We start from the raw sequence: 57,671 nt of genomic DNA, 5'->3' as shown, positions 1-57,671 counted from the left end.
GGTGTCACGCTTCTGTTTGGCAAATGGGTTGGCACCACGGGTCCGGGTCTGAACTACTTCCTGCCGGCTCCGATTGGCGAGGTCATCAAGCCGAACGTTGAACGGACGAACCAGATCGAGGTCGGTTATCGCGGCGCAGGAAATGTCACAACGGGCGGTTCGCGCGATGTGCCAGAAGAAAGCCTGATGCTGACTGGTGACCAGAACATCATCGACATTGATTATGTCGTTCAGTGGCGCATCAGCGATGCTGGCGCATATCTGTTTAATGTTCGTGATCCGGAAAACACCATCAAGCTTGCATCTGAAAGTGCAATGCGCGAGGTGATCGGGAAAACCAATCTGGAAGAGGCCCTGACTGTTGGCCGTGTCCGGGTTGAGGAACAGACCCGTACCCTGCTTCAGGAAATCATGGACGGATATGATTCCGGTATCTTTATTGCAGAAGTGAAGATGCAGAAGGTTGATCCGCCGCGTGACGTTATTGATGCCTTTAACGATGTGCAGCGTGCGCGTCAGGACCGTGATCGTTCCCAGAACGAAGCACTGGCCTATCGGAACGACATCATTCCGCGTGCAAAGGGTGAAGCTGAACGTCAGGTTCTTCAGGCCCGCGCATACAAGGACCGTGTGACGAAGGAAGCAGAAGGTGAAGCTGAACGCTTTAACTCGATCTACAATTCCTTCCTTACCGCAAAGGACGTGACCACCCGTCGTCTGTATCTCGAAACGATGCAGGAAGTCCTGGGCAAGTCCGACAAAGTGATCATCGAGCGTAATGCACAAGGGAATGGCGTCGTGCCGTACCTGCCGCTGCCTGAAGTTCAGAAACGTGCGAATGCAGGAGGCAACAACTAATGGCAAGTCCTAAACTTATTGCCGCAGGCGTCGTCGTTGTCATTGCCGCCGTGATCGGTTCCATGTGTGTCTTTACGGTCCGTCAGGACCAGCAGGCACTTGTTCTTCAGTTCGGTAATCCGGTTCATGCGGTATCCGAGCCGGGTCTGCATTTCAAATTGCCGATCCAGAACGTGGAATATTACGAGCGTCGTATTCTGGAACTTGATCCGCCGGTACAGCAGGTTCTTCTGTCGGACCAGAAGCGTGTCAATGTTGACAGCTTTGCCCGCTGGAAAATCGTTGATCCATTGACCTTCCGTCAGCGCGCAACCAACGCTGCCAACTTCGTGCAGTTGTTTGGTCAGCGTCTGAACTCGGTTATCCGTGGTGAACTCGCACAGGCCCCGCTTGTGTCGATGCTTTCGGACAACCGTGCACAGATCATGGAAAAGATCCAGGCAACGCTGATCGATCCGGCCAAGGAATTCGGCGTCGAGCTGATTGATGTCCGTATCGGTCGTACCGACCTGCCACAGGAAACCTCGCAAGCGGTGTATAACCGTATGCGTTCTTCGCGTATTGCCGAAGCAGCCCAGCTTCGCGCAGAAGGTGAAGAGCTCAAGGCGAAAATCCAGGCAGAAGCCGACCGTGAACGCATCGGCATCATCGCCGAAGCAAACCGTCAGGCCGAAGTCCTGCGCGGTGAAGGCGACGGTCAGCGGAACGTTATCCTTGGTAAAGCCTATGGCAAGGACGCGGAATTCTTCGAATTCTATCGTTCGCTTGAAGCCTACAAAATAGCGCTTGATAACGGCTCGACCATGGTGCTTTCACCAGACAGCGAGTTTTTCCAGTACTTTAATAAGTCTGGTCCAGCGACAAGCCGCTAGACAAAACACAAGGGCGACCGGCATATTAGTCAGGTCGCCCTTTTTGTTTTCATAATTATGTCCTGCCGGCGCACCGCGTAAGGCAGGCGTTTTAAACCGCCGGAACGTCCACGCCCATGAAGGAACTTGCAACTGCTATACTTCTGGCCATCGCGCTGGAGGGCATGTTTTATTCGCTGTTTCCCGGCGGCGCGAAAAGGGTGTTGGAACTTGTTCAGGAAATCCCTGAATCGCAGTTGCGCATTGGTGGATTGGTTGCAGCCGTCGTTGCAATCGGCGCTATCTGGGCCGTTAGAACCTGGCTATAAGCCACGGAAAACCGCCATACAGGGGTAAAACGCCACGATGTTGTGCCGAGAATTCCTTGATTTTTCCCAGAGCCGCCCAAATTCTGCCAAAGTCGGGGTTAATTTGATTAATTAAGCGACGGGTAAATTAAGAATCCCATCGCGCGCTGCAAAAACAGAATTACAAATACCGTGAACGCGGCAACGAACAGGATCAGACACATGCTACAAGCATTATACAACCCGGTGCGGTCGAAAGTAAGCGCAGCACTGGTGATTGTTCTCCTTGGCGTGACCAGTGTTTCGCAAATCGCGAATGCCCGCCCCGCTCCTGAAAGTTTTGCAGACCTGGCAGAAAAACTCCTGCCAAGTGTTGTGAATATCTCAACCAGCCAGATTGTCGCAGACCGCCAGGGACCTGATTTCCAGTTCCCTCCGGGTTCGCCGTTCGAAGATCTTTTCCGTGACTTCATGGATCGGAATGGTCAAGGCGGTCAGGGTGGTCAAACCCCGCAACAGCGTCGCGCAACCGCTCTTGGTTCGGGTTTTATCATCTCGGCGGATGGTTACATCGTGACCAACAACCACGTCATTGATGGCGCAGACGAGATCAGCGTGCGTCTTCATGACGGTGAAACCCTTGATGCCGAACTGATCGGTCGCGATCCGAAAACCGACGTTGCATTGCTGAAAGTCACCCCGAAAGACGATCTTCCGTTCGTTAAATGGGGCGATTCAGACAAGTCGCGTATTGGTGACTGGGCAATGGCAATCGGTAACCCGTTCGGTCTTGGTGGCACTGTGACGGCCGGTATTATTTCGGCCCGGAACCGTGACATCAATCAGGGTCCGTATGACGATTTCATCCAGACCGACGCATCGATCAACCGTGGCAACTCTGGTGGTCCGCTGTTTAACCTTGATGGTGATGTGATCGGGATCAATAGCGCGATATATTCCCCGTCCGGCGGTTCGGTCGGTATCGGCTTTGCCATTCCGTCGGCCATTGCTCAGGGCGTTGTCGACCAGCTCAAGGAATATGGTCGTACCCGTCGTGGCTGGCTTGGGGTTCACATCCAGACCGTCACAGAAGATATCGCTGACTCGGTTGGACTTGATAGCGCATCGGGTGCAATGGTTGCTGGCGTGTCGGACGAAAGCCCGGCCAAAAAAGCAGGCATCAAACAGGGTGATGTCATCCTGAAATTTGATGGCAAGGATGTTGAGTCCATGCGTCGCCTGCCACGTATCGTCGCCGAAACCAAAATCGGCAAGGATGTCGATGTGGTGATCTGGCGCGATGGCAAGAAACAGACCGTACAGGTCGAACTTGGCGAACTTGAAGAAGAAGTCATTGCCGCAAGCGCAACGCCTTCTGACAGCCAGGAAGCACCGGCGATTGCCGAGGCCAACATCAACGAACTTGGCATCAAGGTTGCCAATGTCGATGATACCCTTCGTAAACGTTACAACCTTGCCGAAGGTACCGAAGGCGTGATTGTGACTGACGTATCAGGTGACAGCTATGCTGCCGAAAAAGGTGTTCGCCCCGGTGACATCATCATCGAAGCGTCGCACAGCTCGGTCTCGAATGTCGAAGATGTCACCAAGGCTGTCAAAGCCGCCGTTGATGACGACAAGCGCACCATTCTGATGTTGATCGAAACATCTGCTGGCCCGCGTTACTTTGGCCTGACCCTTTCGGTTGCTGAATAAGTATCACCAACGATACTGACATGATAAAAGGGCGGCCTGCCACGCAGGTCGCCCTTTTTCTTTGCGATGTTCCGGTAATCAGGAAACGAAATCGGCCTTGGCATAGCCCTGCAAATACAGGAGTGCTGTCAGATCGCCATGATTGATGCAGATGCGTGCCTGTTCCTGAACTGACGGTTTGGCATGGAAGGCAACACCGGTCCCGGCAAGCGAGATCATCTGAAGATCATTGGCACCGTCACCGACCGCAATCGCATCATCGACCGTGATGCCCTGCTCGGCTGACAGGTTTTCAAGCGCGTCCACCTTGGCCTGACGATCAAGAACCGGTTTTTTGACCTTGCCGGTCAGTTTGCCGTCTTTTTCGATCAGAACATTGGCCTGATCATAGTCAAAACCAAGTTCGGCCCGAACTGCACCAGTAAAGAAATCGAACCCGCCTGATACCAGTGCGGCAAAAGCCCCGTTTGCTTTCATGGTCGAGACAAGCGTTTTGGCCCCGCCGGTATATTCGACAGTTTTCCAAGCTTCTTTCAGCATCTCGGTCGACATGCCTTCAAGAAGGCCTACGCGTTCATCAAGGGCGGCTTCGAAATCAAGCTCGCCATTCATGGCGCGTGCCGTGATTGCCGCCACCCGTTCCTTGACCCCGGCAAATTCGGCGAGCTCGTCAAGGGTTTCACCGGTCACCATGGTGCTGTCCATATCGGCAATCAGCAGCTTCTTGCGCCGGGTTGCGATTTTCTGGGTAACGGCATCCACACCAAGCTCGGACTCAGCAAGACTGGTATCAGCCACATCAAGCGTGATGCCATCAAAGATCAGATCACATGCCTCACCCTCGGCAAGCCAGGTCACATCCCCGACAAGGGCCCCTGCCCCGGTCAGGGCGATTGCTGCTTTATCGATGACGGACTTGGTCAACGCATTCGAATTCGGGGCGGCAATCAGGGTCAGTACCAACTTCATGGTCTGCGGGCTCCTTGGCGGAAAAGGCATTAAACAGATTTGTCGCCTTTATCCGAATTGCGCCCGACCCTGGCAAGAGAACTTTCGCGCAATCCGTCTTGTTTACGTGTTTTTTGCCGGGGTCATGTGTCCCAAATCGCTATGCCTTTGGCATCGAACCCAATAGACTGTCCGACCTTTGAATATCCGAGCTTGGAAGTGCCTTCATGTCGGCCATTAACGCCAACAGTTCCTTTGCCCCTGTCCTGATCGTTGCTGGCCCGACTGCCAGCGGGAAGTCCGCGCTTGCGCTTGATATGGCCGAAGCCTTTGACGGCGTGGTGATTAATGCTGACAGCATGCAGGTCTATGAGGAACTGCGCATCCTGAGCGCCCGCCCTGATGAAAGCGAAACCGCACGTGCACCCCATCGGCTTTATGGTGTGCTGTCAGGACGCGAAGCCTGTTCAGCGGGCAAGTGGCGCGAGATGGCCATGGCCGAGATTGCCGACTGCCATGCTTCGGGCAAGCTCCCGATCATCACGGGTGGCACGGGCATGTATCTGAACGCCCTGACCGAGGGAATCGCATCGATCCCGGATGTCCCCGCACGGATTCGCGACAGTGTTACCGCCGAACTCGAAGATCTTGGGCACACAGCATTCTTTGAAAAGCTGGCAAAAGACGATCCGGAGACCGCCGCGGCACTTGATAGCACCAATACGCAACGTCTGATTCGCGCCGCCGAGGTTTTCGCCCATACCGGTCGCGGACTGGCATCCTGGCACAAGGAACCGGTGATCACGCCACCTGCGAACATGAAGTTCAAAAAGCTGTGCTACATGCCGCCACGTGACATACTTTATGATCGCTGCAACCGGCGTTTTGACCTTATGATCGAACAGGGTGCAATTGACGAAGTCCGCGATTTGATTGCGCTTGGGCTTCCCGAGAGTGCCCCGGTCATGAAGGCGGTCGGCGTGCGTGAGCTTGGAGCATATCTGGCTGGCAAGATTGATCTTGCCACCGCCAAAGAGAAATCACAGCGCGAAACCAGACGTTATGCAAAGCGCCAATTAACGTGGTTTCGTCATCAGATGACCGACAAGGAAATCATCGACGCGCAATATTCGGAAAGTTTGGCAGCAAAAATGCGTCATGATATTAACCAATTTCTGTTGACCACGCCAAAGTGAGGCGATAGGTTGGCGCTTCCCCCGCCGAAATGGCGGAAAACCGCCGTTTCGGCGGATTTTTCAACTCCAATTTGAGGATAATTGGATCATGTTTCAATCACGCGGTTATCACGCGACACGTTGTTGTCGCTAAGTAAAGAGGCTCGAAAATCATGGCAGAACGTATTTTAAGTGGTTCGGAAGTAGTGTTGCAGGCCCTTGCTGATCAGGGTGTGGAAGTCGTGTTCGGCTATCCTGGCGGCGCTGTCCTACCGCTATATGACGAGATATTTAAACAAAACCGGATTCGTCACGTTCTAGTGCGCCATGAACAGGCTGCTGTCCACGCTGCTGAAGGTTACGCCCGCTCGACCGGCAAGGTCGGCGTGGTGCTGGTGACCTCGGGACCGGGTGCGACAAACGCTGTTACGGGCCTTACCGACGCGTTGATGGATTCCATTCCAGTTATCTGCCTGACCGGTCAGGTCCCGACTCATCTGATCGGGAATGATGCGTTCCAGGAAGCTGACACCACCGGCATCACCCGGCCGTGCACCAAGCACAACTATCTGGTCAAAAATCCGGATCGTCTTGCACGCACCATGCATGAGGCATTCCACGTTGCCTCCAGCGGCCGTCCAGGTCCGGTTGTCATCGACTTGCCGAAAGATATCCTTGTTGGCAAGGCACCGTATCTGGAACCGTCACAGGTTCAGCACCGCACCTATAACCCGGTGGTCAAAGGCGAACGCAGCCAGATTGAAGAAGCACTCGAAATGCTGGCATCGGCCAAGAAGCCGATCCTGTATTGTGGTGGTGGTGTTATCAATTCCGGTTTGCAGGCTTGCAAGCTTCTGACCGAGTTCACCCGCATGACCGGCGCGCCGATCACGCTGACCCTGATGGGTCTTGGGGCATTCCCGGCATCGGACAAACAGTATCTCGGCATGGTCGGGATGCACGGTACTTATGAATCGAACATGTCGATGCATGATTGCGACGTGATGATTGCAATCGGCGCACGCTTTGATGACCGTGTAACCGGCAACCTTGATTTCTTTGCGCCGCATTCGCAGAAAATCCAGATCGATATTGATCAGAGCTCGATCAACAAAAACGTTCCGGTCGATATCGGGATTGTTGGCGATGTTGGTCACGTTCTTGAAGACATGATCAAGATCTGGAAAGCCAAACAGTACAAGATCGATGCCAATGCACTTGATAGCTGGTGGAAAGAAATTGAGGGATGGCGTGGCAAACACTGCCTGTCCTACAAGCAGCCCAAAGACGTTATCAAGCCGCAGCACGTTATTCGTCGTGTTCATGAACTGACCCGTGATCGCAAGACCTACATCACGACTGACGTCGGTCAGCATCAGATGTGGGCCGCCCAGCATTTCGGGTTCGAACATCCCTATGAATGGATGACGTCCGGTGGTCTTGGCACCATGGGCTATGGCATGCCGGCCGCCCTTGGTGTTCAGGTTGCACACCCGGATGCGACGGTTGTCTGCTTCACAGGCGATGCGTCGATCATGATGAATATTCAGGAATGCGCGACGATGACGCAGTATCGTCTGCCGATCAAAACCGTGATCCTGAATAACCGTTACATGGGCATGGTACGTCAGTGGCAGCAGCTTCTGCATGGTTCGCGCTATTCCGAAAGCTATAGCGAAACCCTTCCTGACTTCGTCAAACTGTCCGAAGCATTCGGCTTTACCGGTATGACCTGCAACAACCCGGCTGATCTTGATGACGCCATCAAGAAAATGCTCGAAATTGACGGTCCGGTGATTCTGGATGTTGCCGTGGACGACAAGGAAAACTGCTATCCGATGATTCCGTCGGGCAAGCCGCACAATGAAATGCTGCTTGGGCAGGAAACCGACGGCAACGAAGCCATTGATTCCGACGAAGGGATGGTTCTGGTCTGATCCGCAACGACAAGCGTGCGAGACGATATCATCAAAACCATAATGAAAAGGCCGGCTCGGGCGGCACATAGATGCCCCCGACCGAGCTCTTACGGAGCGAAACCGTGAAAGAAACCGAAATCTCGAAACACACCATATCCGTTCTGGTGGACAACGAATCTGGCGTTCTGGCCCGTGTCATCGGCCTGTTCTCCGGCCGTGGCTATAACATTGAAAGCCTGACCGTTGCCGAAGTCGACGCCGACGCCCATCAGTCCCGCATCACTGTGGTCACCTCGGGTACCCCGATGGTGATTGAGCAGATCAAGGCGCAGCTTTCGCGTCTTGTACCGGTTCACAAGGTCAGCGACCTGACCCTTGCCGGTCCGAGTGTCGAGCGTGAACTTGCACTGGTCAAAGTGATTGCAACGGGTGAAAAGCGCGTTGAGTCGCTGCGCATTGCCGACATATTCAAGGCCCGCGCAGTCGATGCGACCAATAATTCCTTCGTTTATGAAATCATCGGCAGCCCCGAAAAGATTGATGCCTTCATCAAATTGATGGCGCCACTGGGGCTTTCGGAAATTTCGCGTACCGGTGTGGCTGCGATTTCGCGCGGCACACTAACGATGTGAGTTTGCCCTGCCCGGTGATCCGCATCGGGCAAGGCATCGGGGTTTGTCCCCGAATTCATTATTACCATCCACCACGCACAAAAATCAGCGTGGTCCAACGTCCAGAGGTATCGAAAGATGCGTGTTTATTACGACCGCGATGCAGATGTTAATCTGATCAAGACCAAAAAAGTTGCCATCATCGGTTACGGTTCGCAGGGCCATGCCCATGCGCTTAACCTTCATGATTCAGGCGTTAAAGACGTTGTTGTCGGCCTTCGCGAAGGTTCCGCTTCGCGCAAGAAAGCTGAAAATGCCGGCCTGAAAACCATGACCCCGGCCGAAGCAGCTGCTTGGGCAGACGTCGTCATGATCCTGACCCCGGATGAACATCAGGCAGCGATCTATGCAAACGAACTGCGCGACAACCTGAAACAGGGTGCAGCACTTCTGTTCGCACACGGTCTGAACGTCCATTTCGGCCTGATCGAGCCGCGCGCTGATCTTGACGTGATGATGATCGCACCGAAAGGCCCGGGTCACACCGTTCGTTCCGAATACAAGCGTGGCGGCGGCGTGCCGTGCCTGGTCGCTATCGAACAGAATGCTTCGGGCAATGCCCTTGAAGTTGCTCTGTCCTATGCTTCGGCAATCGGCGGCGGTCGTTCCGGCGTTATCGAAACCACCTTCCGTGAAGAATGCGAAACCGACCTGTTCGGCGAGCAGGCAGTTCTTTGTGGCGGCCTGACCCAGCTGATCAAATACGGTTTTGAGACCCTGACCGAAGCTGGTTATGCTCCGGAAATGGCATATTTCGAGTGCCTGCACGAAGTTAAGCTGATCGTTGACCTGATGTATGAAGGCGGTATGGCCAACATGCGTTACTCGATCTCGAACACCGCAGAATACGGCGACTATGTCACCGGCCCGCGCGTGATCGATGCATCGGTCAAAGAACGCATGAAAGAAGTTCTTGCTGACATTCAGGAAGGCAAATTCGTTCGTGATTTCGTTCAGGAAATGCATTGCGGCCAGCCGATGTTCAAGGCAACCCGCCGTCTGAACGCAGAACACGAAATCGAAGAAGTTGGTACCAAACTGCGCGCGATGATGCCGTGGATTGCTGCAAACCAGCTCGTCGACAAAGAAAAGAACTAAGCACAGCTTGGATCGTTCTTACGCAAACGGCCGTCCCCATGGGGCGGCCGTTTTGCTTATCAAGTTGACTGATCCGACTTAGTAGAATTTGGCTTCCACTCGTACGCCATGACGACATTTCTTTTTTGCTTGGCTGCCAAATTCAGGAACTCTTCAATGCTTTGAAAGGCTTCTCTTTTTGTCCCCAGCAACCCAGACGACACTAGATCGACAAATGCACTATTTGAGAACGCTTTGTCAGGAAACCCTTGACGGACCACAACTTTACCACTTTTTGTCTTTGGCCCAGTTTTGACATAGTGCTTCCACATATCTAGTGGCACATACAATCCCTGCACCATAGCTGGGTTCATTATCTTTAGCTGTAAACTCTTACAGAACTTGAACAACAAAGGACTAAATCCAGCCCTGTAGTTATCGTAATCGTTTATCGATTCTTTTTTTGACTTGTTCAGCTCTGACTGAAGAGAGCTCATTTTAGATCTTTCTTTCTCAAATTGGTTATCCGGGTAATACTTAAACCCACCACTAATATAAGACATCTTTTTATACTGAATGAATACGAATGTATTTTTATTAAGATTTGCATAAATTAGATCAACACCCAAGCAATTCTCAATTGCATCACGGTCAGTTATAGTTATAGCCAAATACTTATCATCTTTTTTTAGTATTTTCTTTTTAAGACCTTCTTTATTTACATACTTGTAGCCATCAAATGTCTCGAGGTCATGTTCTATTAGATGGCTTTCTTGAACATATTCCCAGTCATCCACCTCGTCCTCGTCAATTAGTTCCAAGGCACTTTCTGAAATATCGAACTCAACAACAGGCATGTGTTGCAGCAGCGAGTTCCTCAATTTTTCACCAGAAAAAATTTCGGCGGAAAGACCAATTGCATCTCTCTGATAAGCAAGTTTTATATTTCGATCAGTTTCTTCAACCTCGTCATTTCCATTCACAATAGAAATAATACGATCAATCTGATCCTTTAAATATGGATTTATTCGAAATATTTCATCAACTATCAAATTAGAATCATTAATATTTAGAATTGCATCATTGTGATTTCTGCACCTCTTTTTTTGATCTTCATCAAGTAAATCTGATATATCAATTGCGTCGAAATCAACAATATAGAGAAACTTTACTTGCGCAGTAGCTGTCGCAGTATTCCGGCGACGCACCCCCAAACAGACCTGACTAACTTTCAGAATTTCGAATGATATAAAGTAAAAACCAACATATGGAGGATTTGCATCAAGTGCAGAAACCGAATCTGAATAGTACTTGTCCCTAATTACCCTGTTATGCACTTCAATTGCTTTTTTCTCACCGGAAACCCGATGAAGAATACACTGCTTCTCAATTTTCATCCTGCACCACAACCCAAGAGAGATTTAGGAATTCACGATACATGAAAATTAAAAGTTGAAAAAGCCATATGTCCTACAATGCATGGGTAAAATCAACCACGTAACAGTAGTAGAAAGATGTCGCCCCACTTAGCTCTTCATTAGCCGCACCGGGAACCGCAACTCTGTCACGGCCCAGATCACGGCACAGAGGATCGAAACAGTTGATCCAAAAGCAACCACCGCAGGCCATCCGCCCACGCCATAGGCCACCGCAGAGCTTGCCGATCCACAGGCCCCGCCAAAGAAGTAGCTGGCCATATAGCCCGTGGTCAGGCGACTGCGTGCTTCGGGGCTGAGGCGATAGACCTCGCTCTGGTTCGAGATATGCGTGCCCTGAATACCAAGATCAAGCAACACCACCCCGATTGCAAAGGCCACCAGCGACCATTGTCCCCAATAGAGCAGCCCCCAGCTTGATATGGTGGCTAAAAGGAACCCGCCCGTGCTGAGCCGTGCCCATCCCTGATCGGCCAGCCGACCAGCAATACGGGCCGCCAGAATACCAATCGCACCGATCAGGCCATAAAGCCCGATCACGGCTTCGGACATGTCATATTGGCGGACCAGCATGAAGGCCATGGATGTCCAGAAGATCGCAAATACCGCATATTGCAACCCGCCAATCAGGCTGCGGCGACGCAGGACTTCTTCGTCACGAAACAGATGCAGGATCGACAGATAAAGCGTGCGATAGCTGGTATGGGATGTCGGTGGAATATTGGGAATGATGCGGTAACAGGCAACTGCATAAACTGCCATTAAGACGGACGCGACAATGAAGACTGAGCGCCACCCGGCAAGCTCGGCCATGATCCCGGAAAACGTACGGGCCAGAAGGATACCCAGCAAAAGCCCGCTCATCACCGCCCCGACGGCAGAGCCGCGCTTGTCATCGCTGGCTAGGTGAGCTGCCAGCGGCACAAGGATTTGGGCGGTCACACAGGTAATGCCGACCGAGAAGCTAAAGGCAACCAGCATCAGAAACGATGGCGCAAGCCCCATGGCAAGCAATCCGACGGCTGTCAAAGCCGATGTCACGGTCAGTAACTTGCGCCGTTCATGATGATCACCAAGCGGTACAACCGCAATCAGCCCTGTCAGATAGCCGACCTGTGCCACAGTCACCAGCAATCCCGCGCTGGTTTCGCTTAAACCATACTCGCGGGCCAGTAATTCAAGCAGCGGCTGAACGTAATAAAGACTGGCAACAGACAGACCGCTTCCGATGGCCATAAAGGCCAGAAGGCCACGTGTCAGAGTGGGCTTGGCATGCATTTCAGGCGGGCTTTCAAAATTTGGTGGTATTCCAAGATATCCATCAAATCAGATGCTTACAATCCGCTCACTGGCACAAGTCCCGTGCATGGACGGCAACGATCAAACGACGCGCGCAAGGCAGCCATTCCGAAAGCTTGGTACGGCGGGATGGTTTGGGCTGGATTTATGGGGGGCATCTGTTTAATTCTGGCCTTTAAAACTTTAAACCAGATATGAGCATATCGGAATGTCGGACTTTATTGATATCGCCCCCGAGGTCGCAGAGGCCCTTGCCGCTGGCAAGCCGGTCGTTGCCCTTGAATCCACCATTATCTCGCACGGGATGCCTTATCCGCAGAACCTTGAAACAGCACAGGCTGTTGAACAGGATGTACGTGATAACGGTGCGGTGCCCGCCACCATCGCCGTGATCGGGGGTCGTTGCAAAATCGGCCTGTCGCCCGAGGAACTCGAATATTTCGCCAAGGGCACAGACATTCTGAAACTGTCACGTCGCGATATTCCCTATTGCATTGCCAAGAAACGCGATGGTGCCACCACGGTTTCGGCAACCATGATTCTGGCCGAAAAAGCCGGTATTCGTGTCTTTGCCACTGGCGGCATCGGTGGTGTTCACCGTGATCTTGCTGGAAATTTCGATGTGTCGGCCGACCTGACCGAGCTTGGCAAAACCAGTGTTGCCGTTGTTTGCGCCGGGGCCAAGGCGATCCTTGATATTCCCAAAACCCTTGAGCATCTTGAAACGCTTGGTGTGCCGGTTATTGCCTATGGCACCGATGAATTTCCGGCATTCTATTCGGTTGAAAGTGGCCACAAAGCACCGCTTCGCCTTGATAGCCCGCAAGACCTGGCAGCATTCCTGAAATCGAAATGGGAATTCGGCCTTGAAGGTGGCGTTGTCATCGGCAATCCGCCCGAGGTCGACAAGGCACTGGCACGCGAAGCCATCGAAGGCGCAATTGAAGATGCCCTTGCCGATGCCAAGGAACAGAACATTCTGGGCCGCGATGTAACGCCGTTCCTTCTGGCGCGTGTGACCAATCTGACCGAAGGCAAAAGCCTTGAAGCCAATATCGCGCTTGTGCGTAATAATGCACGTCTTGGCGCAAAGATCGCGGTTGCCATGGCGGGTTGATCACCCGTTGACCGAGCAAAAGCAAAACGGGCTGGCACATCACTGCCAGCCCGTTTTTTTAATCGCGAAGATAGCCCTGCCCTTCAAAGCCCGACTTGATCTTGCCATCGTCAACCGGTGTGCCCCAGTGAAGCGTACTGGGCAAAACACCGGCCCAGACCGGCCAGTCATAATCGTCGTCGTCATCGACCGGATCACCGGCACGGACCTTGGCCGAAACCTGTGCCAGATCAAAGCCAAGGAACATGGTGGCCTTGAGTTCCTGTTTGTTTGGCTGACGGACTTTATCCCACCGCCCCGGTTCGAGCTTTTCGATAAACAGGCGGGAATGTTCCATCTTACCTTCTTCGCCATCAACCACCTCGCCCTTGCCGTAGATCACGACCGAACGATAATTCGCCGAGTGATGGAAGGCGGACCGCGCCATCACCAGACCATCAAGATGGGTAATGCACAGGCATGCTTCTTCGCCTGCGGCAATCGCAGCAAGAATGCGGTTCTTCGATGCGCCATGGATGTAAATCCGTTCACCAACCCGCCAATGCGCGGTCGGGATCATGGCCGGGCGTCCATCAACAATGGTGCCAACATGGCAGATCAATGCATCATCAATAATGCCATGTACCAGCTCACGATCATAAGATGCGCGTTTCGGACCACGGATAACCTTGGTGTGGGGATGCACCTCGTATTGACCCGGTGGGGTCTGCTCGGATGTCTGGGGCGACAGGATAGCTTCGGACATGGTGGCCTCGTTCTTTCTTGCGGTCGTAATTGGTGGCCCCATCATGGATAGAATTGGACTTTTAAAAAGGTCCATTATACTAAAAATGACAGAACCAATTTAGCCATCAGGAAGACCAATGCCGCGCAGCGATTATAGCTGGATTTATCCGAGCCAGACCGAAGGAGATGGGAATGACAAGGCAATTACCGCCTATCGCCGTCTTTATCACGGCATTCGCGCCGCCATTCTTGATGGCCGTTTGCATCCGGGGGAACGGCTTCCGGCCAGCCGCGATCTTGCATCATCACTTGGCATATCGCGCAATACCGTGGTGACCAGTTTCGATCTTCTGACATCGGAAGGATATCTTGAAACCCGGGTAGGTGCCGGAAGCTTTGTTGCAACCGCCCTTCCTGATCGGGACATGCAGACCGATACCAAATCCGGACTTGCCAAACAGAAGGCCGAGAACCAACGTCCCCTGCATCTTAGTCAGAGTGCGATGCGCATGCTGGCCTATCAGCGGCGTTTTCCGCGTTTTCGGGTTGCGCGCCCGTTTAACCCGGCGACACCTGATCTTGACGGGTTTCCGTTTGATCTTTGGGCGCGCCTGCTGCGCCGCGCCTGGCGGGCACCAAGCATTGATCTGACAATCCCCGACGATCCGATGGGTATGCCATTGCTGCGCGATGAAATCGCCAAATGGCTACGTCAGTCACGCGGGGTGAATTGCCAGGCCGATCAGGTGATGGTGGTTTCCGGGGCGCAGCAGGCACTTGATCTGATTGCGCGTGCCCTTGTTGATCCGGGTGACATCATTGCCACCGAAGATCCCGGTTACGAGGGCATCCGCGGTGTATTGGCGTCAAGCGGTGCGGTTTTGCATCCGGTTGCCGTTGATGAGGAAGGCCTGTGCGTTGACGGACTTGGCAAGACGTCATCCCCGTCACGTATTGTCGTGACCACACCGTCGCGAAACTATCCGCTGGGCACGACATTGTCGCTATCGCGCCGTTTGGCACTTTTGCAATGGGCCAGGGCCAATGACGCATGGATTGTCGAGGATGATTATGACAGCGACTACCGGTATGACGGACCGCCGCTTTCATCCTTGCAGGGGCTTGATACGGATAACCGCGTGATCTATGTCGGCACATTTTCAAGGGTATTGTTCCCGGGCATTCGGCTTGGATATCTGGTTTTGCCCCCGGCCCTTATTCCGGCTTTTCGTGGTATGCGCGGCTTTGCCGATGGTGTTCCCGCCCCAACAGCGCAGGCCGCCCTTGGTGCCTTTTTTGCCGAGGGCCACTTTGGCAGCCACGTTCGCAAGATGCGTCTGCGCTATGGCGAACGGCGCGCACATCTCAAATCCCTGATTGCCGATACGGCATCAGGGTTGCTTGAGACCATGCCATCTGACGGGGGATTGCATCTTTGTGCGCGACTGGTTGCCGGACATGACGATATTGCTGTTCAGGAACGGATGGTAAAAGCCGGGCTCGATTGTCGCGCCCTGTCATCCTACTACCATGATAAATCTTCAAAAAATCGCGGGAACTTGCCACAGGGACTGGTGCTTGGATTTGCCGGTTGGGAAAAAAATCAACTTTCTGAAAGTTTCGGTGAACTGATCGAAATTCTCAAACGTAGATCTTAATGTACCCCGAGCCAGAGAGAGCGCCACGACTTCCCCTCAATACGCTGTCACAGTCGCGACGCTCTCTCCCCTCTGGCGTAAGACAGACCAAAGTCCCCCCTTGATAAGTTTTAGGAATACAGATGACCAAACGCCCGATCGCAATCATGTGGTTTCGCAATGATCTGCGGCTGGGGGATAATCCTGCGCTGCGGGCCGCCACGAAATGGGCGGATCAGAATGACGGGGTGGTGCTTCCCGTCTTTATCCTTGACCCTGTGATTGACAGTCAGCTTGGCGGTGCAACACGCTGGTGGCTGGAAAAAAGTCTGGAAGCTCTTGGTCACAGCATTGCAGAAGCGGGCGCCCAGTCAGCCGCGACCAATGCCTCCTTGCACCTGCTGTCTGGCGATGCGGGCGACATTCTTGAAAACATCACGGATGCCCATGACGTCAAAGCGGTGTTCTGGAACCGGCTGTATGACAGGCCGTCGACCAGCCGCGATACCGATATCAAAGCAAAGCTTCAGGACCGCGGCTTAGAGTGCGAAAGCTTCAAGGCCAACCTTCTGTTTGAACCATGGGAAGTCAAAACAGGTGGCGGAACTGACTTCAAGGTCTATAGCCCGTTCTGGCGTGCCTGCCAGAAACTTCCGGCACCACGTCAACCGTTTGCCGCCCCAAAGTCGATCACACTTGCTGACATCAAGATTGCCGGTGAAGTCAGCCTTGCAGCCCTTGATCTGGCACCAAAACCGTTTGATTGGGCTACTGGTTTTGCCGAGCGGTTCACGCCCGGAGAACAGGGCGCGAAAGACCAGCTGTTTGACTTTATCGATGAGCGTCTTGTCGATTATGCCGACTTGCGTGATCGTCCGGACCATCGGGTCACATCGGAACTTTCCCCGCATCTGCGTTTCGGGGAAATCAGCCCCTATCAGGTATGGCACAGTGCCGGTCATTTTGCCGATGCTCATCCGGGCAAGGGCAAGACAGCATCAAAATTCATGGCTGAACTGGGCTGGCGTGAATTTGCCCATCACATTCTGTTCCACGCAAGCGACCTGCGATCCATCCCGTTGCAAGGGCAGTTCAGCCACTTCCCCTGGTCAAATGACAGCACGGCACTTGAACGATGGCAAAAGGGCCAAACAGGCTTCCCGATTGTCGATGCCGGTATGCGCGAACTTTGGCATACGGGATACATGCATAACCGGGTGCGGATGATTGTCGGGTCAGTGCTGGTGAAGCATCTTTTGGTACATTGGCGTGACGGGCTTGCGTGGTTTGACGACACGCTTGTCGATGCCTGTCCGGCCAACAATGCCTTTTCATGGCAGTGGATTGGCGGATGCGGTGCCGATGCAGCCCCCTATTTCCGTATTTTCAACCCGGTCCTGCAGGGCGAGAAGTTTGATCCGGCTGGTGAATATGTTCGCCAATGGGTGCCGGAACTTCGCGACATGCCCGAACAATATATCCATAAACCGTGGGAAGCGTCTCCGCTGATCCTCAAGGCCGCTGGTGTCACCTTGGGACAGAATTACCCGGAACCCGTCACCGGGGTCAAAGAAGGCCGTGAGCGCGCTCTAAGGGCCTATCAGGACATGAAGCAATCTGTGGCATAGCCCCTGAACTTCAGGGCTGCTTTTCAAGGTACCAGATCAGATTGTCCATGGTGTTTGGCGTCAAGATACCGTCAGAACAAATCACTGCTTCCACGAATGTGTCGAAGGCGCCCGCCGGTTGACTGTCACCAAGCCGCAAAGCCGACGTTGTAACAGCACAACGTTCAAAGCCATTTCCCTTGCCAAACGCGATCAAACCAGCCGCGCCATTTTTATGCGCGGGCTTGGTTACTGTCATCTTCTTGCTGATCACAGATGTGATGCGTCTGTCGAAGCGGGTTCTGAATTCTGGGGAGTCACTTTCAAGATTGAGCATCTCGGGCGGCGTTACATTTTCCCAATACCCAATTCGGATAAAGCCGTCACCATAATCAAGTGTCCACTCATAAGCCGCAGTGGCATTCTCGTAGAGACCTTCATATGGCGCTTCCTTGGCAGCGGTAACCTTGCGCCCCGATGCCTCTGCAACGTTGAACTGGATCTCCCGTCCCTTGATATAACCAGCATCGCCTGTGCTGGTGCATGCAGCGAGCAGTCCCAAAACAGCAATCAATGGCAAAGCGAGAATTTTACCCGCAAAAAACGGCTTTGGCTGGGTCATGTGCAATTCACTTCCAGAACAGTTTTTGCTCAAAAAAGGCCGCAGCAGCATCCTCAAGCCCCTGAAGTTCTTGCTCGACGCGGGCCGCAAACCAGCCCGACACCAGCCCGACCGCGACCAGTCCGTCCTTTGAAAGAGACGATGTCAGATCGGCAAGCCTTGCCTCGGCAACAGCGGCATCCTGCAATTGCCCGAGAATTTCCTGCATCGAAGTCAGTCTTGAGCGGAACTTTTTGACCTTTTTGGATGGATAGACCGACCCGAAGAACTCAGTGCCATAGCGCATCTGTTTGACATCAAGGCGCAAGGCATGAAGTTGCGCAACATTAAGCTCTGCGATCTTTTCACCGCGTCTGGTCACTCTTTTATATGCCTGATCCAGCAATGGTCCGGCCAGATCGGCAACCGGGGCTGCCATTGCCTTCATCTGTTCGGTACTGGCCCCCGACGCCCAGCGCGAATAACTGGCCCAGGCCCCTAGGATCAAAAGCAATTGCCCATATTCCGGCTGATCAAGCATGGTTCGCGCAGCTTCCAGCGCCTTCGCACGCTGTTTTTCCGCAGCCTTGCGCAATTGCGCTATACCGTCATGATCCGGGAAATGGCCTTCGATCATTGGCAGGGTTTGACCAAGGAACACATCCCAGTCGCGTAAACCGTCCAGTCCCTTGCTACAAGATTTCAACAATCTGCGCAGCAAGACAGCCTCACCCGCCGGAAGGTTTTTCTTGAACAGGTTCAAGCCGACGCGCAGACGACGCATGCCGATGCGCATCTGATGACATCCTTCGATATCAAGGTCATTGCGCACGCAGACCTCGTTGCTCAGGATCATGCGAAGCCCCTGCCCCAGCAGGGCACGAAAGGCCGTTTCAGCTGACATGTCATCTGTCAGCTCTATCGGTGCGGCGCGATAGGCACCCGGCGCTGTGCCAAGATACAAGTCTCGTCCGCGCGATGCCTTTGATCGCATGCTGAGCAACAGGGGAACCGTACGCTGCAGTTCAAGTGCCAGATCAAACAAGGCCGCCGGATGTCCCTTTTTAATCTCGAACTCGACTTCGGAAATCGGGGTTTCCTTGTCACCTGATCGCACGACACCCTGATCGATTGCCAGTTCCATCACCGCATCACGATAGGTCAGATCCACTGCGCTGCGTTTCAGATCGCTTTCAAAAATGCGGTCGATCTTTTTCTTTTTGGCAAATTTGGTCAGAAGCTTTTTGACGCCCTTGTCCGTAAACAGATCAAGATCAAGAACGCCTTCGGAAAGCTCGACAGTCCATTCTTGGCGTGCGGGCAATGCTTCACGCAGACCATTCGATGTTTTGACCGTCTGCTCCCAGCCCTTGTTACCTTTCTTACGAAGTCGGATCGCAATTCCCTTGTCGGCCAGGGAAAGTTTCGGGGTGTCATGATAAATCGAAACCAGATGCGTGGTTATCAGGCGACGGCCTTCTTTGACCTCGCGCAGGACCGGTGCATTTTTAAGGCGCGCAACATGTTTCGGATCGATCCGAAGTTTCAATTCGATCTCGATCTGTTTCTCGGTCATGTCAGTCCCCTGAGCATCCTGTTTGTCACCTAAACCCCGATAACACCACTCAAAGTCAGACTGCAAAGCGTACCGGAATGTAAAATTTCCGCAACAAAAGGCATAAATATCAATAAAATCAAGCACCAAAGAACGAAACACCATTTCGTTCAAAGCTTTGCTTTCAATTGAAAACGATTTGATGAAAAGAGGTTCGTTTGGCCCAAACTATCGATAAAAACACTTACCCCGTTTAAGAAGACACTGAACTCAGCTGCAATCTGATGGTCGATTCTCATGGTACCGAATGTTATTCCCGTTGTCCCTTTGCGATAAATCTAGAATACTTTCATCAACCCAGAATAAATTCGACAATCAACTGTTCAGGCAGATATGGCTCAGGCTCACGACGAACGAGAACCCTTGATAAAAAGCAGCATCGGACAACTCTGGTATCTAACAATACCTTCTCTGGCAATTCTGGTTGGCGGGATGATGGCTTCTCCTGCAAGTTCGCAGGAAAACGTACATGTGAATGCAGGAACGATCCAGAAACTCAGCCGTCCAGAACGCCCGATTGTGCCTAAACAGGATAATGATTCACTGGCACTTGACCGGCCGGTGCAATCTGAAAGTGCAATCGGCACCAGTCAGAAGGATCACCGCAGCGTTGAAATCAAAAGCCTTGTCTTCATCGGAAATTCGACAATCTCCTCCGAAGAGCTAAGCCGTGAACTTGCCCCATATCTTGAGCGTCCGCTTACCATTTCGGAACTCGGACAACTAACAGACGCGGCGTCCGGTATTTATCACAAGGCTGGATATAACCTTGCTCGGGTCGTTATTCCACCACAAGACATCGTCAATGGGACGTTGCAACTTATCGTCCTTGAAGGACGGCTGGCATCAAATGGCATTGAAATCAGCGATCTTTCCGAAGGCCGAATTTCGATTGACCGGCTGCAGAATATTCTAAGTACGCAAATCAATCCTGCAGACCCGGTGCAGCGTCAATCCTATGAACGGGCACTTTATCTTTTGGAACTCTTGCCTGGAGTCACAATACGGTCATTTCTCTATCCTGGTGACGAGGTAGGAACGACAAGGCTTCTGGTCGAAGCATATACAACACCTGTCATGTCGGGTGTCATCGCCGCAGACAACCATGGCAGTCGGGCGACAGGTACCAATCGTGTCTCCGGATATGGGGTAGTCGAAAACGCAACGGGTAAATTCGAACGCATTGAATTGAATGCTTCAGCAACCGGACCGGGCACAAAATATATCGCAGGACGGGTTGAAGTTCCGGTTGGAACGGATGGACTCTCGTTTGGTGCGACTGGTGAGGTCCTTGGTTACGAAGAGATTGATGAATTTGATAGTGGTGACGAGCATGGCTATGGCTGGTCAACCGGTGTATTTGCCACTTATCCTGTCTATCTTGATGCTCTCAACGCCCATTTCGCTCACGGGTCGCTGAACCATCATAACCAGATCGACAAAGGCAACGTCATTGGTCGCGAAGAACAGAATATCGAAAATATCGATCTGGAACTGCGCGGCGCGACCAACTGGCAGGACCACAAACTGGCGCACACGTCCTATCGCCTTTTTGGCAATGCAGGGGCTGTCGACTTCGAGGATGGCACAGATGAACTTGGTGCCAATGGCGGATTTGCGGTTTTCGGGATCGAGCTTTCCCACCAGCAACCCATACATGGTCCTTTTTCAAGTCGACATGATCTGGGCGGGCAGATTGCAACATCAAACCTGAACGGCCTGTTCAAATGCTATGCCGGGGGCCCGGACAGCAACCGCGGCTATCCCGTTGGCGCAGTCGCAGCTGATGAGTGCATCACATTTAATAACGAGCTTCTTTACAACGTTCCAACGCCTGATCTGAATACGAACTGGCAGTTCGGCGTTTTCGTTGATCTTGCGCGAACACGCGAGAACGCCGATCCAGTCAGAGGCCAGAACAATGATCTTGATACGCTTGTCAGTTCCGGACTTTCCATGCAGGCAAGCTGGGGCACGTATGGTTTGCTCCGCGCGGCATTGGGACGTCAGTTCAACGACACGAAACAGCGCGAACGCACCGGCATGGACGATGACCGGCGTGACGCCCATTACCGCGGATGGCTGCAATTTGCGCTTTATTTCTGATATGATGACGACGTCCTGAGGATAATCGCCATGACCTCTTTGAAAACACGCATCGCGCAACGCCTCTCCGTCGCCAGTTGTCTGACGGCGATATTTTTGCTGCCTCCGACTTGGGCCGATGCCCAGACCAAGAAGTCCAAAGTCAATAGCGCGGCCTATTCAAGTTCAACCACCACGGTCAAAAAGAGCAAGCTGAACTCAGCAATCTATAGCCATCCGACATCATCAGTCGATTTCGCGAGACATAGCCCAAAACCAGCAGCAATTGATCAGGGACTGGGGGGCGCACAGTCGATTGTTACAACCGGCGCAGCATTGTCGCCAGCAATACCGCCGCAAGTGGACATCGCACCGGTTTACATTGAATCAGATGCCCCCCAACTTGCAGAAACCCTGCAAAGTCAAACGATCATCATCACGGTTGGCACAAATCCCGGTCATGGCAGTGCGCACACCCATGCACATCCCAACGGGAATGCATATCTGCATGCAAATTCAAATGCGGCTTTTCAGGGCGGGACCGTCACGACAACGACCGGCACTGCAACGGGCGTCACCCCCACCACCGGACCAACACCTCCCAACAGCGGGGGGCCTGCGGTCCCAACCGCCCAGTCGCTGACCAACACCGCACCATTGGCAAAACCACATCACGTGACTGGACAGCACCCAACCTATCCGTCAAAGCAAAAGCCGCAGGCGATAACGCAAACCACGCCGCAGCCCATGGCCATTCCAAATGCCGTGCCAAACGCGGTGCCTCAGCAAGCCGCATCACAGGGCCCGACCATGATCCCGCAGGCGATACCCCAAGCCACGCCACAGCCCATGACCATTCCAAACGCTGTACCAAACGCGGTGCCTCAGCAAGCCGCATCACAGGGCCCGACCATGATCCCGCAGGCGATACCGCAAGCCACGCCGCAGCCCATGGCCATTCCAAATGCTGTTCCACATCAGGCCACCGCGCAGGGTCCCAAGCCTATTCCACAGGCGAAACCTCCGGCCATACCGCAACCTGTTACGCAGGGCCCGCCGGGTTTGGCTGTGGCAAACAATCAGGTTTCATTCCAGATTCCCGCTCAGGGATCGAACCAGAGTCCGTCAGCGAATCGCCCGAACAAACCGGGCCCGAACAATCCTGGCGCAAAGCCGCCAGCCAATGCCGGGGGTCAAACACCACCGTCACAACAGCAACCGCCACAGCAGCAGGGAACAGATATATTCCAACTGACGGCGAGTGATGTTGCTCGTTTCCGGTTGTCGCCCCCGCAAGAAGTGCAACCAGTGTCGACAAACCTGAACCACACTGTCATCGGAATCGCCTTGCCGCGATTTGACTGACAGGTCGCACTATACTTAACCCTCTGAAAGTATGGGTGGAACTTACCCACCCATCCCTTTGCGCAGGTTTCAGCAATGCTGAACGCCGCTATGCTGCCCTTGGGACACTTAAACAAGAGGGTAACAATGAAAACCAATAAACTTCTCGGCTTTGCCGTTATGGGGACAACACTTTTACTGGCTGGCTGTCAGACAACGAGAGATTATTCCTTCTCGGAATGGCGGGAACAACCGGTTGGTAAATCACGCTTCAATATACCGACCATTTCCAACATTCCGGTCACCAAGCTTGAACAGAATGATCGCAACAACGGTCAGGTCCAGAATGAAAAATGGGAACTGGAATGCGGTAAAGGCATCGTGACCAGCGCCTATACATTTGATGTATGGTTTACGCAGCAGACCGAACAAAAACTCAAGGACGAGGAACAATTCCGTCAGGAATTTGCCAAAAACAACATTGAAATCCTCAAAGCCTTTCCTGTCACCTCAAACGATAATGGACGCGCTGTCGGATATTATGCCGACGCCAATATCGGAAGTATTTCGGACTGCAAGGTTGCCAAGTTCGGTTTCCGCGCGACGCGGGGACAGAAAATCTATGACAATGATCATGGCGGCATTGATGCCGTCGTCAGTGTCTTTTATTGCGGCGAGCCGGAACTCAACATCAATAAACTGATTCAGGGCATCAGTCTGGTCAATGATCGCGACGCCTATGCGGCAACAGTCGCAGCCCTTCCTACCCCGCAATGCCCGGCGCGTAAAACGTCGGCATCCACTTCGTCCCCGTCATTTGAAGACAGCGACTGGGCAACAGCGCGCAAGGGCAAATATGACCGGACCTTTGCGATCACATGGGGTAGCGGTTTCTCTGACGAGTACCTTGAGACCAAAATCGATCTCAAGGACTATGGCGGGACCATGGAGTTCGTTGGCCCCAATAGCGCAAATTGCAAAATGCAGCTTAGTGTCAGCAAATATGACAGCCCGGCTGAAGGCACATGGTTCGCAAATTGCGACAAGGGGGATTTCGCATCAGGAACCTTTACCCTTGATCGCCAACGCAACCTGACGGGCGAAGGAACTGATCAGGACGACAAGGCTGTCGACTTCACGCTCTGGCTTCCTGAAACAGAGGCCTGAGGGGCCAAGAAACAAAAAACCCGGCCATAAGGCCGGGCTTTTTTGGCTACCGAAAGATGGTGCCCAGGGGCGGATTCGAACCACCGACACGCGGATTTTCAGTCCACTGCTCTACCAACTGAGCTACCTGGGCATCTTTTCTTTCTCTCCGTTTCCGGAGCGTTCCCTGCGGAACGAGCGGGGTTATACAAACTCCTTTGGGGCTTGTCCAGCCTCAAATCGCATTTTTTTTACGATTAAAATTCTTCTTCATCTTCAAGGTCTTCCAGATACTCTGGCGGCTCGGTCGCGGGAATTGCATAGCTTTCATTCAACCACTTGCCAAGGTCGCGATCTGCGCACCGTTTCGAGCAGAAAGGCTTGTATTTTTCCTCTGCCGGCTTGCCACAAACCACGCAGTCAGAGCTGACTGTTTTCGTTGAATTTTCTCGGGTCATTCTAGTTCTTTTCCAACCGGTATTCATCACTTCCAAGAGCGGGATCAGCCACTATGCGCGGGGCAGCCCCGAACGCCTTGCTCATTATCTGGATCGCCTTACCATTACCTGCAAGCTGTGACGCAAGGTTGGTCGCGACATACAGATCAACGGTCCCCACCACCCCGTTTCGGGACTGGGCAATAACATTACGCAGAACAGAATTGAGCGCAGAAACACCATTAAGCGGATCCTGATCCTGTTTTAGCAGGACGCTTGCCGCAAGCGATTCGCCAGCCCGCTGACGGCTGAACTCATAGAGTCCCAAACGGGTAAAGCCACCGATCTGAACCGCACCATCGAGTTCAGGCCCAAAGGCCGCTTTGATTGCTGCGTCAAATTTATCACGTCCGGCGCGCGATTTCATGCGCAACGGATCAAGAACAACAAGGCCGCCAATATTACGCAACCGTATCTGATGAACGATTTCGGTAGCCGCGCGCAAGTTGAGGTCAATTGCCCGGGTTTCACTGTCCCGACCGGAATCGGCCCCGGCTGCATTCACATCAATAGCGCAAAGTGCCGTTGCCTGATCGATTGCAATCCAGCCCCCACCGGCAAGATCAACCCGGATGCCAAGTGCATCGGCAATCTGAACTTCAACATCCTGCTCATCAAACAACAGACGTGTTCCGGTATGGCGGTGCAAATGTTCATCGGACTTCGCATGTGCCGTTAAAATCCCGCGCAGGCGCACGAATTCGTCGACACCGTCAACAATGCAAATCTGGCCAGCCATCAGACGACGCTCGATCATCTGATCAAGTTCGGATTGCGCCTTGAAAACCAGCAACGGCTTTCGCGGATCAGCCAAGGCCGATTTGGCATTTTGCCAGTGTGACTTTAACAGACGATATTCCCCGGCAATCGCATCCTTGTCCCAGTCAAGGGCAGTAGATCGCAACATGATACCGTCGTCATCGGCTTGCAGGGACCTGATCGCACCAAGCAGCTCTGCACGTTGTTCCGGGTCTTTCAATTTTCTGGGAAGTTCGATCAGCTTGCCACCGGGGCGCAGGATCATCCCGACACCTTCGATCGCGATCTTGCCGGTCAGCTTGACGCCTTTATCTTCAAATCCGAGACGGGAAATCTGCACCAGAACCCATTGTCCCTCATGCAACGGCCCGTCATATCGGTCAAAGGGAAGCAAACCATCATCAATGCCGTCAAGCGCAACCATCGCGCCCGCCATTTCCGGCAAAACTTTTGAAACACGTCCAAGATGGATATCAAAACGCGCTGGTCCGCCACGGTCGATCCAAAGGCGCGACAGACGGTCACCTTCAATCAGGGCAACCCTGCGTTCAAGCGCAACGGCATCAATCAGCAGGCGGTCATTATGATTTCCGCCGACTGTCATGCTCAGACCTCTTTTGAGTGATAGCCAAGACCGCGCAGCAAACCGTCCACTTCACAAAGCGACAGTCCCACGACATTCGAGTAAGACCCGGAAATCGCCTTAACAAAGGTGGCTGCATGGCCCTGGATGGCATAGGCACCTGCCTTGCCCTTCCATTCATCATGCGCCAGATAGCGATCAAGGTCTTCGGCACCCAGAGTTCTGAATTTGACCTGTGTTTCGATCACACGCGACCGTTCAGTTCCATCCGGTGCAATGAGGCACATACCGCCATATACGCGATGCCGGCGGCCTGACAACAATGTCAGAAATTTTCGTGCCTCAGTCTCGTCTTCTGCCTTGCCCAGCGCACGTTGCCCACAGGCAACAACAGTGTCGGCAGCAAGCACAAAAGCCCCACCATTGACGGCTGCAACGGCACGGGCTTTTTCTTCGGCAAGGCGTAACGCAAGTCGGCGTGGACTTTCGTCTGCCTTGGGCGTTTCATCGATATCAGCCGGAGCAACCTGATCTGGCACAATTCCGATCTGCGCAAGCAGCTCAAGACGGCGCGGCGATGCAGATGCCAGTATCAGTTTCGACAAGACGTGGCTCCCGAGTATCGGATCTTCACCATGGGAACAGAAATGTGAGGATGTCACATCTGTCCCGTCAGCAGCAACAAGTGACCCCGGGCGCAAGGGTAAACCGCACGCCAGACAAGGTCAATTTGCGCTGGAACTGGTTTCAGATTACTTGAAACGGAAGGTGATACGACCTTTGGTCAGGTCATAAGGGGTCATTTCAACGCTGACACGGTCCCCTGCGAGAACACGAATACGGTTCTTGCGCATTTTGCCCGAAGTGTGAGCAAGGATTTCGTGGTCATTGTCCAGCTTCACGCGAAACATCGCATTGGGCAGAAGTTCAACGACAGTGCCCTGAAACTCGATAACGTCTTCTTTAGCCATGTGACTCCTAGCTTTCGTATTGCAATATCAAAATACCGGTGGGCCGCAAACTGCTCTGAACCGGGCAAAAGGTCAAGTCCTTTCACACGCGGGGCACAGCGCCCCTGCACTGCGGCACAGACATGGCAAGAGCAAGCTCCGGCAAAATAGCAGCAACACCGCAATGATTGCACATGATTGATCCTTTAACGGCCAAACAAAGCACCGTATGTTTGCAAAACAGCACGCCTCGCCCAAAGGAAGTCCATTTCATGTCGCTCGAAAATGATCCCGTTATCCGCCTTGCCCGCGAAACCGATGCCCCGGCAATCCACGCCATGCTGCTTGAAATCGCCAAGGCGACAGGATGCGAAGACAAGTTCAAAAGCAACCCGGATGACCTTGCGCGTGACGGCTTTGGCGAGAACCCGGCCTTTGAAGCACTGATCGCCCTGGAAAATGACAAGCCCGTGGCCGTGTGCCTGTATTTCCCAAGCTATTCAACCTTCCGCGGGCAAGCGGGCCTTTATATTCAGGATCTTTACGTCGCACCGTCGCATCGTGGAGGCGGATTTGCCCGCAAACTGGTCGTCGCGGTTGCCAAGCGCGCGCACGAGACCGGTAAAACCTATATCCGGCTGTCGGTTGATGCGGAAAATATTGGCGGCCAGCGTTTCTATGAGAAGATCGGGATGCGCCATGCCGATGATGAACGTATCTTTGTTCTCGACGGAACGGCCTTTGCCGCGCTTGGCGCCGAGCAGGATCAGTCCTAGACCTTGGGCGCAGGCCCAACCGGAAAACGGTCAAGGATGCGCTTTTTGATCTGATCACGTACCTGACGATAGGCTTCCAGCCGCACCTCGCGCGATCCTTCGATCATGGTGGCATCAAAGGTATTCCAGAATTCAACGTCACAGGCCATTGTGCGGGTCATTTCCACCGCACGGTGCTGGGCTTCAGGTGACATGGTAATGATCAGATCAAAGAACCCGTCTTCAAGCTGATCGAATGTCTTTGACTTATAGCTTGAGATATCCAGCCCGATTTCGTCCATCACAGCGATAGCAAAACCGTCAACGTCACCTGCACGTACGCCACAACTTTCAACATATATACGGGTTCCGTGATAGTGCCGCATCAGTGCAGCCGCCATCACGGAACGAACGGCATTGTAACTGCAGGCAAAAAGAACCGAGCCGGGAAGTTCTTCTGCCACTTCGCCTTAACCCCGGATGTGAAGGACACAAATCAGCGTAAAAAGGCGACGTGCCGTATTTTCATCAATCGTCACCTTATCGCTCAGAAGCTCACGAAGCTGTTCGGACCCTTCGTTATGAAGGCCGCGGCGCGCCATATCGATAGTTTCAATCTGGGCCGCACTCGCCTTTTTAATCGCGTCATAATAGCTTTCGCAGATCATGAAGTAATCTTTGACGATCCGGCGAAACGGCGACAAGGGAACAGGGATGGTGGTCAGATTTTCGCTGTCATCATCGCCTCGCACATCCATATAGATGCGATTTTCTTCAATGCGCATATGCACGGAATACGGACCTTCGAACCCGCCAGCAGGTTCGAAGTGATTTTCTTCAAGCAGGTCATAGATCGCAACCGCCTGCTCGTGCTCCACCTCGGGACGGCGACGCACCTTGTATTTTTCGTCAAGATAAATACCGGCGATACACTGATTTGAAGCCATGGCTTTCTCCCTGCGGTCCCCTCACGCGCTGCACTGCAACAGCTTACATCTGGTTTGACCGGATCGCTACAGAAAGTCCATGTGCCTGCAGGCCTTCGCTTTCAGCCAGTGCAATTGCCGCTGGCCCGATTTTGGCAAGGCTTTCCGGTGTACACTTGATCAGCGAGGAACGCTTGACGAAGTCCAGAACCCCGAGACCGGAAGAAAACCGCGCCGAACGGGCAGTTGGCAGAACGTGGTTCGGCCCGGCGACATAGTCACCAATGGCTTCTGGCGTGTAGCGCCCCAGGAAGATCGCACCTGCATGATGAATGTGTTCAGCCAGTGCCTCCGGGTCATCCACCGCCAGTTCCAGATGTTCCGGGGCGATCCGATCCACAAGGGCCGGAGCCTGCGACAGATTTTCCACCAAGACAATTGCACCAAAGTCGCGCCAGCTTGCGCCTGCGATTTCGGCACGCGGCAATGTTTCAAGATGTTTATCAATAGCCTGCTGCACACGACCGGCAAACTCGGCGTCATCAGTGATTAAAATCGACTGTGCAACCGGGTCATGCTCGGCCTGCGACAGAAGATCAGCTGCTACCCAGCTCGGATCATTGCTGCCATCCGCCACCACGAGGATTTCGGACGGACCGGCAATCATATCAATACCGACCTGACCGAAAACGCGACGCTTGGCTGCGGCAACAAAGGCATTGCCCGGACCAACGATCTTGTCGACCGGCTTGATGGTTTCCGTGCCATAGGCGAGTGCTGCAATCGCTTGCGCACCACCGATACGATAGATTTCATCAACGCCAGCAATACGGGCTGCGGCCAGAACAAGCGGGTTCATTTTGTTGTCCGGGGTCGGCACCACCATGACAAGGCGCTGAACGCCAGCAACCTTTGCCGGAATCGCATTCATCAGAACTGATGAAGGATAGGATGCAAGACCACCGGGAACATAAAGACCCGCCGCCGAAACTGCCCGCCAGCGCCAGCCAAGCTCAACCCCGGTTTCGTCCGTATAGCGTTCATCAGCAGGCATCTGTTTGGCGTGATAGGCACCAATACGCTCTGCCGCAAGCTTGAGCGAGTCCAGCAGGTCAGTTTCAATATTTGCGATCGCAGCGTCGACTTCGTCCTTCGTGACGACCATGCCCTTTGCATCGACATTGAGGCGGTCGAACCGGTTGGTATAGTCACAAACGGCTTCATCACCACGCGTGCGAACATCGGCGATGATGTCGGCAACGGCCGCATCAACATCGGCATCCGATTCGCGTTTCATGCCCAGCAGCTTGACGAAGTCTTCTTCAAAGCTGGCGTCGGTAATGGAAAGATTAAGCGGCATTTACTACCTCGGAGAAACGGTCGATCCAGGGCTGAATATCGGTCGGGCGGGTCTTAAGGGCCGCACGGTTCACCACCAAACGCGATGTCACATCTGCAATATGTTCAATCTCGCGCAGGCCATTGGCCTTAAGGGTACTTCCGGTCGATACAAGATCAACGATACGACGGCAAAGTCCGAGTGTAGGGGCGAGTTCCATCGCGCCATTGAGCTTGATGCATTCTGCCTGTACACCGCGGGCTGCGAAATGCGTGCGTGTAATATGCGGATACTTGGTAGCAACCCGGACATGCGACCAGCGCGACGGATCATCACCGTCAACCATGTCTGCCGGCTCGGCAACAGCAATCCGACAATGCCCGATATTCAGATCAAGCGGTGCATAGATGTCAGGATAATCAAATTCCATCAGGACATCGTTGCCGCAAACCCCGATATGGGCGGCACCAAAGGCAACAAAGGTTGCAACGTCAAAGCTGCGCACACGAATGATATCGATATGCGGATGATTGGTGGAAAACCGAAGCGCACGGGATTTCGGATCATCGAATGCCGCTTCCGGCTCGATCCCTGCGGATCGGACCAGTGGCATCACCTCGTCAAGAATGCGCCCCTTTGGCAGGGCCAGCACCAGCTTTTCGTCACTCATAAATCAGTCGCCTTACGCGTTTGTCTGTCGTCCGGATCGTTTTGCGATCACAGTCCGGCCAATCAGGCCGGAACCCGGACACGTTCGATCTGCGCCCCGCAGGCCGCAAGTTTTTCTTCCAGCCGTTCATAACCACGATCAAGATGGTAGACACGGTTAATAACGGTCTCGCCCTCGGCTGCCAAGCCTGCAAGCACCATTGATACCGATGCACGAAGATCGGTGGCCATGACTTCGGCCCCGGAAAGCTTGGCACTACCGCGCACGATCGCAGAGCGGCCATGCACATTCACATCCGCCCCCATACGACCAAGTTCGGGCACATGCATGAAGCGGTTTTCAAAAATGGTTTCGGTGATCATGGATGCACCATTGGCAACTGACATCAGCGCCATGAACTGTGCCTGCATATCGGTCGGGAAGCCCGGATAGGGTTCGGTCATGACATCAACACCGCGAAGGGTTGCACGGTTACCACGCACTTTCATGCCGTTTTCGGTTTCCTCGATCTCGACGCCGGCCTTTCTCATCGCATCAACAAGACTTTCGATCAGATCCATCCGGGTGCCGGTAAGTTCAATCTCCCCGCCCGTGATGGCAGCAGCAATCGCATAGGTCCCGGTCTCGATCCTGTCGGGCACAACCGAATATTCGGCGCCATGCAGGCGCGGCTTGCCGGTCACTTTCAGGGTGTCGGTACCAATGCCTTCGATCTCGGCGCCCATCGCAACCAGGCAATGAGCAAGATCCGATACTTCGGGTTCCCGCGCGGCATTGGCGATGGTGACAACACCGTCGGCAAGGGATGCCGCCATCAGGGCATTCTCGGTCGCACCAACCGAGACCTGCGGGAACAGGATATGACCGCCCTTAAGGCCTTCTGGTGCGCGGGCTTCGATGTAACCCTCGGTCAGGTGGATTTCCGCGCCCATGGCTTCCAGCGCCTTGAGATGCAGGTCAACCGGACGGTTCCCGATGGCACAACCACCAGGCAGGGAAACACGCGCGATGCCGCACCGCGCAACAATCGGACCCAGCACCAGAACCGACGCACGCATTTTGCGAACAAGGTCGTAAGGTGCGGTTGTGGACGTGATTTCCTTGGCGGTCATTTCCAGAACGCGACCTGTGTGGCCGCCATTGGGCGCATGACCGTTCAGATGCAACGCCACACCATGCTGGGCGAGAAGATTCGCCATCGATGTGATGTCTGCCAGATGTGGCAGATTTGAAAGGGTCAGCGTTTCATCTGTCAGCAGGGCTGCTGCCATTAGCGGAAGGGCCGCGTTTTTGGCACCGCCAATTGCAATTTTTCCCTGCAACCGGCGACCACCGGAAATCTTGATCTTGTCCATTCAATCCTCTTTGTGCTGCGCGCATAAACGCAGCAAACGCGCGTCTTGGCATGTCAATGCCAGATTGGTTGCCATGCCTTTATCACAGACGCGGCAATGTGACACCTTTTTGGCCCATATATTTCCCTGCGCGATCCGCATAGGAGGTATCGCACTCGCTTTCGGCTTTCAGGAAAATGAACTGGCATGCGCCTTCATTGGCGTAAATGCGTGCCGGTAAAGGTGTCGTGTTTGAAAATTCCAGCGTCACATGCCCTTCCCATTCCGGCTCAAGCGGTGTGACATTGACGATAATGCCACAACGGGCATAGGTCGATTTGCCAAGGCAAATCACAAGCGTGTCGCGCGGGATGCGGAAATATTCCACGGTGCGCGCCAATGCAAAACTGTTGGGCGGGATCACACAGACTTCGGTCTGACGATTGACGAACCCGTCATCAGAAAATTCCTTGGGATCGACAATAGCCGAGTCGACATTGGTGAAAATCTTGAACTCGTCAGCAACACGGGCATCATAACCATAGGAACTGACACCGTAAGAAATGACACCGTCACGTTTGAAACCGTCGACAAACGGCTCGATCATGCCTTTTTCCTGCGCCATCTGGCGTATCCAGTGATCCGGTCTTACCGACATATTGCCATCCCCTTGTTGCGAAAAAGTCCCAGTGCTTTTCAGCATATTCGGTTTTACCCGTGCGACGCCCCCAAGATCAACCAAACGATACGCTCGGGCGCGCTTTCTGCTAGCCCCGCACTCATCGGCATTTCGTCCGTCATAATCTCCATCCCGTTCACGAAGCGCGAACATCAGGAGGCATGAACGACCTATTTGTCTGCATTCTTGTCCGAAACAGAGTCGTTCTGCGTTTCCTTGCGCGAGCGCTGCTGCTGCTTGCGCTTGGCCAGATTGGCGCGAAGGGCCTCGGCTTCACGTTTAAGACGCTCTTCATTTACCGCAGGGCGGATGTCAGATTTTTTTGCTGTCATGGTCCGATTTGGGTTTCTCGTTCAAATAGCCGGTTCATTCATTGGGCCTGTTATAAAACAGCAGGCGAAAAATTACAGCCGATCTTGACGAAAACAGGGCGAAAAGCACGGTTGTGCAATCATTCGGAAAACTTCGCATATTTCGGGCTTGACCAATTACTGATACGTGGCCTATAACCCGCCCGCACCGCATGGGGCATACGCTGCTGTAGCTCAGGGGTAGAGCACTCCCTTGGTAAGGGAGAGGCCGGGAGTTCAAATCTCCCCAGCAGCACCATCCCCCATCGATTTGCCTGATGATATCGGGCTGCTGTAGCTCAGGGGTAGAGCACTCCCTTGGTAAGGGAGAGGCCGGGAGTTCAAATCTCCCCAGCAGCACCATCCCCCATCGATTTGCCTGATGATATCGGGCTGCTGTAGCTCAGGGGTAGAGCACTCCCTTGGTAAGGGAGAGGCCGGGAGTTCAAATCTCCCCAGCAGCACCATTTCCCCGGACTTGTTATTTGCAAACTGTGTCTATGCGTTCAATCTGCATAAATGACATTTTGCGCATCTGCTCCGCAGATATGCTTTCCCGAAAAGTCGCAGAATTATCGCTGGATAAGAAACCGCAACGAAAAGATGGTCGGGTCCACCCCAAGAGTCTTGTGACACAATACGGCAAGGATCATCGGGTAACCCGCCACAGACAGAGCCGCGACGACAACACCCCCCATCATCCCAATTTGAGTCATGGCAATCACAAGCCCGACCACAGTCAAACCGGTCCAGACCGAGACTATCTTGGTCATCGCCCGGTGAATGCCCGTCATATTGAGCAAGGCAACGCTTGGGCCACACGCAGCCTGTATCGCGTAGGCAACAAGCATTACACGCAAATAGGGAACAGCGTCTCCATAGTCGCTACCGAACATGGACAATAACTCGGGGGCTGAAGCAAAGAATGCACCGCAAACCGGAATGGCTACCAGCATCGAGAAAACTGTTGCGCGAGACACCAGAGACTGCAACTCCCAAGTATCGTCTTTGGCCATCGCTGCCGACAGAAATGGTGCCACAACTGAGTTCACAGCAGTCAGTGCAAATGCAACCAGCATCGCCAACCGAATGACTGCACCAATCTCGCCAGCATCAAATGCCGAGAGCAAAACACCGGCAAGAACAACCGGCGACTGAATTAGCAAAACGATTGAAAGCTGTGAGAACAGGACGTTCAATCCAAGCTGCAACCAAAGGCGAATGTCGGCCATGAGTGGGTGAAAAGCACTTCCCCACCTGATATGATCACCTTTGATAACAAGATACAAAGCCGAAAGCATTGCGACGGCGAGCGCAACCGCATACGCGCTGACCACCGTCAGCAGAGTTAGCTCACCGTAAAACAAGAAATAGAGCGCAAGAAGGCACACCGCAAATACAAGCGGTCGAACGATTGCCTCCCCAACCACCGCAAGTGACACGTTGGCATCTGCACGAATGGCACCTTGCAGGACGGTCATTATCACCGCCAAGGGCAAGCAAATGCCCGCCGCGAAGCCGATTTCGAGGCTATAGCTTCGGAAATGAACGAGGACAACTGCAAGAACAACACCGCCAGCGATCGACAGAACTGCAGCAAACACCAAGACAAAGCGCTGCATCCCGCTGACAAGATGCAATTGTCCTTCCTCCCGATATTTCGGCAGAAACCGCACAATAGCGGTATCCATGCCAAATGTTACGACAGGAGCCGCCGAGATAATCAACCCGAGTATGACTGAAAAGAAGCCGAAAAGATCCTTGCCGCCATAACGTGAGATAAACACGCTGGCCAGAAACATCATGCCCGCCGAAAACGCGTTGGCGAACAGCACGAAGATCGCGGCAAGTTTCACATCAGTTTATCCGTAAAAGGACCGGTACCATTCAACAAAGTTACCAATCCCTGTTTCGATTGACGTTGCCGGCTTGAAGCCAACGGCGTCGGTCAGGGCATCGACATCGGCATAGGTTGCCGGAACGTCACCAGCCTGCATCGGCAACATGTTCTTTTCGGCTGTCTTGCCCAATGCCTTTTCGATCGTCCCGATCATATACATCAGTTCAACCGGGCTGTTATTGCCGATATTGAACACCCGATAAGGGGCCGAACTGGTGGCCGGATCCGGTTTGGCAGAGTTCCAGTCCGGATTTGGTTGTGCAACGGTGGAAATGCAACGGTAAACGCCTTCGACGATATCATCAATATAGGTGAAGTCCCGACGCATCTTTCCTTCGTTAAACACATCAATCGGACGCCCTTCGAGGATGGCCTTTGTAAACAGGAACAAAGCCATATCGGGACGACCCCAAGGACCGTAAACCGTGAAGAAGCGAAGACCGGTGGTCGGCAAACGATAAAGATGGCTATAGGTATGGGCCATCAGTTCATTGGCCTTTTTTGATGCCGCATACAGGCTGATCGGATGATCAACATTGTGATGAACGGAAAATGGCATCTCTGTATTCATACCGTAGACAGAGCTGCTCGACGCATACACCAGATGCTTCACGCCATTATGACGGCAACCTTCGAGGATATTGGTAAACCCGACCAGGTTGGAATCGATATAGGCATGCGGATTTTCAATTGAGTAACGCACACCGGCCTGAGCAGCCAGATTCACGACATAGGTCGGCTTTTCGGTGGCAAACAGGTCTGCAATACCTTCGCGATCTTCAAGGTCCATGCGCACAAACTTGAAACCGGACTTGCCTTCAAGACGGGCGAGACGCGCTTCCTTAAGGTTAACGTCATAATAGTCGTTGACGTTATCCAGTCCGACAACCGTTGATCCCTGCTCAAGCAATTTAAGACAAAGATGGGAACCAATGAAACCGGCAGCACCCGTGACGAGCACTTTTTCGTTAGCGGGAATAACAAAGTCGGACATATGTGTATGAATTCCTGATTGAACGGAGCACAGCGACCATCACGATATCGCCGGAATTTGGCTTTTCTGATAGCAGCAAGCCCCGGATAGCGCAAGGTATCCGCACCCCTTGTTTACAGGCAAATCCGAAACAAGACTCCGAACGCGTTTTCTGATACTGTGATCAAGATGAATTCTTGTTTCAAAATCGAGGAAACATATCTGGACCAATGATTGCAGCTGGTCAAACCATAGCAAATCCGAATAGCGGCGGATTGGGCATTATCCTGAATGTTCGGGAAATTGCGCAAACGGCCGACGGGCGTGTTTTGGCCGAATATGAAGCCGTCGAGGTCCAGCGCCAATTGGCAAAGGGCAGCGGACTTTCACCTTATGCCATTGCAGGTGAAGGTGCCGATGGTGCAAGAACACGTATTGTCGATCCAAGAACCCTGACCGAAGCACAGGCCGTTGCAGGAGGCGTAAGCCGGTCTGAATATCGCGACGCACTGAAAGCCAGCGACGATAATAGCAACAGCCCCAACGCGCCCTCTGATGGCACAGACCTGGACCCGGCAGAAGAAGCTGTGGTGTCACAACTTCAGGCCCGCGACTCAGCCGTCCGTCAGGAAGAGGAAGCTCACGCTGCGGCCGCAGGCCCCTATGGATCTGCACCACAATACACTTATCAGATCGGCCCGGATGGTAATGCATACGCCATTGGTGGCCATGTGGATGTCAGCGTCTCCTTATCAGGAAGCAAAGCTGACCGAGACCGCGCTTTGGCAACTTTACAGAATGCGGCGCTTGCACCAAATGCACCGTCTGGTGCCGATATGGCAGCCTTCCGTCAGGCCAGCCTGCTGCGCGCAACAGGCAGCCACGAAAGCAGAGCATTCTCGCCGGAAGAATCCATTAGTCAGAATAGCCGTTCCGGAGACGACATCGCGCGGAACGTTTCAATCACGGCCTGATTCCCGACCTTTTGAAACACCTTCTAACCTCCCATATACTATGCATTATGGGAGAACATATTGACTCTCGATCAGATTAACCTATCTGATCGAATAGTTGAGCCTTTCAGAAACTATCCTGCCGTTTGACACAACCCCGGTTTTGTTGAATGCTGCGCTCGCGTCCGGGGGGGACGCTTGAATTGACAATCTAACGATCGCGCGTAACCGTCTCTTGAGCACGGGGAGCGTTTCCGAAGCCAATCACCAGATGTCAGAGCTTTGGACAAGAACGGGTACTGCATAAAAATGAACATCCTGCTAGCAGACGACCACGATCTCGTCAGAGACGGGATAACTTCCTTTCTAAAACTCGCAGCGCCGGAAGTAGAAGTCGCGCAGGCGAAGGATTTCGCAGAGGCACTTGCCGTCGTTGACGGCGAAACGGACGTCGAACTGACAATCCTTGATTTGAACATGCCGGGGATGAATGGCCTTTCGGGCCTGACCGTCATGCGTCAAAAACATCCCGAAATACCGGTCGTCATTCTTTCGGGTTCCGTCAAAAGAAGCGACGTTCTTAATGCACTGGAACATGGTGCATCGGGTTATCTGCCCAAAACGCTCTCGGGAAAATCACTGATCAACGCTTTGCGCCTTATCCTTTCGGGTGAGAAATATATTCCGTCGGCATTGCTTGAGGATGACGGGTCACAGATCCGTCCAGGTGAAATTGACCTTGATGGTCTCGCACCGGACAATCCCCTGCGTCAATTGACCAACCGTGAACGCGAAGTTCTTGGTCTTCTGACAAAAGGTCTTTCCAATAAGGAAATTGCCAAACAGCTCACGGTTCGTGAAATCACGGTCAAAGTACATCTTACAGGTATCTTTAAGAAGCTTGGCGCAGCCAACCGTACCCAGGCCGTAAAAATTGCCATGCAGCTTGGCTGGGAAGCATAGGCAGCATCGTTGCAATTGCAAAGAATTGGAAAAGCCTGGCATAGCCGGGCTTTTCTTTTGTCTGCACAACAGAAAACTGGCTACATTTGCCCACAGACTTCTGACAACTCGTCAAGAATTCCCAGAAGTTCCTTAAGATTGAGCGGTTTTGACATCACCATCACCGGCGCATCAGCACCATCGTCATCAACCGGACGTTCGGCGTCACCGGGATGCCCCGTCATTACAATCACCGGCAATGCAGGATCACGGCTTCGCAGTTCTTTGACCAGCGAATTACCATCCATCTGAGGCATACGGATATCGGTAATCAGGATATCGGGTTGAACAACACCGGCTATCGCCAGGGCATCTTCACCGTTGCTTGCTGCCGAAACATTATAACCCTGTGCTTCGAGATACCCCGAAATAATCTCCATCGCATCAATCTCATCGTCAACGACGAGTATCCGCGTATTCTGGCGTGCCGCAGTATTTGAAGATGTATCATTAAATACCTGCTCGTCGGGGATATCAGCGAAAATATCCTCCGACACGTTCCCGAAACTCACAATCGGAAGAGTTACCTCAAAGCAGGCCCCGTCCCCCTCGTTGCGCACATCAATCTTGCCATTCATTGCTTCGACAATCCCGAAACTGACGGAAAGGCCAAGCCCCGTCCCCTTGCCTACATCCTTGGTTGTAAAGAATGGGTGGAACAACAGATCTATGGCAGCTTCGGGCACCCCCCCACCGTTATCATTCACAGCAAGTTTCAGAACCTTGTGGTTTTCATCAACCATCGCACTCAGTCGGATAAGTCCGCCAATGCTGCCATCATCACCATTCTCGTTGATCGCGTCGCGCGCATTGGTCAACATATTGACCAGAACCTGTTCCAATTGAACCTGACGCCCTTTGACCAGACATGCCTGCGCGGGCGGTACAACCTCGATCATGATGCCTGATAAACGACAATCATGCTCGATCATGTCAACGGAGCGTTCCACCGCCTTCATTGGATCGAATGGCACAAAATCATCATCATCGGGTCGGCTATAGATTTGCAAATGTTTGATGATCTCTGACATGCGTTCCGTCTGGCTGCTGATCAAGGACAACCTTTCGCGCTGAAACGCCGGTTTGACAGCCTCCAGATCATATTGCAATGCGCAGGTATCTGCGGCCATGCGGATCACATTTAATGGCTGATTCATCTCATGGGCAACAGAGGCCGCCATCTCACCAAGGGTAGCAAGTTTGGACGTCTGAACAAGCTGCCGTTCAATTCTGCGTTTTTCGGTGACGTCTTCAGCCAACATGAGCATTGCGGGCGCACCTTCATGTGTAAACGCAATGGCCGAAACTTCCAGTTCGACGTTATCGCCGTCCGGACGCTGACAAATGATTGTAAAATCAGCGCGTCCACCATACCCGTCCTGATAACGTGCAATATATTCACCCAGCGTTTCCTTGCTGGTCGGATGCACCATTTCCATGAAAGAACGGCCAACCAGTGCGGCACTATCCTCCGCCCCAAGAATGGAAAGCCCCTGCTGGTTGATATAAACGATTTCCTCCCCGCTCAGGATCGAAATCAGTTCAGGTGCAAGTTCAACCAGCTTCCGGTAACGTTCCTCACTTTCCTTAAGCGCACGCTCCGCGCGAGAACGTTCAATAGCATAGCGGATTGAACGGCGGATGGTGCGTCCATCAGGAAACTCCTTTGTCAGGTAGTCCTCCGCCCCATGTTGAAGGGCTTCAAATGCAAGCTCTTCATCCTTGTGCCCGGTCAGGACAACAACCGGTGCGGTATTGGCACAACTGCGTATCTGACTGATCGTGGCAACACCTGATGAGTCAGGCAAAGTCAGATCAAGCAGCACCACGTCAAAAAGCGCGTCGGGACCATCGCCATTCAGTACCGCCATCGCCGATCGAAGGTCGCTACGGTGTTCGATGTCAAATGGTTCTCCGGTTTCTTCCAGAAGCGTTCGCACCAGAAAGGCATCGCCGGGGTTGTCTTCAACAAGAAGAATTCGAAACCGCTGCTCAGGCATCGTCATATTTTTCCAACTGTCAGATTGGCAGTTCCCGAACGGATGCTAGTTCCCCGGGAACTGTTGATTCTGCAAAGATTTGATGACACTAGCAATCTTGTACATCAATCAAAAGCCGACCTTTGACTTGTCCCTTCAATATCCTTTCGCCCCAAGGAAGAATATCGGAAAGAGCGACCTTTGTCGTTGCAGCAGCAAGATGATCCTTTGGCAGTTCGCTGGCAAGACGTTGCCATGCCTTTATACGGGTTTCATAGGGGCACATCACTGAGTCAATGCCGATCAGTCGAACCCCGCGCAGCAGAAACGGAATAACTGTTGCCGGCAAATCCGGCCCGCCTGCCAACCCGCATGCTGAAACCACACCATGGTATTTCATCTCGGACAAAACATGGGCGAGTGTCGTGCTGCCGACACTGTCTATTGCACCAATCCACCGTTCCGTCAAAAGCGGTTTGCTTGTGTCCGTCAACTCGTTGCGATCAATGATGGTTGTCGCCCCAAGTTCGCGCAAATACGCGTGGGTTTCTTCACGCCCCGTAGATGCAGCAACCCGATAGCCAAGAGCAGACAATATGGAAACGGCAACAGACCCGACGCCGCCAGCCGCACCGGTCACCAGCACTTCACCATCTTGCTTGGGCGAAACGCCTTGTTCTTCAAGGGCCATAACAGCAAGCATCGATGTAAAGCCGGCAGTTCCGATTGCCATGGCCTCTGCGCCGTCAAGCCCGTTTGGAAGATGAACAAGCCAGTCGGCCTTGACGCGTGCAAATTGTCCATAGCCACCCCAATGCGCCTCACCAACCCGCCAGCCGGTCAGCACAACCTCATCGCCCGGTTTGTAGCGATCATCACTTGATGAAACCACCTCGCCCGAAAAATCAACACCGGGTACATGCGGATAGGTTCGGACCAGTCGTCCCAAACCGTTCAGGATCATTCCATCCTTGTAATTAAGGGTCGACCATTTCACCCGAACAAGGACTTCACCCTCGGGCAGGTTGTCAATTTCAAGGGTCTTAAAACTTCCAACAACAGATTTATCCTGCTGATCCAGAACCAGTGCACGGAACGTCTCGCCCATGGGGTGCCTCCATCAATGATCATTTTATTGATCAAAGTTAGTGGCCCGCCGCAGGCCAGTCAAATACACCATTGGTAAAGGGGGCTTTAGTCTGCAGTGTCAAAGGGATCAGTTCACTGACAAAGTTGCGTTTTCTGCACTGCCAAGAACCAGAATTAAAATCACCACGATGATCAGAAGACCAAGATAAAGATATACCCTTCGCGATGATGAAGCTGCGTCTGATTCAGCCGGAACAATATCGTCCTGCACTGCTGGTGGCAAACTACGATAAGACAACCAGCCCAGCAACGGGACAATCACAATATCATCAAGCCAGCCAAACCCGACCAGAATATCGGGCAAAAAATCAACCGGACTGATCAGATAAATCAGTCCGGCAAGCAGCAATAGCTTGGATTTCAGGCCGACATCCCCACGCATCAATGTGCGCAGCATATTGGGAACAATCATCCAGACTGAAGGTCCGACCCTAGGCATTCAATGCCCCTTTGACTGAAAAGTTGCCCTGCATTCAGGGGGCAAGTGTTTCAAAAACGTCCTTTTGCGGGGCATGCCCCAACACATTGGTCTGATGCCAAAGCGCATAGAACAGAAGATGCCAGCAAGCAGCAGCTTCTTTCTTGCCCGGTGTTGTGAACAGTTTCTCAACAGCGGCTGGATCAGCAATCTCAAGTACACCGGCCTGATGAGCCACTAACGGGCCAAGACGGTTACCCTTGTTTGCAATCCACTCGCCAACCGGCACAGTAAAGCCGCGTTTTTTCGCAAACGGGTGCGCCATTGGCAGACACCGCTCAAGCCAGCTCCGAAGCAGGAACTTGCCAACCCCTTTACGGACCTTGAGGCGATCGGGCAATTGATAGGCAAAATCGGCAACGGCAGGGTCCAGGAATGGTGTCCGCCCTTCAAGACCATGTGCCATCAACATCCGGTCAAGCTTGATCAGAAGATCATTTGGTAGCCAATCCGAACAATCCACAGCCTGTGCCACGGCGAGGCGCGAGCGTTTCCCACGATTTTCTCGGCTTTCCGATGCGGCAATTCCGTCGCGCCAACCGTCAAGAACACTGGGGCGAAGGACATCAATCTTGTCAAAGGTTCCCTTGGAACGCATCACACGCCCACCCAGCAACAATGGACGCATTACGGAACGATATCGACCATATCCACCAAACAGTTCATCTCCGCCCTCACCGCACAAAACGACTTTGAAGTCGCGCGCGGCTTCGCTGGCAAGCTTGTAGGTCGGAAGGATCGCATAATCGGCAACCGGGTCATCCATCCGTGCAGCAACTTCGGGCAACAACGTCCAGAAATCACTTTCAGAGAACATGACCTCAATATGATTGGCATTGCACGCCTTGGCGACCTCACGTGCAATGTCTCGCTCGTCATGGACGCTGGATGCTTCAAAGGCCGCCGTATAAGCCGTTACCGGTCGTTCATTCAGACGATGCATCATGCCAAGCAACGACGCACTATCAATACCACCGGACAGGAACATGGCATAGTCAACGTCTGATCGTTGATGCAATCGCACTGACTCTTCGAAAACGCGGTCCCAGTCGCTCAGTGCTGCGTCGAGATTTGTTCCAACGGCACCGCGGTCTCCCAGAACCTGACGACGACGACGATCAATAATCCGTCCATTGTTGAGGACAATGGTTTCACCCGGAAGCAAACGCTTGATCCCGTCAAAGATCATGTCACTGCCGGTTGTAAACTGAACCTGCAACAATTCGGCACGGGCGTCATCGCGGACTTCGCGAGCAACCAGTCCGGCGGCAATCAGTGCCTGCGCTTCGGATGCAAAGGCAAAGAATTCGGGGGTTTCGACATAGTAAAGCTGTTTGATCCCGAATGGATCACGACACAGCACAACCTGATTTTCAATCACATCATGAATCGCAAAGGCATACATGCCACGGAGCTGGTCAAAACCCCCGATATTATCCCGTGCGTAAACTCTTAGTGCCGTTTCGCTGTCAGAACGCGTCTTGAAGCTTGCTTCACAGAGGCTTTTTCTAAGTTCGATATAGTTATAGATCTCGCCATTGGCGATCAGCACACTGCCGTTCTCATGATATAGCGGCTGATCTCCGGTATCGAGATCAATGATCGCAAGACGCGTCTGTATGAAGCCGACCGGTCCTTTGACATAACGCCCGTCACCGTCCGGGCCCCGATGGCCCAGCGCATCACGCAGACGATCCAGAATTTCGGGATCAAGTGTTTGCTTGTCCTTGGCGATATAACCGGCAATTCCGCACATTAACGCGCAACCTCGTCAAAGAAAGTCTTGTATCGGGCAACCACTACATCTTCGGTGAAATCCGCCTCAAAGGCGGCGCGACCATTGGCTGACAATGTGTCGGAAAGTGTCTTGTCGTCAAGAACTGTACGAAGATCACGGGCCAGTGCCGACACATCTTCAAGCGGAGAAAGCAAACCGCTCTCCCCCTGTGTAATCAACTGAACGGGCCCCTGACTTGCCTGTGCGACCACCGGTTTTCCGTTTGCCCACGCTTCGATAACCATGTTGCCTAGAGGTTCGTGGCGCGACGACGCACAGAACACATCACATGTGGCAAACAGATTGGCCACATCGCGCCGCCACCCCAGCAAACGCACACGATCTGCAACGCCGCATTCGCCAGACAATTTCAACAGATCATCTTTTAGATCCCCTGCACCCGCGATCCATAGATATGCATCCGGCACATCGACCATCGCACGGATAAGGGTATCAAACCCTTTGTTTTGATGCAGACGTCCCAATCCAAGAACAAGCGGCGCATCTTTCGGGGTGTTGAACTCCGAACGATCAATGGCAATCCCCGGTGTTGCATCAACAAAGTTGGGCAAATAGTGGGTCCGATCAGACGGCCAGCCTTCGCGCACAAGATAGTCGCAAATATCTTTGGTATTGCCGATCAGATGATCACAATCCCGGAAATTCTTGAGTTTGTAATAGCCGCCAAGTCGCGCAACCTTGGTGAAGTCACCAGATGGTGTCATTCGGCTGGCACGGTTCATCCATGACAGAACGATGTGTGGCTTGTGTTTCCTGATCTGCTGACGCAGGCCCCATGGCGTGCGCAAATCGAACCTTCCACCGAACGGCAACTCATCAAATGATACGCCATTTTCTGCCAGAACCGGATTCCGCCCTTCATTGGGGCGGACGACACAGTGCTGGTCGACACCCGCGCGTTGAAAGCCGCAGGCCAGTCGCACAAAAAATTCCTCAGCACCGCCGAACGGACTGCCCGCCATGGTTTGCAGCAACATGGTCATGCACTGGTCTCCAACTGAACCTGCTTATTCTTCATCGTAGCGGGCTTTGAGATAGGAAATCATCGGGAACAACGCCGCCAGAAGTGCAATCAGGAATCCCATCCCGCCTTCCCTATATCCCTTGCGCGAGACAAAACAGCGCCAGAAGCGCGAAAAAATACGCCGGAAATTGTGCCGGAATGTGCCGATGTTTCCACTTGCCCGCAAATCCGCAGCCCGTGCACTGGTGTAACTGTCAAGACGACGGATCATGTCCGAGATATTGCGATCAACAAAATGGACCAGCGCACCGCTAAGCTTAGGCCCCTGACGTCCTGTCATGTTGATTGCAGGATGAACCCTCTGGTCACCCCAAACCTTGTACCCCTTGCGGAACAAGCGCCATACCGCCGAGGTTCCAAAGGAGGCACCCCATCCATAGCGTACCAGTCGCTTGCCAACGTAATTATCCACCGGGATCAGATAGCGATCATATGCTCCACTATTAACTGCCTCCCGAATTGAAAGGGCGAGTTCGTCATTCACATGTTCATCGGCATCAAGTTCGAAAATCCAGTCGCCAGTTGCCTCTTCAATTGCCTTGTTACGACGATGTCCCTCGATATCCCAGCTGCCAACAACGGTTTTGGCACCAAACTCCCTGGCTATATCTTCGGTTCGGTCGGTACATTTATCGCAAACGACAACGATCTCGTCGGCAAAGGTGACCTTCTCCAGGCACGCTGCCAGACGCTTTTCCTCGTTGTGGGCACACAGAACAACAGAAATACGGGGCATGGCATCAGTCATGATTTTTTCCTGAAAGGCGATATTCGGAAACCAGCTCTGCTGCCGCTTTGACAACTTTTTCGACCGGCAATGTTTCCATCAGGTTTTCCTGCGAGAAGCGGCTGGTGCGATTTTCGATGATCTTGTCGAAAGACCAGTCAGTTCTGATCGCACGGCCCCATTTGGCATATGGTCGATAATGTTCATCACGCGACGGACCAAACAGGCCAAGTGTCGGACACCCGGACGCTGCTGCCATATGCATCAAGCCGGAATCATTACCGATATACAAGTCCGCACGTTCCAGACAGGCCATAACAGTCAACAGGCTTTCCGTGCCAAAGATTTCAGATCGCCGGTCTTCGGGTACGGAGTTGATGACATCTTCAGCCATATCACGTTCGTTAGGCGCTCCCACAATCAGAACATGCGCGCCATCAAGCACGCCCCCCTTGGCCGTCAGGGTCGAAATGGCTTCGACAAACCGTTCCGGATGCCAGGTCTTGCCTACCCAGTTTGACGTCGGCCCTACAACCAGCAACGGTCTTTCCGTTTGTGGCAAAAGCGCATTTGCGCGTTCGCGGCTTGCCTCATCAATCCAGACCTTTGGAAAAGGGGGAGGCGACACATTGAGAAGCTCACCAAGCTGTTCCACGCGATGGAGGCTGTCGTCATTGCCTTTGAGCACCACCCGTTTGCTGCCCGGAAGAACATAGGCCGTGGCACTGCCGCGCAGGTCAACAATCACATCCCACCAGTTCAGAACAACCGATTTCCAAAGCTTCCACCAATGCCCTCCGCGCTTTTGCTTGGGCATCTCAATGATGCGATCAAGGTTCGGGACGGCCTGAAAAATCGGGGCGGCAACCGGCCCGCAAGCAACGGTTACCCGGACGCCCGGATATGTTTCGACATAATGGCGCAGGACCGACGTTGAAAGGACAGCGTCCCCCAAACGGTTCGATGTAATGAACAGAAGGCGCACGGTTTAAAGTTTCTCCAGCTCGCCTGCAACATGGATCCATTCCCGGCGATCATTGCGGGCCGCCTCGGACTGGCTGGCAAAGAACGAACGATCTGTCAGAAGCTGTGTGGTGATATTGCCATAAGCCGATTCATCGGGAACAATATAACCGGTCTTTCCATCTTCGATCCGGTTCCTGGCAATCCCGCCATAGGATACCACCGGCGTTGCAGCACCAAGTGCATCAACAATCCATTGGCCGACATGATCCGTGCCGTATTTCCCGTGATGAAGGAAAACACGCGCATTGGCGACAGTCTCGGCCATATCGGCTTCGGGCTTGGGATGAAGAACCCGAACCCCCTTGTCAATCGCGCCGCGGACAAGATCAATAATGTCTTCAGAAACATCATCATTCTCGCCAGCCATGGCGCTAAACAGATCATAGGCATAGACTTCAAGGATCGCCTTGGGTGCCTTTGGCGCGACATAGGCATCCCAGATACGAATGATCTGGGCGATACCGGTTTTGGTGTTCGCCACCGTTACCGCAAGCTCGTCACGCGATTCAAACGCCCAGTGCATGTTTGATGCCATGGTAAAGGCCGATGTCGCCCCAGGCTTGACCACAATCGGCTTTTTGGCGAGTTCTGCATCAAAAGCCTTGGCCTGTGCATCGTCGCAGAAGATGACCTGGACTTTCTTTTCCTGAAGAACCAGACGCACTTCATCCGCATTCAGTCGCCCAGGATCCCCATCGAACCATAGAACAATCGTTGCACCAGCCGGAACCGAGGGATGGCTGAGCAAGGCAGGCTCGCGCCAGACAATAACGGTATCGACCGCATCGCCACCAAATGGCGGCAATTCGGCATCAAGTTGTCGCCATGCTACACCGCTTGCATCCTTGTCGATCCCGCCATTGCGGCGCGCTTCGACCTTGTGACCACGGGCAACAAGGGCCTCGGCCAATGCGATGAAGGCGCGTTGGCAAGTCCCCAGCGGGCGGGCTTCACGATCCTTTGGATCAAAGCCGATTGACTGTTCAAGCATCAAGATTTTCATAAGTTTGGTTCTAGCTGCTCGGAGGCGTTTTATGAAGGGTTTTCTTGCATATGGATATGGCTTTATCCCTGAGACAGGCCTTGCGAAATTTGCGCGATTGCCCCACATTTCGCCCAAACAAATCCGACAGATCGGAGCCGATAAATTATGAGTGAGTCTTTCTACGCCATCCTGACGGATCGCGCCGTCATCCGCGTCAGCGGGCCAGATCGCGTAAGCTTTTTGCAAGGACTGGTATCAAACAACATCGAAAACATCTCGGCAACCAGATCGGGCTATGGTGCCCTACTGACACCGCAGGGCAAATTCCTGTTTGATTTCTTTGTCTATCAACAGGATGAGGACAGCCTGCTGATTGAATGTGAACGCGGTGAAAATGGCGAACGTGCGGCTGAACTGTTCAAAAAACTGCGCATGTATAAATTACGCGCCAAAGCCGAACTGACCGACGTTACCGACAGCTATGACGTCATTGCCGTATTTGGCAAGGATGCGCTGACCAACCTGTTTACCGACACAACAGCCGGTACCACTGGACGCATTGCCGATGGTATCAAGGTCGTAGACCCGCGCCTGACTGCACTGGGTGCACGCATCCTGCTTCCCAAGAACGAACTTGCTGAAATGGCGGCAATCGGCGCGACTGAAAGCACCATCGAAGCTTACCACAAGATGCGCGTATCCCTTGGCGTCCCCAATGGCAGCGATGATCTGGAAATCGAGAAATCGATCCTGCTTGAAAACGGTTTTGAGGAGCTTGGCGGCGTCGATTTCAAAAAGGGCTGCTATATGGGGCAGGAACTGACCGCGCGCACCAAATATCGCGGTCTTGTGCGCAAACGTCTATTGCCGATCACGATTGATGGCCCGAGCCCCGACGCAGGCACCATCATCATGAATGGCGACAAGGAAGCCGGAACCATTCGTTCCGTGCATGGCAATGTCGGGCTTGCGCTGATCCGCCTTGAACGGGTTGGCGATGATGCCCAACTGCATGCAGGCGATGCCAAAATCACGGTTTCCGTGCCTGACTGGGTCCAGTTGCCGGAAACCGCCGCATAACAATGCTTTGGCGAACCTGACTTTAGCCAGACAGAATATCTTTGCCACGGGTCCCGAATTTCGGGGCCCGTTTCACATTCGGGCCTGTTCGAAAGGGTAGATCCCCCTTATGTTAAGATCAGAATGAAACAGGTATTTACAATGAAACTGCGCCATGCCGCGCCCTACGTGATCACGATGTTCGCAGCATTCTGCGTCATCGTAGCATCCCCGCAGCCAATTTCTGCCAAGCAAAAACCACCCGGTATCAGCGACAAACCGGTTTCGGACATGTCGATCGCAGATACCAGTGCCGAACTGGCAACCATTACGCAGGTCTATAACCGTAAAGGTAACGAGATCAAGCAAATGGCACAGGGCGTATTGTTACGCTTCTATCCGCAGAAAATAGTACCCTGTGGCTCGATCGTGACCTCGGTAAGCGACTGTATTGAAAATGAATGGCCTGATCTGAGAGATTATCCGGGACATTTTCTGGGCGCTGGCGAAAAGCCAAGCCTTAGTCCAACGCTTGCGCAAGCGCGCATGACCGAAGAGAACTATTTCGATGCAGTTGAACGCGTCAATATGCTGCTTCGCGCGGTGCGCTATGAAAGCACGCTCAAGCCCGAAGAACGCTATCGCGATCACCTTGATGAAGTCATTGCGCATATGACCGATCTTCAAGAAGCCGAATTCCGCCGTGCCATCCTGTATGAAAAGATGTTCAAGATCGGTGGGATCGTCCTGTTATTACTCGGTCTGTCGGTCAGCGGGATGCTGGTGATGAAGCATATCGCGCAGCGCAATGATCCGAATTCTGAAATCGGAAAAAAATAACGGCGGCAAGTTTCCCTGCCGCCGTCGGAATTTACCTGTAACGATCTTACTTGCGCGCAAGGGCCGCCTGCGCAGCAGCCAGACGTGCGATGGGCACGCGGTAAGGGGAACAGGAAACATAATCCAGTCCCTGTGCCTCGCAGAAGGCAATGGATGCCGGATCGCCACCATGCTCCCCACAGATGCCAAGCTTGATGTCCTTGCGGGTTGCGCGACCGCGCTCGGCGGCCAGTGAAACAAGTTCACCAACTCCGTCCTGATCAAGGGATACAAACGGGTCACCTGCGAAGATGTCCTTGGCAATATAGGTATCAAGGAAACGCGACGCATCATCACGCGACAGACCAAAGGTGGTCTGGGTGAGGTCATTGGTCCCGAAGCTGAAGAATTCGGCTTCTTCGGCAATCTCGCCCGCACGCAGGGCCGCACGCGGCAATTCAATCATCGTGCCGACAAGGAAGTTCAGCTTGGCTGATTTCTCCGTCTCGACATCAGCAGCAACCTTGATGATCGCGGCTTTGAGGATCTCAAGTTCCTTCTTGCCGACAATCAGCGGAATCATGATTTCCGGGATCACCGGATCTCCGCCATCCCTTGAAACTTCGATCGCTGCTTCAAAGATCGCGCGCGCCTGCATTTCATAGATTTCAGGATAGCTGATACCAAGACGGCACCCGCGATGACCCAGCATCGGGTTGGCTTCGGCAAGATCAAGCAGACGGCGTTTTACCACCGCCTCGGACACACCGGCTGCATTTGCCACCTCGGCGATTTCGGCATCACCATGGGGCAGGAATTCATGAAGCGGCGGATCGAGCAGACGGATCGTCACGGGAAGACCCTTCATGATCCGGAACAGATCAATAAAGTCCTGACGCTGATAAGGCAGAAGCTTATCGAGCGCAGTACGACGCCCCTGCTCGGTTTCGGCCAAGATCATCTCGCGCATGGAAATGATACGTGCCGGGTCAAAGAACATGTGCTCGGTACGGCAAAGACCAATACCCTCGGCCCCGAAACCGCGTGCGGTTTCGGCGTCATCAGGTGTTTCAGCATTGGTGCGAACTTTCAGACGACGCACACCATCGGCCCATTCCATCAGCTGGGAAAAATCACCAGACAGATCGGGCTTAAGGGTGGCGACCTCGCCCAGCATGACTTCGCCGGTACTGCCATCAAGGGTGATGACATCCCCCTCTTTCAGGGTTACGCCGCCGGAAATCATCGTCTTGTTGGCATAGTCGATCTTGACTGCACCAGCACCACAAACGCAAGGCGTCCCCATACCACGTGCCACCACGGCGGCGTGACTGGTCATGCCTCCGCGAGATGTCAGAATACCTTCGGCAGCATGCATGCCAGCGATATCTTCGGGGCTGGTTTCAATACGCACCAGAATGACCTTGCGGCCCTTGTTTGAAACCCATTCTTCGGCGGACTCGGCCGAAAACACAATCTGACCTGATGCTGCGCCCGGCGATGCCGGAAGGCCCATGCCAACGACCTTGCGTTCGGCATCCGGATCAAGGGTCGGGTGAAGCAACTGATCAAGCTGTGCCGGATCGACACGACGCAACGCATCTTCCTGCGAAATCACACCGTCACGGCACATTTCAACCGCGATGCGAAGGGCAGCCTTGGCCGTACGTTTACCCGCACGGGTCTGAAGCATGTATAGTTTGCCCGATTCAACGGTGAATTCCATGTCCTGCATGTCGCGGTAATGGGATTCAAGCTTGTCACGGATATCGCAAAGCTCGCCAAAGACACCCGGAAGGGCTTCTTCCATCGACGTCAGATCAGAACCGGATTCTTCGCGTTCAATCTTGGTCAGCGGCGCCGGGGTACGGATGCCCGCAACCACATCTTCGCCCTGTGCATTGATCAGATATTCACCGTAGAAGCGGTTTTCACCGGTCGACGGGTTGCGCGAGAAACAAACACCGGTCGCGCAATCATCGCCCATATTGCCAAACACCATGGCCTGAACGTTGACTGCCGTTCCCCAGCTTGCCGGGATATTGTGCAAGCGACGATAGGTGTTGGCACGCGCATTCATCCAGCTGCCAAATACAGCCCCGATCGCGCCCCATAGCTGTTCGCGCGGGTCCTGCGGGAAGGGTGCATCAAGCTCGCTCTGGACTTTCTTTTTGAATTGCCCAACGACTTCGGCCCAGTCATCGGCACCCATTTCGGTATCAAGGGAATAGCCCTTGTCTTCCTTGTGCATCTCAAGGATTTCTTCGAAATGGTAATGGTCAACACCCAGAACAACATCGCCATACATCTGGATGAAACGGCGGTAGCTGTCATAGGCAAAACGACGATCACCGGAAACCTTTGCAAGTCCTTCGACCGTTTCATCATTCAGACCAAGGTTAAGGACCGTGTCCATCATGCCCGGCATCGAGGCACGGGCACCGGAGCGAACCGAAACAAGAAGCGGGTCCTTCGCGTCACCAAACTTGCGCCCGACCAGCTTTTCAACAGCGCCGAGCGCGTTTTCAACTTCGGAATCCAGACCAGCCGGGTAAGCACGGTCATTGTCATAAAACGCCGTGCAAACTTCGGTTGTAATGGTAAAGCCGGGCGGAACAGGAAGTCCGAGATTGCTCATCTCGGCAAGGTTCGCGCCCTTGCCACCCAGAAGTTCACGCATATCCGAACGGCCTTCGGCGCTACCGCCACCGAAACCGTACACCCATTTGGTCATCTTGCCTTTTCCTCATCTGGTCAAGGCCCCTTTGGGCCTCCCCGGATGGGGAAAGCCCCGCAACCTTGACCTATTTATGACTCGATCTTCGAGAAGTCGGCAATGTCATGCAACGCAGTGCGAATTTGTGCCAACAGCTTGAGACGGTTGGCACGTTCGTCTGCATTGTCACTATTTACCGTGACCTTTTCGAAGAATGCATCGACCGGTTCACGCAACCGCGCAAATTCGGTCATAGCCGCGGCATAATCCTCGTCACGCAGAAGTGGCAGGGCCTTATGCCGGACATCAATGAGCGCCTCATACAGCTTGCGTTCTTCTTCCTCGCGCAGAAGAGATGCGGAAACATCCGCGTCATAGGACATATCGTCCTTTTTCTCTTCGATGCGCAGAATATTGGACGCACGCTTGTAGCCGGCCATAAGGTTGACGCCGCTTTCACCAGAGACAAAATCGGAAAGCGCTTCAACACGGGCCAGCAGGCGGACAAGATCGTCCTCGCCATCCAGCGCGAACACAGCAGACACCAGATCATGGCGCACCCCCTGTTCACGCAGATGGACTTTCAGGCGGTCAGCAAAGAAGGCCAGAAGGTCTTCGACCGCCTCGTCACGACGAATGGCTGCCGGGTACTGGGAAACCGCGAATGCGAATGCGCGACGCAGCGGCATACGCAACCCGTTTTCCAGAACCAGACGGATGACGCCCAGTGCCGCACGACGCAGCGCGAACGGGTCTTTTGAACCGGTCGGTTTTTCGTCGATGGTAAAGAACCCGGCAAGGGTGTCGAGCTTCTCTGCCAGTGCAACAGCAACAGAAACCGGGGCAGTCGGACAGCTATCCGACGGACCGGCAGGTGCATAATGTTCAGCAATGGCATTGGCGACTTCCGGGGCTTCGCCATCATTCTCGGCGTAGTATTTACCCATCAGTCCCTGAAGTTCAGTGAATTCGAACACCATCTGCGACACTAGGTCGGCCTTGCCGATCTCGGCCGCACGGTCTGCCAGTTTGACATTGCAATTGGGAATGTCGGCAGACAGTTCACGCGCAAGGCCACGAAGACGCAGAACACGTTCTGCAAGCGACCCAAGCTTGGCGTGGAAGACGATGTTATCAAGTTTCGGCAGACGCGATTGCAGCGTCACTTTCCGATCCTGATCCCAGAAGAACTTGGCATCATGCAGACGCGCACGCAGAACACGCTCGTTACCAGCAATGATCTTGGCGTTGTTGTCAGCAGTTACCATGTTCGAAATGGTGATGAAGCGCGCGGCAAGCTTGCCGTCCTTGTCTTCAACAACGAAATATTTCTGATGTTCACGCATCGAGGTTTCAAGAACTTCGCGCGGGATATCCATGAACTGGTCATCAACCTTGCCCATAACCGGCACCGGCCACTCAACCAGACCACACACCTCTTCGAGAAGACCGTTATCTTCCAGAAGCGTGAACCCTTCTGCGGCGGCCAGTTTCCTGGCACCATCAAGAATGACCTGCTTGCGCTCTTCACGGTCAAGCATGACCTTGGCGGCGCGCAGTTTTTCCTTGTAGTCCGCGCCATTGGCAACGCTGAATTCAGCCGGTGCAAGGAAGCGATGACCACGAGTGCTGTCACCAGCCGTTACCGGGCCATAGGATACCGGGATCACCTTGCCGTCAAACAGGCACAGGATACGGTCAAGCTGACGGACCCAGCGTACCTTGTGATCGGCCCAGCGCATGGATTTCGGCCACGGCAGTTTGTTCATCGCATCTTCGATGATGTCCTTCAGGACGTCGGATGCGGGGCGACCTTTCTGCTCGACAATGGCGAAGAGGAAAACACCCTTGGGGGTTTCGCGCTTTTCACATTGATCAAGGGTCACACCATTTCCGGCAAGGAAGCCGCTAATGGCTTTTTCCGGAGCGTCAGCACGCGGACCGCGGCGTTCTTCGCGCAGGTCAGGCTGTTTTTCCGGAAGACCGTCAATGATCAGAGCCAAACGGCGCGGGGTTACCAGTGCTTCGACCTTGTCAAAGGCAAGATCAGCGGCCTTCAGGCCATCGGTCACCAGTTTCGACAGGTCTTCAGCGGCACGGGCCTGCATACGGGCAGGAATTTCTTCGGAAAACAGTTCAAGCAGCAACTCGGCCATAACTTATGCCTCCTCTTTCAGATGGCCGCGCGACCGCAGCCACGCTTCGCAGCAGGATTTCGACATGTCACGAACACGACCGATATAGGCCGCACGTTCGGTAACCGAAATTACGCCGCGCGCATCAAGAAGGTTAAAGAGATGGCTTGCTTTCATGGCCTGCTCATAGGCAGGAAGTGCCAGACCGCGTTCGATATTCACCGCACACTCGGCCTGTGCATCCTTGAAGTGAGCGAACAGCATATCGGTGTTCGCGACTTCAAAGTTATAGGTCGATTGTTCAACTTCGTTCTGAAGGAACACTTCGCCATAGGTCACGCCCTGACCATTGTAATCAAGGTCATAAACGTTTTCCACGCCCTGGATATACATCGCCAGACGTTCCAGACCATAGGTCAGCTCGACCGGGACCGGGTTACATTCATAACCGCCGACCTGCTGGAAGTAGGTGAACTGGGTGACTTCCATCCCGTCGAGCCAGACTTCCCAGCCAAGGCCCCATGCACCAAGGGTCGGGCTTTCCCAGTCATCTTCGACAAAGCGGATATCATGGGCCATCGGGTCAATACCCAGATGTTTCAGCGACCCAAGATACAGATCCTGCGAATTGGCCGGTGACGGCTTCATCAGAACCTGGAACTGGTAATAATGCTGCAAACGGTTCGGGTTCTCGCCGTAACGACCATCGGTCGGGCGACGGCAGGGCTGCACATAGGCCACATTCCAGATTTCCGGACCAAGCGCGCGCAAGGTTGTCGCGGTATGGAAGGTACCGGCACCGACTTCCAAGTCATATGGCTGCAGGATGACACAACCCTGATCAGCCCAATAGCTTTGCAGTCGAAGAATGATTTCCTGGAATGAAGGGGGACGTTGCGACCCGTCGAGCGCCATGGCGCGAACTCTCTATTACTGTTGTCTATAAATTTAGAGCGGCAAGCTACCGCCCTGCCCCCTCGCGGTCAAGAACGCAAAAGCCCTGAGACACGCTGAATTTGCAACCCTTGCATCCCCGCCCACCGTCTCATACCGCATCGCAGCAATATAGATCGGCGATCAGAGCGGGAATTCCAAGCAAAATCAGGGCAGTTTCACCCAAAGTCTTACACATCCCGATCAAACGGGTTTTTTCCGGATAACTTGGGAAAAAAGCAGAAATCAGGCATCGCAACGATGCGCGCTGCCTTCGGCATGGTAAACGCCGCAATCGGGGCACTTTTCCATTTCCTGGGCGACAGAACCCGATTGTTCTTTTTTATGGTGGCGGGTTTGCTTGGGCTGCTCATTTCTGGAAACCTGCTTGGCACGGTTAAACAGCTTGAAGCCTTGCCAGACGACAACGATGACCAAGGCCGTAAAAATGATTTTCGAAAAGCTCAGCATGTCCGATCCCAAAGCACCATGATTTCTGCGGCAAAGACCGCAGCCATGTCGCACTTATATGCAAATATGCACAAATTAGAAACCGGGCAATGGTAAGGGATTGCGCAAAAGTTCATCGGTTTGCGGCAAATAGGTGCCCGCAGCATCATGAAGAACAAGTCCGCGACGCAAGGTCAGCGGTGATGCAACACCTTTTCTGGCTTGAACAATCACACGCAGCGGTGCGTCCGCATCAGCCTTGCTCCAAATCGGATAAACTGTCATGTCCCCGGCCCGCCCGTGCAAAAGCCCGATAATCCGGTCAAGATGATCTGCACGGTGAACAAGGGTAATGCGCCCCTTTTGACGCACCATCTTCAAACAGAACCCGATCCAGTTTTTCAGATCCGCACTGCCTTCCTGATGGGCCGTGGCACGGCTTTCATTGGCCGGACGCGTACCCCCGGCGTAATAGGGCGGATTGGAAATGACCTGATCAAAGCTTTCAGCAACCAGTGGCAGACTTGCGTTATTGATATCACCGTGGATCGGAGTCACCCGATCAGCCAAACCGTTTTCCATCACGTTGCGACAAAACAGCGCATAGAGATCGTCTTGCAGTTCAACCCCGGTGACCTTTGCGTTTTCAAGACGCTTGGCAACACAAAGCCCGGCCGATCCGACAGCTGCACCAACATCGAGAATTTTCTCATCACGATGGGAATTGACCGACACAGCAGCTGCCAGCAACACCGCATCAACGGCAGCGCGGTAACCGTCAACAGGCTGTTTCAACGTCACCGACCCGCCCAACAGATAATCGTGGCTTATCCGGGCTTCGGGGAAGTCGGGAACTTCTATGGTTGCAACTGCACTTGCCATCCGGTCAATGGTCCTGAATGTCGGGTTATTCCTGTGCCATCGCGTCACGCGATGAATCATTGGCAGCGTTATGGGCATCCAGATCGCGTCTGGCAATATCGAGAATGTATTTCGCCCGGCTTTCTTCTTCGTTATCGACCATCAGGCGACGGGAAAGTGCGCCGATCGATCCTTCAAGGATGCTGGAGTGATAATCAAAAATATGACTGGTGATTCCTTCGTCCGCCAAGACCGACTGGGCCCAGCTCAGTTCGATCGGATCATTGCTGCGAAAGAGTTCGATCATATGCTTTTCCCCTGAAAGTTTGCAGCTCCGGCGCCCCTACACCTTTGGATCGGGCTCACAAGAACTGACGATATGTAATATAATGTAGGGGTTTGCAGACAGGGTTTTCAAAATTCTACCGACAAAACCGCAATTTATCGCAAGATTCATGCATGCCCTGATGACATTTGTCCACTTGACCATGATGCCTTGGCCTATCTATGTTGAGGCCGCCTGGTGTTATTTGCGATCTTCGCCGAATTCAGGCAGCGAAGATGCCATTGAAAAAGTCGGAATACAGCGTGACCAATACCGCACCGCAGCCTAAGACTCAGCCGAGCCTTGATTCACTGGTCAATCTTGTTGACGCCGATATGAAACGCGTCAATCAGGTGATCATCGACAATATGCACAGCGAAGTCGCCCTGATTCCGCAATTGGCTACACATCTTGTCGCAGCAGGCGGCAAACGCATGCGCCCGATGCTTACATTGGCTTCTGCCCGCCTTTGCGGCTATGGCGACGGTCCCGATGCGGTTGATCTGGCGGCTTGCGTTGAATTCATTCACACTGCAACCCTTCTGCATGATGACGTGGTCGATGAAAGCCAGCTGCGCCGTGGTCAGGCATCGGCAAATGCCCTGTTTGGAAACGAAGCAAGCGTTCTGGTCGGTGACTTCCTGTTTGCGCGCGCCTTTGTCGTCATGGTCAAAACCGGATCGCTACGCGTTCTGGATATTCTGGCTCAGGCATCCGCCGTCATTGCCGAGGGCGAAGTTCTTCAGCTGTCGACCGCCAATGACATGAGCACGTCCGAAGAAGCCTATCTTGAGGTCATTACCGCCAAGACGGCTGCCCTCTTTGGTGCCGCGTCCCAGATTGGTGCCGTGATTGCCAACCGTTCGGCCGAGGACGAGGAGGCCCTTCGTCTGTATGGCATCTATCTTGGTACTGCCTTCCAGCTGATCGACGATGTCCTTGATTATTCAGCCCATCAGGCAACGCTTGGCAAAACCGTTGGCGATGATTTCCGCGACGGCAAGGTAACACTGCCGGTGATCATTTCCTATGCCAAGGGTGACGACGAAGAAAAAGCATTCTGGCGTCGCTGCATGGAAGACCAGAATTTCGAGGAGGGTGATCTCGACCGCGCCCAGACCCTGATCCGCAAATATGATGCACTGGACGCATCAATGGATCGCGCCCGCGAATATGGTCAGATGGCGATTGAAACACTGTCACGCTTTGAAGATGGCGCCATCAAGGATGCCATGATCGAAGCTGTGGAATTCTGTATTTCCCGCCCTTATTAAGGGCCATACCCATATTGCATGCCGGGGTCGTTCGGGTTTGACGCAAAAATATCTTGCTTCATCTTCCAGAAACCAGTATCACCCGGCTTCGCAGAATGACGGAGCGTAGCTCAGCCTGGTAGAGCAC

The 57,671-nt window shown here is 53.4% G+C and carries 53 protein-coding genes and 4 tRNA genes (1 of these 57 running past the window's edge); 24 read left to right on the top strand and 33 right to left on the bottom strand.

Annotated elements, in window-relative coordinates; translation table 11 throughout:
- The 4 genes from hflK to TH30_RS16015 all read left to right on the top strand — a co-directional run.
- A protein-coding gene (gene hflK, locus TH30_RS16030; protein WP_114099112.1) for an FtsH protease activity modulator HflK crosses the window boundary here: on the top strand, positions 1–858 show its 3' portion. Its footprint begins 270 nt before the window's first position; 858 of the gene's 1,128 nt are visible here — the last part of the coding sequence; its start codon lies beyond the left edge, outside the window; its stop codon occupies positions 856–858.
- A complete protein-coding gene (gene hflC, locus TH30_RS16025; protein ID WP_114099111.1) occupies positions 858–1,730 on the top strand; it encodes a protease modulator HflC in 873 nt (290 codons plus the stop codon). Before hflK ends, hflC begins: the two co-directional genes overlap by 1 nt.
- A gap of 116 nt (positions 1,731–1,846) precedes the next feature.
- Positions 1,847–2,038 carry a DUF2065 domain-containing protein gene (locus TH30_RS16020; RefSeq protein WP_114099110.1) on the top strand — a complete coding sequence of 64 codons (192 nt, stop codon included), beginning with the start codon at positions 1,847–1,849 and terminating at the stop codon, positions 2,036–2,038.
- 201 nt (positions 2,039–2,239) lie between these two features.
- Positions 2,240–3,733 carry a DegQ family serine endoprotease gene (locus TH30_RS16015; protein WP_114099109.1) on the top strand — a complete coding sequence of 498 codons (1,494 nt, stop codon included), beginning with the start codon at positions 2,240–2,242 and terminating at the stop codon, positions 3,731–3,733.
- A 78-nt stretch (positions 3,734–3,811) separates the two neighbouring features.
- Here TH30_RS16015 and serB read toward each other — a convergent pair whose 3' ends face one another.
- Positions 3,812–4,702, bottom strand: a complete 891-nt coding sequence (gene serB, locus TH30_RS16010; RefSeq protein WP_114099107.1) for a phosphoserine phosphatase SerB — start codon at positions 4,700–4,702, stop codon at positions 3,812–3,814.
- Between the two features lie 206 nt (positions 4,703–4,908).
- Here serB and miaA point away from each other — a divergent pair, with 206 nt between their 5' ends.
- The 4 genes from miaA (at position 4,909) to ilvC (ending at position 9,544) form a co-directional block, all read left to right on the top strand.
- Positions 4,909–5,877 (top strand): tRNA (adenosine(37)-N6)-dimethylallyltransferase MiaA, encoded by a 969-nt coding sequence (gene miaA, locus TH30_RS16005; RefSeq protein WP_114099105.1) that lies wholly within the window; start codon positions 4,909–4,911, stop codon positions 5,875–5,877.
- A gap of 152 nt (positions 5,878–6,029) precedes the next feature.
- Positions 6,030–7,793: an acetolactate synthase 3 large subunit gene (locus TH30_RS16000; RefSeq protein ID WP_114099104.1), complete on the top strand. Its 1,764-nt coding sequence runs from the start codon at positions 6,030–6,032 to the stop codon at positions 7,791–7,793.
- A gap of 104 nt (positions 7,794–7,897) precedes the next feature.
- Positions 7,898–8,407 carry an acetolactate synthase small subunit gene (gene ilvN, locus TH30_RS15995; RefSeq protein WP_114101451.1) on the top strand — a complete coding sequence of 170 codons (510 nt, stop codon included), beginning with the start codon at positions 7,898–7,900 and terminating at the stop codon, positions 8,405–8,407.
- A 117-nt stretch (positions 8,408–8,524) separates the two neighbouring features.
- The gene (ilvC, locus tag TH30_RS15990) at positions 8,525–9,544 is read left to right on the top strand and encodes a ketol-acid reductoisomerase (RefSeq protein ID WP_114099102.1); all 1,020 of its coding nucleotides are present in this window, start codon (positions 8,525–8,527) and stop codon (positions 9,542–9,544) included.
- Positions 9,545–9,603: 59 nt separating this feature from the next.
- On the opposite strand, the gene TH30_RS15985 is transcribed toward ilvC, so the two are convergent.
- Positions 9,604–10,920 carry a hypothetical protein gene (locus tag TH30_RS15985; protein WP_114099101.1) on the bottom strand — a complete coding sequence of 439 codons (1,317 nt, stop codon included), beginning with the start codon at positions 10,918–10,920 and terminating at the stop codon, positions 9,604–9,606.
- Between the two features lie 129 nt (positions 10,921–11,049).
- On the bottom strand, positions 11,050–12,237 hold the full coding sequence (locus TH30_RS15980; RefSeq protein WP_114099100.1) for an MFS transporter: 1,188 nt from the start codon (positions 12,235–12,237) through the stop codon (positions 11,050–11,052).
- A 229-nt stretch (positions 12,238–12,466) separates the two neighbouring features.
- Here TH30_RS15980 and TH30_RS15975 point away from each other — a divergent pair, with 229 nt between their 5' ends.
- Positions 12,467–13,375: a pseudouridine-5'-phosphate glycosidase gene (locus TH30_RS15975; RefSeq protein WP_114099099.1), complete on the top strand. Its 909-nt coding sequence runs from the start codon at positions 12,467–12,469 to the stop codon at positions 13,373–13,375.
- A gap of 58 nt (positions 13,376–13,433) precedes the next feature.
- On the opposite strand, the gene TH30_RS15970 is transcribed toward TH30_RS15975, so the two are convergent.
- Complete coding sequence (locus TH30_RS15970) at positions 13,434–14,120, bottom strand: pyridoxamine 5'-phosphate oxidase family protein (RefSeq protein ID WP_114099098.1); 687 nt, start codon at positions 14,118–14,120, stop codon at positions 13,434–13,436.
- A gap of 118 nt (positions 14,121–14,238) precedes the next feature.
- On the opposite strand from TH30_RS15970, the gene pdxR reads away from it, so the two are divergent.
- Both pdxR and TH30_RS15960 read left to right on the top strand, forming a co-directional pair.
- Entirely contained in the window at positions 14,239–15,759 is a 1,521-nt protein-coding gene (gene pdxR, locus TH30_RS15965) for a MocR-like pyridoxine biosynthesis transcription factor PdxR (protein ID WP_114099097.1), read from the top strand.
- 122 nt (positions 15,760–15,881) lie between these two features.
- Positions 15,882–17,366 carry a cryptochrome/photolyase family protein gene (locus TH30_RS15960; protein WP_114099096.1) on the top strand — a complete coding sequence of 495 codons (1,485 nt, stop codon included), beginning with the start codon at positions 15,882–15,884 and terminating at the stop codon, positions 17,364–17,366.
- Between the two features lie 10 nt (positions 17,367–17,376).
- Here the strand turns inward: TH30_RS15960 and TH30_RS15955 are convergent, their stop codons facing one another.
- Both TH30_RS15955 and TH30_RS15950 read right to left on the bottom strand, forming a co-directional pair.
- The gene (locus tag TH30_RS15955) at positions 17,377–18,018 is read right to left on the bottom strand and encodes a hypothetical protein (RefSeq protein WP_147252025.1); all 642 of its coding nucleotides are present in this window, start codon (positions 18,016–18,018) and stop codon (positions 17,377–17,379) included.
- Positions 17,975–19,522 (bottom strand): CYTH and CHAD domain-containing protein, encoded by a 1,548-nt coding sequence (locus TH30_RS15950; protein WP_114099094.1) that lies wholly within the window; start codon positions 19,520–19,522, stop codon positions 17,975–17,977. The genes TH30_RS15955 and TH30_RS15950 overlap by 44 nt, the downstream gene beginning before the upstream one ends.
- A gap of 402 nt (positions 19,523–19,924) precedes the next feature.
- Between TH30_RS15950 and TH30_RS15945 the strand changes: the two genes are divergently transcribed.
- The 3 genes from TH30_RS15945 (at position 19,925) to TH30_RS15935 (ending at position 24,157) form a co-directional block, all read left to right on the top strand.
- Positions 19,925–21,667 carry a ShlB/FhaC/HecB family hemolysin secretion/activation protein gene (locus tag TH30_RS15945; RefSeq protein ID WP_181850338.1) on the top strand — a complete coding sequence of 581 codons (1,743 nt, stop codon included), beginning with the start codon at positions 19,925–19,927 and terminating at the stop codon, positions 21,665–21,667.
- A 30-nt stretch (positions 21,668–21,697) separates the two neighbouring features.
- Positions 21,698–23,011, top strand: a complete 1,314-nt coding sequence (locus tag TH30_RS15940) for a hypothetical protein (protein WP_114099091.1) — start codon at positions 21,698–21,700, stop codon at positions 23,009–23,011.
- Between the two features lie 126 nt (positions 23,012–23,137).
- Positions 23,138–24,157 (top strand): hypothetical protein, encoded by a 1,020-nt coding sequence (locus TH30_RS15935; RefSeq protein WP_114099090.1) that lies wholly within the window; start codon positions 23,138–23,140, stop codon positions 24,155–24,157.
- Between the two features lie 57 nt (positions 24,158–24,214).
- Here the strand turns inward: TH30_RS15935 and TH30_RS15930 are convergent.
- From TH30_RS15930 to infA, 5 genes are all read right to left on the bottom strand, one after another.
- A tRNA-Phe gene (locus tag TH30_RS15930) sits at positions 24,215–24,290 on the bottom strand.
- A gap of 103 nt (positions 24,291–24,393) precedes the next feature.
- A complete protein-coding gene (locus TH30_RS15925; protein ID WP_114099089.1) occupies positions 24,394–24,594 on the bottom strand; it encodes a DNA gyrase inhibitor YacG in 201 nt (66 codons plus the stop codon).
- Position 24,595: 1 nt separating this feature from the next.
- The gene (locus TH30_RS15920) at positions 24,596–25,996 is read right to left on the bottom strand and encodes a ribonuclease E/G (RefSeq protein WP_114099087.1); all 1,401 of its coding nucleotides are present in this window, start codon (positions 25,994–25,996) and stop codon (positions 24,596–24,598) included.
- A 2-nt stretch (positions 25,997–25,998) separates the two neighbouring features.
- On the bottom strand, positions 25,999–26,580 hold the full coding sequence (locus TH30_RS15915) for a Maf family protein (RefSeq protein ID WP_114099086.1): 582 nt from the start codon (positions 26,578–26,580) through the stop codon (positions 25,999–26,001).
- Between the two features lie 147 nt (positions 26,581–26,727).
- Entirely contained in the window at positions 26,728–26,946 is a 219-nt protein-coding gene (infA, locus tag TH30_RS15910; RefSeq protein WP_007092059.1) for a translation initiation factor IF-1, read from the bottom strand.
- A 251-nt stretch (positions 26,947–27,197) separates the two neighbouring features.
- On the opposite strand from infA, the gene TH30_RS15905 reads away from it, so the two are divergent.
- Entirely contained in the window at positions 27,198–27,701 is a 504-nt protein-coding gene (locus TH30_RS15905) for a GNAT family N-acetyltransferase (protein WP_114099085.1), read from the top strand.
- On the opposite strand, the gene TH30_RS15900 is transcribed toward TH30_RS15905, so the two are convergent.
- The 7 genes from TH30_RS15900 to TH30_RS22150 form a co-directional block, all read right to left on the bottom strand.
- A complete protein-coding gene (locus TH30_RS15900) occupies positions 27,698–28,144 on the bottom strand; it encodes an arsenate reductase ArsC (RefSeq protein WP_114099083.1) in 447 nt (148 codons plus the stop codon). The two genes, TH30_RS15905 and TH30_RS15900, sit on opposite strands and share 4 nt — an antisense overlap.
- Positions 28,145–28,150: 6 nt before the next feature.
- The gene (locus TH30_RS15895) at positions 28,151–28,627 is read right to left on the bottom strand and encodes a UPF0262 family protein (RefSeq protein ID WP_114099082.1); all 477 of its coding nucleotides are present in this window, start codon (positions 28,625–28,627) and stop codon (positions 28,151–28,153) included.
- Positions 28,628–28,670: 43 nt separating this feature from the next.
- Positions 28,671–29,966 carry a histidinol dehydrogenase gene (gene hisD / locus TH30_RS15890; protein ID WP_114099080.1) on the bottom strand — a complete coding sequence of 432 codons (1,296 nt, stop codon included), beginning with the start codon at positions 29,964–29,966 and terminating at the stop codon, positions 28,671–28,673.
- Entirely contained in the window at positions 29,956–30,615 is a 660-nt protein-coding gene (gene hisG / locus TH30_RS15885; protein WP_114099079.1) for an ATP phosphoribosyltransferase, read from the bottom strand. Before hisG ends, hisD begins: the two co-directional genes overlap by 11 nt.
- Positions 30,616–30,677: 62 nt before the next feature.
- Positions 30,678–31,970 carry a UDP-N-acetylglucosamine 1-carboxyvinyltransferase gene (murA, locus tag TH30_RS15880; protein ID WP_114099078.1) on the bottom strand — a complete coding sequence of 431 codons (1,293 nt, stop codon included), beginning with the start codon at positions 31,968–31,970 and terminating at the stop codon, positions 30,678–30,680.
- A gap of 82 nt (positions 31,971–32,052) precedes the next feature.
- Positions 32,053–32,607 carry a dCTP deaminase gene (gene dcd, locus TH30_RS15875; protein ID WP_008891765.1) on the bottom strand — a complete coding sequence of 185 codons (555 nt, stop codon included), beginning with the start codon at positions 32,605–32,607 and terminating at the stop codon, positions 32,053–32,055.
- 191 nt (positions 32,608–32,798) lie between these two features.
- Positions 32,799–32,960 (bottom strand): hypothetical protein, encoded by a 162-nt coding sequence (locus TH30_RS22150; protein ID WP_181850337.1) that lies wholly within the window; start codon positions 32,958–32,960, stop codon positions 32,799–32,801.
- 202 nt (positions 32,961–33,162) lie between these two features.
- Between TH30_RS22150 and TH30_RS15870 the strand changes: the two genes are divergently transcribed.
- From TH30_RS15870 to TH30_RS15860, 3 genes are all read left to right on the top strand, one after another.
- Positions 33,163–33,237: transfer RNA gene (locus tag TH30_RS15870), tRNA-Thr, on the top strand.
- A gap of 29 nt (positions 33,238–33,266) precedes the next feature.
- Positions 33,267–33,341, top strand: a tRNA-Thr gene (locus TH30_RS15865).
- Positions 33,342–33,370: 29 nt separating this feature from the next.
- Positions 33,371–33,445 (top strand) — tRNA-Thr (locus TH30_RS15860).
- A gap of 105 nt (positions 33,446–33,550) precedes the next feature.
- On the opposite strand, the gene TH30_RS15855 is transcribed toward TH30_RS15860, so the two are convergent.
- Positions 33,551–34,834 (bottom strand): oligosaccharide flippase family protein, encoded by a 1,284-nt coding sequence (locus TH30_RS15855; RefSeq protein WP_114099077.1) that lies wholly within the window; start codon positions 34,832–34,834, stop codon positions 33,551–33,553.
- Positions 34,835–34,840: 6 nt separating this feature from the next.
- Complete coding sequence (locus TH30_RS15850) at positions 34,841–35,872, bottom strand: NAD-dependent epimerase (RefSeq protein ID WP_114099076.1); 1,032 nt, start codon at positions 35,870–35,872, stop codon at positions 34,841–34,843.
- A 209-nt stretch (positions 35,873–36,081) separates the two neighbouring features.
- On the opposite strand from TH30_RS15850, the gene TH30_RS15845 reads away from it, so the two are divergent.
- Positions 36,082–36,825, top strand: coding sequence for a putative metalloprotease CJM1_0395 family protein (locus TH30_RS15845; RefSeq protein WP_114099075.1), 744 nt, complete (start codon positions 36,082–36,084; stop codon positions 36,823–36,825).
- Between the two features lie 288 nt (positions 36,826–37,113).
- On the top strand, positions 37,114–37,767 hold the full coding sequence (locus TH30_RS15840; protein WP_114099074.1) for a response regulator: 654 nt from the start codon (positions 37,114–37,116) through the stop codon (positions 37,765–37,767).
- An 80-nt stretch (positions 37,768–37,847) separates the two neighbouring features.
- Here the strand turns inward: TH30_RS15840 and TH30_RS15835 are convergent, their stop codons facing one another.
- From TH30_RS15835 to TH30_RS15800, 8 genes are all read right to left on the bottom strand, one after another.
- Positions 37,848–39,806, bottom strand: coding sequence for a response regulator (locus TH30_RS15835; RefSeq protein WP_114099201.1), 1,959 nt, complete (start codon positions 39,804–39,806; stop codon positions 37,848–37,850).
- 88 nt (positions 39,807–39,894) lie between these two features.
- Positions 39,895–40,893, bottom strand: coding sequence for an acrylyl-CoA reductase (NADPH) (gene acuI / locus TH30_RS15830; RefSeq protein WP_114099073.1), 999 nt, complete (start codon positions 40,891–40,893; stop codon positions 39,895–39,897).
- 108 nt (positions 40,894–41,001) lie between these two features.
- Complete coding sequence (locus tag TH30_RS15825) at positions 41,002–41,373, bottom strand: YkvA family protein (RefSeq protein ID WP_258548754.1); 372 nt, start codon at positions 41,371–41,373, stop codon at positions 41,002–41,004.
- 34 nt (positions 41,374–41,407) lie between these two features.
- Positions 41,408–43,168, bottom strand: coding sequence for an asparagine synthase (glutamine-hydrolyzing) (asnB, locus tag TH30_RS15820; RefSeq protein WP_114099071.1), 1,761 nt, complete (start codon positions 43,166–43,168; stop codon positions 41,408–41,410).
- Positions 43,168–44,193 carry a glycosyltransferase gene (locus TH30_RS15815; protein ID WP_114099070.1) on the bottom strand — a complete coding sequence of 342 codons (1,026 nt, stop codon included), beginning with the start codon at positions 44,191–44,193 and terminating at the stop codon, positions 43,168–43,170. Before TH30_RS15815 ends, asnB begins: the two co-directional genes overlap by 1 nt.
- 24 nt (positions 44,194–44,217) lie before the next feature.
- Positions 44,218–44,982, bottom strand: a complete 765-nt coding sequence (locus TH30_RS15810) for a glycosyltransferase family 2 protein (protein ID WP_258548753.1) — start codon at positions 44,980–44,982, stop codon at positions 44,218–44,220.
- Positions 44,975–45,946 (bottom strand): glycosyltransferase family 9 protein, encoded by a 972-nt coding sequence (locus TH30_RS15805; RefSeq protein ID WP_114099069.1) that lies wholly within the window; start codon positions 45,944–45,946, stop codon positions 44,975–44,977. Before TH30_RS15805 ends, TH30_RS15810 begins: the two co-directional genes overlap by 8 nt.
- A 3-nt stretch (positions 45,947–45,949) precedes the next feature.
- On the bottom strand, positions 45,950–46,978 hold the full coding sequence (locus TH30_RS15800; RefSeq protein ID WP_258548752.1) for a glycosyltransferase: 1,029 nt from the start codon (positions 46,976–46,978) through the stop codon (positions 45,950–45,952).
- 159 nt (positions 46,979–47,137) lie between these two features.
- Between TH30_RS15800 and ygfZ the strand changes: the two genes are divergently transcribed.
- Both ygfZ and TH30_RS15790 read left to right on the top strand, forming a co-directional pair.
- Positions 47,138–48,052 (top strand): CAF17-like 4Fe-4S cluster assembly/insertion protein YgfZ, encoded by a 915-nt coding sequence (gene ygfZ / locus TH30_RS15795; protein WP_114099067.1) that lies wholly within the window; start codon positions 47,138–47,140, stop codon positions 48,050–48,052.
- 141 nt (positions 48,053–48,193) lie between these two features.
- Positions 48,194–48,871 carry a hypothetical protein gene (locus tag TH30_RS15790; RefSeq protein WP_147252023.1) on the top strand — a complete coding sequence of 226 codons (678 nt, stop codon included), beginning with the start codon at positions 48,194–48,196 and terminating at the stop codon, positions 48,869–48,871.
- Between the two features lie 46 nt (positions 48,872–48,917).
- Here the strand turns inward: TH30_RS15790 and ppdK are convergent, their stop codons facing one another.
- From ppdK to TH30_RS15775, 3 genes are all read right to left on the bottom strand, one after another.
- Positions 48,918–51,584: a pyruvate, phosphate dikinase gene (ppdK, locus tag TH30_RS15785; RefSeq protein ID WP_114099065.1), complete on the bottom strand. Its 2,667-nt coding sequence runs from the start codon at positions 51,582–51,584 to the stop codon at positions 48,918–48,920.
- Between the two features lie 74 nt (positions 51,585–51,658).
- Positions 51,659–53,722, bottom strand: a complete 2,064-nt coding sequence (glyS, locus tag TH30_RS15780; protein WP_114099064.1) for a glycine--tRNA ligase subunit beta — start codon at positions 53,720–53,722, stop codon at positions 51,659–51,661.
- 3 nt (positions 53,723–53,725) lie between these two features.
- On the bottom strand, positions 53,726–54,616 hold the full coding sequence (locus tag TH30_RS15775; RefSeq protein ID WP_114099063.1) for a glycine--tRNA ligase subunit alpha: 891 nt from the start codon (positions 54,614–54,616) through the stop codon (positions 53,726–53,728).
- Between the two features lie 246 nt (positions 54,617–54,862).
- On the opposite strand from TH30_RS15775, the gene TH30_RS22145 reads away from it, so the two are divergent.
- Positions 54,863–55,201, top strand: a complete 339-nt coding sequence (locus TH30_RS22145; protein WP_181850335.1) for a hypothetical protein — start codon at positions 54,863–54,865, stop codon at positions 55,199–55,201.
- Here the strand turns inward: TH30_RS22145 and TH30_RS15765 are convergent.
- Positions 55,181–55,966, bottom strand: a complete 786-nt coding sequence (locus TH30_RS15765; RefSeq protein WP_114099061.1) for a tRNA1(Val) (adenine(37)-N6)-methyltransferase — start codon at positions 55,964–55,966, stop codon at positions 55,181–55,183. The genes TH30_RS22145 and TH30_RS15765 overlap by 21 nt on opposite strands.
- A gap of 25 nt (positions 55,967–55,991) precedes the next feature.
- A complete protein-coding gene (locus TH30_RS15760; protein WP_114099060.1) occupies positions 55,992–56,252 on the bottom strand; it encodes a putative signal transducing protein in 261 nt (86 codons plus the stop codon).
- A 254-nt stretch (positions 56,253–56,506) separates the two neighbouring features.
- Here TH30_RS15760 and TH30_RS15755 point away from each other — a divergent pair, with 254 nt between their 5' ends.
- The gene (locus TH30_RS15755) at positions 56,507–57,544 is read left to right on the top strand and encodes a polyprenyl synthetase family protein (RefSeq protein WP_114099059.1); all 1,038 of its coding nucleotides are present in this window, start codon (positions 56,507–56,509) and stop codon (positions 57,542–57,544) included.
- Positions 57,545–57,671 lie beyond the last annotated feature (127 nt).

Source organism: Thalassospira profundimaris (assembly GCF_003326795.1).
Lineage (GTDB): Bacteria > Pseudomonadota > Alphaproteobacteria > Rhodospirillales > Thalassospiraceae > Thalassospira > Thalassospira profundimaris_C.
The sequence above is the reverse complement of the archived record's forward strand: the minus strand, read 5'-3'. Positions and strand labels throughout refer to the sequence as shown.

Excerpts from the sequence above, each read along its gene's own strand:
- hflC (WP_114099111.1), top strand. The coding sequence starts at position 858 with ATGGCAAGTCCTAAACTTATTGCCGCAGGCGTCGTCGTTGTCATTGCC.
- TH30_RS16020 (WP_114099110.1), top strand. The coding sequence starts at position 1,847 with ATGAAGGAACTTGCAACTGCTATACTTCTGGCCATCGCGCTGGAGGGC.
- TH30_RS16015 (WP_114099109.1), top strand. The coding sequence starts at position 2,240 with ATGCTACAAGCATTATACAACCCGGTGCGGTCGAAAGTAAGCGCAGCA.
- serB (WP_114099107.1), bottom strand. The coding sequence starts at position 4,702 with ATGAAGTTGGTACTGACCCTGATTGCCGCCCCGAATTCGAATGCGTTG.
- miaA (WP_114099105.1), top strand. The coding sequence starts at position 4,909 with ATGTCGGCCATTAACGCCAACAGTTCCTTTGCCCCTGTCCTGATCGTT.
- TH30_RS16000 (WP_114099104.1), top strand. The coding sequence starts at position 6,030 with ATGGCAGAACGTATTTTAAGTGGTTCGGAAGTAGTGTTGCAGGCCCTT.
- ilvC (WP_114099102.1), top strand. The coding sequence starts at position 8,525 with ATGCGTGTTTATTACGACCGCGATGCAGATGTTAATCTGATCAAGACC.
- TH30_RS15985 (WP_114099101.1), bottom strand. The coding sequence starts at position 10,920 with ATGAAAATTGAGAAGCAGTGTATTCTTCATCGGGTTTCCGGTGAGAAA.
- TH30_RS15980 (WP_114099100.1), bottom strand. The coding sequence starts at position 12,237 with ATGCATGCCAAGCCCACTCTGACACGTGGCCTTCTGGCCTTTATGGCC.
- TH30_RS15975 (WP_114099099.1), top strand. The coding sequence starts at position 12,467 with ATGTCGGACTTTATTGATATCGCCCCCGAGGTCGCAGAGGCCCTTGCC.
- TH30_RS15970 (WP_114099098.1), bottom strand. The coding sequence starts at position 14,120 with ATGTCCGAAGCTATCCTGTCGCCCCAGACATCCGAGCAGACCCCACCG.
- pdxR (WP_114099097.1), top strand. The coding sequence starts at position 14,239 with ATGCCGCGCAGCGATTATAGCTGGATTTATCCGAGCCAGACCGAAGGA.
- TH30_RS15960 (WP_114099096.1), top strand. The coding sequence starts at position 15,882 with ATGACCAAACGCCCGATCGCAATCATGTGGTTTCGCAATGATCTGCGG.
- TH30_RS15955 (WP_147252025.1), bottom strand. The coding sequence starts at position 18,018 with ATGCTGCTGCGGCCTTTTTTGAGCAAAAACTGTTCTGGAAGTGAATTG.
- TH30_RS15950 (WP_114099094.1), bottom strand. The coding sequence starts at position 19,522 with ATGACCGAGAAACAGATCGAGATCGAATTGAAACTTCGGATCGATCCG.
- TH30_RS15940 (WP_114099091.1), top strand. The coding sequence starts at position 21,698 with ATGACCTCTTTGAAAACACGCATCGCGCAACGCCTCTCCGTCGCCAGT.
- TH30_RS15935 (WP_114099090.1), top strand. The coding sequence starts at position 23,138 with ATGAAAACCAATAAACTTCTCGGCTTTGCCGTTATGGGGACAACACTT.
- TH30_RS15925 (WP_114099089.1), bottom strand. The coding sequence starts at position 24,594 with ATGACCCGAGAAAATTCAACGAAAACAGTCAGCTCTGACTGCGTGGTT.
- TH30_RS15920 (WP_114099087.1), bottom strand. The coding sequence starts at position 25,996 with ATGACAGTCGGCGGAAATCATAATGACCGCCTGCTGATTGATGCCGTT.
- infA (WP_007092059.1), bottom strand. The coding sequence starts at position 26,946 with ATGGCTAAAGAAGACGTTATCGAGTTTCAGGGCACTGTCGTTGAACTT.
- TH30_RS15905 (WP_114099085.1), top strand. The coding sequence starts at position 27,198 with ATGTCGCTCGAAAATGATCCCGTTATCCGCCTTGCCCGCGAAACCGAT.
- TH30_RS15895 (WP_114099082.1), bottom strand. The coding sequence starts at position 28,627 with ATGGCTTCAAATCAGTGTATCGCCGGTATTTATCTTGACGAAAAATAC.
- hisD (WP_114099080.1), bottom strand. The coding sequence starts at position 29,966 with ATGCCGCTTAATCTTTCCATTACCGACGCCAGCTTTGAAGAAGACTTC.
- hisG (WP_114099079.1), bottom strand. The coding sequence starts at position 30,615 with ATGAGTGACGAAAAGCTGGTGCTGGCCCTGCCAAAGGGGCGCATTCTT.
- murA (WP_114099078.1), bottom strand. The coding sequence starts at position 31,970 with ATGGACAAGATCAAGATTTCCGGTGGTCGCCGGTTGCAGGGAAAAATT.
- dcd (WP_008891765.1), bottom strand. The coding sequence starts at position 32,607 with ATGTCGGTAAGACCGGATCACTGGATACGCCAGATGGCGCAGGAAAAA.
- TH30_RS22150 (WP_181850337.1), bottom strand. The coding sequence starts at position 32,960 with ATGACAGCAAAAAAATCTGACATCCGCCCTGCGGTAAATGAAGAGCGT.
- TH30_RS15850 (WP_114099076.1), bottom strand. The coding sequence starts at position 35,872 with ATGTCCGACTTTGTTATTCCCGCTAACGAAAAAGTGCTCGTCACGGGT.
- TH30_RS15845 (WP_114099075.1), top strand. The coding sequence starts at position 36,082 with ATGATTGCAGCTGGTCAAACCATAGCAAATCCGAATAGCGGCGGATTG.
- TH30_RS15840 (WP_114099074.1), top strand. The coding sequence starts at position 37,114 with ATGAACATCCTGCTAGCAGACGACCACGATCTCGTCAGAGACGGGATA.
- TH30_RS15835 (WP_114099201.1), bottom strand. The coding sequence starts at position 39,806 with ATGCCTGAGCAGCGGTTTCGAATTCTTCTTGTTGAAGACAACCCCGGC.
- acuI (WP_114099073.1), bottom strand. The coding sequence starts at position 40,893 with ATGGGCGAGACGTTCCGTGCACTGGTTCTGGATCAGCAGGATAAATCT.
- TH30_RS15825 (WP_258548754.1), bottom strand. The coding sequence starts at position 41,373 with ATGCCTAGGGTCGGACCTTCAGTCTGGATGATTGTTCCCAATATGCTG.
- asnB (WP_114099071.1), bottom strand. The coding sequence starts at position 43,168 with ATGTGCGGAATTGCCGGTTATATCGCCAAGGACAAGCAAACACTTGAT.
- TH30_RS15815 (WP_114099070.1), bottom strand. The coding sequence starts at position 44,193 with ATGACCATGTTGCTGCAAACCATGGCGGGCAGTCCGTTCGGCGGTGCT.
- TH30_RS15810 (WP_258548753.1), bottom strand. The coding sequence starts at position 44,982 with ATGACTGATGCCATGCCCCGTATTTCTGTTGTTCTGTGTGCCCACAAC.
- TH30_RS15800 (WP_258548752.1), bottom strand. The coding sequence starts at position 46,978 with ATGCTTGAACAGTCAATCGGCTTTGATCCAAAGGATCGTGAAGCCCGC.
- ygfZ (WP_114099067.1), top strand. The coding sequence starts at position 47,138 with ATGAGTGAGTCTTTCTACGCCATCCTGACGGATCGCGCCGTCATCCGC.
- TH30_RS15790 (WP_147252023.1), top strand. The coding sequence starts at position 48,194 with ATGAAACTGCGCCATGCCGCGCCCTACGTGATCACGATGTTCGCAGCA.
- ppdK (WP_114099065.1), bottom strand. The coding sequence starts at position 51,584 with ATGACCAAATGGGTGTACGGTTTCGGTGGCGGTAGCGCCGAAGGCCGT.
- glyS (WP_114099064.1), bottom strand. The coding sequence starts at position 53,722 with ATGGCCGAGTTGCTGCTTGAACTGTTTTCCGAAGAAATTCCTGCCCGT.
- TH30_RS15775 (WP_114099063.1), bottom strand. The coding sequence starts at position 54,616 with ATGGCGCTCGACGGGTCGCAACGTCCCCCTTCATTCCAGGAAATCATT.
- TH30_RS15765 (WP_114099061.1), bottom strand. The coding sequence starts at position 55,966 with ATGGCAAGTGCAGTTGCAACCATAGAAGTTCCCGACTTCCCCGAAGCC.
- TH30_RS15760 (WP_114099060.1), bottom strand. The coding sequence starts at position 56,252 with ATGATCGAACTCTTTCGCAGCAATGATCCGATCGAACTGAGCTGGGCC.
- TH30_RS15755 (WP_114099059.1), top strand. The coding sequence starts at position 56,507 with ATGCCATTGAAAAAGTCGGAATACAGCGTGACCAATACCGCACCGCAG.